The following is a 57671-nucleotide window of genomic DNA, read 5'->3' as shown; positions in this document are numbered from 1 at the left end:
TTGGAAGAAAACAAGGAATTTGTAAGAATCAACAACGTAGAAACCCTCGCCCAGGTTTTCACAGACATCCGTTATACGAAAAAAGATTGTGAGGCCATGAGCATTGGTTTTATGGATGCGCTCAAGCAGCAAGGTTTTGTAAAATAAAAGCCACACTCGGCTCATAATTCGCAAGATGTTGCCTGTCTTCATGAGAAAAAAGACAGACACCCACTTTCATTTTTGCGTAGGCAGGGAAAAATTCGTCCTTGCCCACGCAAAAAAAAAATGCCTGCCCAAGCGGAAGAAATATCCCCTTTAAGCAGAGCATGATTTTAACCCATAAACAGAAATCCCTGTTAAGGAAAAATCATTTCCTTAGCAGGGATTATTATTTTTACTTGATATCTTTCTCTAATTAGTCAACGACGATTGGCTTGTACTTTGGTACCAATGCCTTCATGATACACCAACCAACGAGATAAGCCACTGCACAGATGCAGAAGATAATCATATAACCAGCCGGCTTGCCATCAAAGCCCATGAAAGTAAAGGCAGCACCCTGACCTTCTGCATAGGTAAAGAGCATACCGGAACCCTTATTGATGAGGAAAGAACCTACACCACCTGCCATAGCACCAATACCAGTGATCGTTGCAACGGTAGATTTTGGGAACATATCACCAATGGTTGAATAAAGGTTGGCAGACCATGCCTGATGACCAGCACCTAAAAGACCGATAATGATAGCAGGCCACCATGCACTATACTCACCCATAGGCTGTGCTATCAGACCCAACAATGGGAAACATGCAAAGATCAACATCGCACGCATACGGCCGATATAAGGATTCATACCCTTCTTATCAACAAAGTAAGTTGGCAGATAACCACCACCGATACTCAAGATGGTAACAATCGCATAAAGGGTGAAAATCAAAGCAATACCCATGCTTGAGTCAGAAGAATAACCATACTGATCTGAGAAATAAGCTGGAGCCCAGAAAAGGAAGAACCACCATACACCATCAGTCAAGAACTTACCTGTGATAAAAGACCAAGTCTGACGGAAGGTAAAGCACTTCAAGAAACCGATAGTCTTCTCTTCTTCCTCATTATCTGCAGTCTTTTCAGCCTCAACCTGCTCAGCTTCCTCATCCTGATTGATATAAGTAAGCTCTGAGTGATTGACATACTTGCTCTTGGCAGGTTTGTCATAAAGCCATACCCAAAGACCCATCCAGACATAACCGAGCACACCGATAATGATGAAAGCCCACTCCCAACCCATGGCGCGAGCCAAGAGAGGAATAGTAGCTGGAGCTGCCAATGCACCTACAGAAGCACCACTATTGAAAATGGCTGTAGAGAAAGCACGGTCCTTCTTTGGAAAATACTCTGCTGTTACCTTGATAGCTGCAGGGAAGTTACCAGCCTCACCAACGGCAAGAATCAAACGGCAGGAAAGGAAAAGCCATACACTGATAGTGGCAATAGCAACTGCTGCATCACTACCAGCCTGAACCAGGCGCAAAGCTTCAATAGAATCATAGCCTTCTACCTGCATAGCTACCCAACCGCAACCTGCATGCATCACAGCACCTGCTGACCATACGAAGATGGCGATGAGGTAACCTTTCTTAGTACCCATCCAATCCACAAACTTACCTGCAAAAAGATTTGCAATGGCATAGAAAATGGAGAAGAGACCGGTAATCGTACCATAGTCATCATCAGTCCAGTGGAACTCTGGAGCGATAAAATCTTTCCATGTTAATGACAAGACCTGACGGTCCATGTAATTCACGGTAGTTGCCAAGAAAAGCAACGCACAGATGACCCAGCGGAAGTTGGACATCTTACTTGTTTTAATAGCGTTCATACTTATTATAGAGTCTGTTTAAAATTAGCATTTAAATGAGAACGAAAAATCTCTTGTGGACAAATGATGCCCACAAGAGGATTATTTTCATATTATTTCATCTCAGGAATTTTAACTACCTGCATATCATTATAGATCAGGTTCTCACCAGCCATACCCCAGATAAAGGTATAGTTGCTTGTACCAGCTGCGCAGTGAATAGACCACTCTGGCGCAATCACAGCCTGCTCGTTGTTCAACCAGATAGGACGAGTCTCCTGTGGTTCACCCATTACATGGAGAATCTTCTGACCCTCTGGCACATTGTAATAGAGATATGTCTCCATACGACGGAGGTGAGTATGAGCTGGCATGGTGTTCCATACAGAACCCTCTTTCAACTCAGTTACACCCATCTGCAACTGGCATGTACGTACACCAGCAACACCATCGATAATCAACTGATGGATAACGCGGTCATTACTTTCCTTCAAGCTACCTGCCTTGATGTTGTTAGCATCCTTCAATGTTACCTTCTTAGTAGGGAAGGTCTGATGTGCGCAAGCACTGTTCATATAGAACTTAGCTGGCTTATTGGCATCCTTGCTGGCTACTTCAATATTCTTGGCGCCACGACCTACATAGAGAGCCTCCTGGAAACCGAGCGTATATTTCTTGCCATCTACAGTAACAGTACCCTCACCACCGATATTGATGATACCCAACTCACGGTTATCGAGCAGGTTCTTCTGATCGTTTGGCTTGTCTGTATAAAGAGGAGCGATAGAAGTCAACTTCAAAGGAGCTGTTGTTGGCTGCGCACCACCAATCAGAAAACGGTCAAACATTGTGTAAGTCCAGTTTACCTCACCTGGAGCAAAAACCTTCTCAATGGCATATTCACCACGAAGACGGTCTGTTGTGTAATGCTTTGCATCCATTGGGTTGCTTGCATAACGAACATTGTAATTAGTGTAAGCATTTTCTGCCTTCACTTCATAAGCACTCTTGCAGCACTGTGCAAAACCAGCACCAGCAACGAGCAACATTGCAAATGATAATAATACCTTCTTCATTACTAAAATCTTTATATTATTTTTTATTTTTCAGAATTATTTCTATCTTTCTGTTTATTTCTGCAAATCCTCAGCAGCCTTCTTCTCTTCTTTCACGATGCGCTGACGGTTGATAATCATCAAAGCTACAGTGATGACTGTGAGTACACCCATACCGATGTATGAAAGTTTCACACCTCTATAGATAATCCATCCGAAGAGAGATGAGGCAAAGTCGAGAGCACCACCAGAGAAACCAGCAGGAATGTGAGCTGCATTATCACCTGTAGCTGCATATACCTGATTGGCAGCCAAAGTAAAGTCAGGAGCCATATCGGTTACAAAATAAAGACCGATTACCAGAGCAAAGAGACCGATAATAAGGGTCTTTACTACATTACCTTTGGTAAAAGGCAATATCATTGGGAAGAGGTAGAACATACCTGCCAAAGATGCCAATGGCAAGAACTGGTTGCCAGGCAAGAATACTGCGATAGCCAAGATAGCAGGAATCAAGATGACAGATACGACCAATGTTGTAGGATGACCGATAACAAGAGCAGGACTCATACCGATATGTACCTTCTTACCATTGAACTTAGACTTCACCAATTCCTGAGTCTTTTCTGAGATAGGCTTCAAACCTTCAATAAACAAAGAGGTGATACGCGGAATCAGTTCCATCACCGCTCCCATGGTAACACCTAAGAACAATATCTTCTTAATATCAAGCTGCGCAGCCCAACCGATCAGGGCACCAACGATGACACCGAGAACCAACGGTTCACCTAATACACCAAACTTCTTCTTCAAACCCTCTGCATCGATATCCAACTTAGAGAATCCTGGAATCATATCCAGAAGTTTATTGAAACCGATAGCCAAAGGCATAAAACTCTGGCAGAAAGGCTGAGGAATAGAGATACCATCCAAATCATAATATTTCTGGAATTTCTCTGCAGTCAAGTCTGCACAGATCAGAGTAATGATGTAGCAAACGATAGCTGCGAAATAACCCCACAACAAACTTTCACCCATCACGAAGTAAGCTACCGCACCGATGAAAGCAAAGTGCCAGTAGTTCCAAAGGTCAATATTGACCGTGCGGGTTGTCTTGGTGATCAACATCAGGAAATTGACACCCAGACAGATAGGGATAATCAAGGCACCTACCGCAGTATTATAGGCAACTGCTGCTGCAGCAGGCCAACCCATATCGAATACATTTAACTGCAGATGATAAAGGTCGGAAATTGCTTTCAATGGGTCATTGAAGTTAGTTGTCAACAAAGCAGTAACAACACCCAAGCCTACGAAACCCACGCCTACGAAGAGTCCCGACTTCAGTGCCTTACCGAATTTCATGCCAATACACAAGCCGATGACGGTAAAGATGATTGGCATCATCACACTCGCACCTAAGCTAATGATATAGCTAAATACCTTTTCCATTTTAATTTTTAATGAATGTTAGTTAATAATTTTGGGCACCCATATAAAGGTGCAACATTGATTTGTTTCAAGTTTTATGGGCACAAAGATACGCTTTTTTCTTTAAAATCAATACGTTTTCATTAAAAATATTACTTAAAAAAGAATCCCACCCGATATTTTCGGATGGGATTGATATGATTTTGTACATTTTCAACAGATTTTCGCCTCTGTTTAATCCTGATAATACACTCTCTTCACACGATTACTGATCGTAGTCAGCACCTCATAAGGTATCGTGTCGAGAATTTCACTGAGCGTTTGCACTGGCAATTGCTCTCCAAAGATTTCCACACTGTCACCTTCCTTGCAATCTATGCCTGTCACATCGATCATGGCTACATCCATACAGATGTTACCCACATACTCTGCTTTCTGACCATTGACCAGACAATAAGCGTGGCGGTTACCGAGATGACGGTTCAAACCATCAGCATAACCGATTGGAATGGCTGCTATCACACTGTCCTTATCCAGAATGGTCCTGCGACTGTAGCCGATACTCTCCCCTGCCTTGATGTGATGCATCTGCAGGATAGTCGTCTTCAGGGTACTTACACAGTTGATGGTCTTGTTGTTGCGGGAATTGATACCATAAAGTCCTAATCCCAAGCGACACATATCCAACTGTCTGTCAGGGAAATGCTCTATACCTGCAGAATTGCAGATATGGCGCAATATCTTATGATCGAAGGCAGCCTGCAACTGCTTGCTACCCTTATCAAACAATGCGAACTGCTGGGCAGAGAACGCATCGAAGGAATCATCATCACTACCTACAAAATGCGAGAACACACTTCGTGGTATGATGGCATTCTGATGTTTCAGTCGTGCTATCAATTCCTCCATATCATTTTCCGGATCAAAGCCCAGACGGTGCATACCTGTATCCAACTTGATATGTACAGGGAAACCAGTAACACCTTCTTTCTCTGCAGCCTTGATCAGCGCATCCAGAATACGGAAAGAATAAACCTCTGGTTCCAAATCATAGTCGAACATGGTCTTGAAGGCTGTCATCTCCGGATTCATAATCATGATATTGCTCGTAATACCATTCTTGCGAAGCGTAACACCTTCATCGGCTACTGCTACGGCAAGATAATCCACACGATGATCCTGCAATGTCTTGGCGATTTCTACCGCTCCGGCTCCATAACCATCCGCCTTGATCATGCATACCAACTTGGTCTCTGGTTTCATGAACGAACGGTAATAGTTCAGATTGGCCACTACTGCATTCAGATTTACCTCCAATGTGGTTTCATGCACCTTTTTCACGAGTAATTCAGTCAACTGGTCAAAGCCAAACTGACGGGCACCCTTCAGCAGGATGACCTCATCGCGCAAGGAAGCGAACACCTCACTCTTGATAAAGTCCTCAATATTACGGAAGAAGAATTTCTCTGAAATCTGAATCTCATCACTCTGTTCATACAACTGCGGACCGACACCGATGAATTTGACCACACCACGCTTACGGCATAAGTCAGAGACCTCTTTGTACAAGTCCTTAGGATTTTCACCGCTCTGGAAGATATCACTGAGTATCAACGTATGACGGCGACCCTTATGATCTGGACGGCGACTCATAAAGTCGAGAGCAATATCGAGTGAATTGATGTCTGAGTTATAACTGTCATTGATCAAAGTGCAACCATGCTGTCCTTCCTTGACTTCCAATCGCATAGCTACCGGTTCAAGAAGTGACATACGCTTATCCACTTCCTCTGCAGTCAACCCCAACTTACGGGAAACAACTGCCGCTATAATAGAATTGGTGACAGAAGCCTCATCAATAAAAGGTAGAGAATAGCTATCCTCTTCACCTTTATATATATAGGTAATAATAGACAGATTACCCTTCTTCTCTATATTTTTCACATAGAAAGGAGCAGCAGAATCCTTCAAGGACCAATACAGTTTTTCACCCTTGTAATCATGATATTCGCCTACCACCCTGGCAACAATTTCATCATCACCATTATAGACGATAGTTTCTGCATCATGGAAAAGAATGATCTTCTCACGACACTTAGCCTCCAAAGACTCGAAATTCTCCTGATGCGCAGAACCCAAATAAGTAAGCACGGCTATCGTTGGCTGAATAATGTCACGAAGAGCAAGCATCTCGCCTGGCTGACTGATACCAGCTTCAAAGACACCAACCTCAGTCTGCTCGTTCATCAACCATACAGACAAAGGCACACCTATCTGAGAATTGTAGCTGCGCGGACTGCGGGTGACAAACATATTTGGAGAAAGCAACTGATGAAGCCATTCCTTGACCATAGTCTTACCATTGGAACCAGTAATGCCCACGATAGGAATATTAAATTCATCACGATGGCGCTCTGCCAGACGCTGGAGAGCTTCCAGCGTATTAACCACCTTCAGGAAATTAGCTTCCGGATAGTCAGAAGCATATCCTTTAGGAACATTAGTAACTACGAAATTTCTAACACCACGACGATACAACTCAGGAATGTAGTTGTGACCATCATTACGCTCTGACTTCAAGGCGAAGAACAGAGTTTCCTCTGGGAAACAGAGTGAACGGCTATCGGTCAATATGAAACCGATATTCGTATCCTTGTCTCCATAGCGACGCGCACCTATCAGTGTGGTTACCTTTTCGATAGTATAAGTCATTATCTTACTTTTTAAAATATTCTATATGAGATAATCATGTCATTTCCCCAACTGGTACTTTTCCATGAATTTCCGTTCTTTTTCCTGTGCATTGGCAAGAAACTTCTTGTATTCCTCACTCTCTGGATTGAAAGGTCGGTGTCCAAGGGCTTCACGGATAGGTTTCCATTCCTCTAAAAAGTCCTCGGCAGTCTTGCCAAAGTAAGCCATTTGGAACTTCTGCCAGATATATTCCACGGCAAGTTCGCTCGGATGAAGCATATCTTCCTTGTAAAAGCGATAATCTCTCAGTTCGTCACAGAGAATTTCATAGGCAGGGAAATAGCGCACCACTTCTGGAAAGCGCTGGCAAAGTATATCTGCCGCTAAAAGAAGCGTGGCCTTGGAAAGTTGACTGCCATGGAATCCATATTTCTGGTAACGGATAGGACTCACCGTCACGATGATGTGCCTGACTTCTTGACCGAGCAATGCCAAAACCGCCTTGGAAAGTTCTACCACGCATTCACCCACACTCAATTCCTTTTCTTCAAACAGGCGTTGCGGACGCTTCTGGCAGTTATCCACCACTTCACCCGTTTCCTTCAGGATATATACATGATTGGTTCCGAGCGTAAAGACAGCCACATCCACTTTTCGGTCTTGGTTCTTATATTCAGTACCAGCTTTCAAACCTGCAGTACAAGGTTCCCCCTTGAGATACCGGTCCACAGAGTGATATACGCTCGTAGGATTGTACATGACTCCGTATGGATTGACCATGGCACGGAAGCGATTCTCGACAAAACGATTGCCGAGATGATCCGCAAAACAACTGCCCACGAAAAGCAGTCTGTCAGAAGGCTGTATCTCAAAGTCAGCCTTTTCTATGTTCACTTCCGTTCTAAAGTCCATATTGCTTATTTTTCTGTTACTTTATTTTTCTTCCATTCAAAGAATAAACCTGCGAGCAAGAGAATCAACAGTACACCGTAGCCGACATAAGCAATGGTCTCTGTTGTCTTCAGGGATGTAGGGTGGAAATCAAGTACCACCTTGTGAGTCCCCGGTTTTACATTCAGGGCACGCAAGATATAATTCACTCTGCCCAATTCTGCAGGCTGTCCGTCTATCGTAGCCGTCCAACCAGGATAATATATTTCAGAGAACACGATGACACCACCCTTGTTGGAAGTAACCTCATAAGTCAGATTATTTGGCTTATATTGAGTCAACTTAACAATAGAAGTATCATCCTGAGGCACACTTTCACCGAGCTGCTGCTTGAACTTCGCATCAGCTACAGCTTCATGTCGCAAATTGATCTTTCCTACCTTATCAATCTCCTCATTGGCATTTTCTGCATAGCTTACCTTATCAACAAACCAAGCATTGCCATAGGCATAAAGATTCTGCACAGGCACAGTCTGTCCACCCTGCAAAGGCATGATGAAGTACTTCGTGTTGAGCATATTGAGCACAGGGAATATGCTGTCGCCATTCACCTTCGTCATGTCACCACCAGCCTCAGCTACAGCCTTCATCGCCTTCTGCATCTCTGGAGAGATATAAGCTTCTATCATCTCCGCATAACGACGGAGTTTGGCTGGATGATAACCACCAACGCTCTTATGATAATATGAAGTTTCGTTCTCATTGAAGGTATTGGATGCCATATTGAGTACACGATAATCAAGCGACTTGTCTCTGCAGATCATCTTATCGGTCTCAGTCATTTGCTGTGGAGTATCACGCACGCTCTTCTCCACGAACATATCATCATAGAGATAACGCTTGTTGACCATCCACATATCTACCAGACAGAGTACTGCAATACCAGCAATCATAAACTCCTTGCCCAACTTCTTCATCTTATAAAGGAAGAGGAAGGCCGAGCCAATGACGATAACCCAGAAAGAACGCCAACAATCGGAAGTAAAGATACCCTTTCTGATTTCAGTCAGATTGCTGATGATAGGTCCCTGATATTCTGCAGGAAGCTGCTGCAAAGCCTGAAGTTCCTGTGCAGACACGAAATCTGAGAAGAACAGGCCTGGTGCCAAGGCAAAGAGGAGACAGAAACCTGCTGTCAGTCCGAAACTTGCATAAACGAGTTTGGCCTTGGTAGTCAATATTTCCGGTTCATCCACGATCTTCTTGAGTGCCATCATCGCCAACAGAGGAATGGTAAACTCAGCAATCACAAGGATGGAAGCCACCGTCCTGAATTTGGCATACATCGGAACGTAATCCAAGAAGAAATCCGTAAACGGCATGAAGTTTCTACCCCATGAGAGAAGTACACTGAGGATGGTCGCCGCCAACAAAGCCCACTTCATCGGTCCCTTCACAATGAATAAGCCCAAGATGAAGAGCATACAGACGAAAGCGCCTACATATACAGGACCGCTTGTTCCAGGCTGGTTGCCCCAATACTGTCCGAGTTGCTGATAAATCTGTACAAAGTTAGGATCCGCTTTTTCCATTGCCTTTGTGTTCTGTGCCAAAGGAACAGAAGCACCACCCTTTGCATCCGGAATCATGAGCGTCCAAGTCTCGTCAATACCATAACTCCACTGGGTAATATAGTCTCTATCCAAACCGCTATTGGTCTGGTTAGCAGCGTTTTTCTTCACCAGTTCACTCTTTCCACGCATAGACTCCTGACCGTACTGCCAAGTATGATACAGGTTGGAAAGATTGAGCGATATACCGATGGCGGCACCCACGATACAAGCCGCAGTAGCCTTACCGAAGCGAGCCATTTCCTTCTTCTTATAGGCATCCCACAAGAATGCGAGAAGCATAAAGAAGATGATAAAGAGGTAATAATAAGTCATCTGCACGTGGTTGGCATTGACTTCAAAGGCTGCAAAGATAGCAGTAACGAGCAATCCCCACAAATATTTACCACGATAAGCCAATACGACACCTGCAATCATAGGAGGCAAATAAGCCAAAGCCATCACTTTCCAGATGTGTCCGGCAGCAATGATGATGAAGAAATAGGACGAAAAAGCCCAGATGATAGATCCCAATGCTGCTAATGACTGTCGGAAGTTAAAGGCTCTCAACAGGATATAGAATCCTAAGAGGTATGCAAAAACATACCATACATAATCAGGCAACCAGAGATGATAGGCATTGACAGCCTGCTGCAAAACAGTACCACTCTCATAAGATGGTGACATCTGATAAGTTGGCATTCCGCCAAAAACAGAGTTTGTCCAACGGGTCACCTCGCCAGTCTGTTGCTGGAAAAGTTCCTTTTCATGTCCCAGTCCCTTGCCTGCTGCAGCATCATGACGGAACAGGATGCGCCCGTCCATGTCGGCTGGCATGAAATAAACAAAGGAGACAACTGCAAATACGATTACTACCAGAATATCCAGTAGATACTTCTTCAAAAATTTCATTATTTCTATAAACGTTTATATTTTGACTGCAAAGATAGTGCAAAATGAAGACAATACAAAATAAAAAAGGTAGTTTTTGCTATTTTTAGTGTTAAAGAAATAACTTAAGAAGCATTCAGACTTGCCTGAAATGGATCTGTAGAAGATGGTATTACCCATTATAATAGGGAATTTCCCTTTTCTTTTAGGGATTCTCTAATTGCAACATGAGAAAAGATACGTATTTTTGCAGCATCAGAAAAAGAGTTTCATATCATACAAAAAGCTCTTTATATATAATAAGGTATAACTAATAAATTGATGAAAAATATGAAAAAGATTACATTTCTCCTGATGGCTCTCTTGCTCATCGCAATGCCATCCTCAGCTCAACACTATACACAGAGCAGATATTACAACAAGCAAACAGGTCATCTCGACTACGGCCGTCACGACAATGATTTCCCTGACTCCTACTTTGGATTCAGGATTGGTCCTTCTTTCTCTTACGTCAATTCGGATGATAGCAGACTGGATGGTGGAAATTGGCAGACGGGTCTCAACGTGGGAGTTGTGGCAGGTGTCGCACTTTCAAATGCCCAGCCACTTTATCTGGAAGGAGGCTTATTCTATACAGAGAAAGGTGGTAAGAAAAATTTGGCTAATGGCAAGAAGATGACCTACGACCTCAACTACATTGAAATTCCACTTGTACTGAAATATAAGTACAATATCGATCCACACTTCTCTCTCCAACCATTTTTTGGAGGATATTTCGCTTCAGGAGTTGGTGGAAAGATCAAGAACTTCGAACAGAGAGAAGCTCAAAACTCATTTAATGACGAGAACTTCCGCCGGGTAGATGGAGGACTCCGTCTGGGTTGTGGCATACAATACGATATGTTCTATGCCGACCTTACCTACGATATCGGTCTGGCAAACATCTGTCATGATACCTTCGACACATCCCATAATGGAGGACTGCTACTCAACTTTGGTGTTAACTTCTAAGGTTTTATCAGATATTTTTCGTAACTTTGCAGCCGATTTTAATATCGGCAAATTCTCAATCGGAAAAGTTACAATAAATATATGAAAATAGGAATTATCGTTGCGATGGACAAGGAGTTCACGCAACTCAAGACATTATTGACAGAATCACAGACAGAGCGAAAGAACCACAAGGATTTCGTGATTGGAAAGATTGGCAACAATGAAGTAGTCATGCAACAGTGCGGCATCGGCAAGGTAAACAGTACCATCGGTGCCGTAGAAATGATAGACAATTACCATCCAGACCTGGTAATCTCATCCGGTGTTGCTGGTGGAGCTGATATCAACCTCAATGTCACCGAGGTCGTAGTGGCTACAGAGTGTGTATATCATGACGCTTATTGCGGCGATGAATGTGAATTTGGACAGATTTTGGGTATGCCAGCCACCTTTAAAACTCCCAAGGAATATGTAGAGAAGGCACTTGACATCAATCATCTTCCAGACAACATCCATCCTAAGATACATGCAGGACAGATTGTCAGTGGAGAGTGGTTTGTAGATAGCAAGGAGAAGATGCGCTCTATTCTGGAGCACTTTCCTCATGCAATGGCTGTCGATATGGAGAGCTGTTCTATTGCACAGACCTGCCATATATACAAGACTCCTTTCATCTCCTTCCGCATCATCAGTGATGTACCTCTCAAGGACACCAAGGCGCAGATGTATTTTGATTTCTGGGCTAAGATGGCAGAAGGTTCTTTCAATGTTACCAAAGCATTCTTGGAGAAATTATAAATTAGAAATGACAAATTAGAAATTATGAACAAGATACCAAGTTTTACTATCAATCATAACAAGTTGCTCCGCGGTATATACGTTAGCCGTAAGGACGAAATTGGAAACGAAGTTGTCACTACTTTCGATATCCGCATGAAGGTACCTAATCAGGAGCCTTGTCTCCACAACGGTGCCATCCATACGATCGAGCACCTCGCTGCCACCTATCTCCGCAATGACGAAGAGTGGAAAGACCGCATCGTATATTGGGGTCCGATGGGTTGTCTCACAGGTAATTACCTCCTCGTCAAAGGAGACTTGGAAAGCAAGGACATCGTTGAGTTGATGAAGCGCACCTTCAAGTTTATCGCAGACTTCGAAGGCGAGATTCCTGGACAGGCTGCCAAGGATTGCGGCAACTATCTGCTCCACGACCTGCCTATGGCAAAATACGAGTCCAAGAAATATCTCGAAGAGGTCTTGAACGTTATCAAGGAAGAAAACTTGATTTATCCTACACAGGATTAGAATCAGGAAAAGTCAAAGACTGAAATATAGAAAAAGCATCTTAAGATACATTCACGAGTATCTTAAGATGCTTTTTTACCACTTGAGTTTACCATACTTCTCCTTATACCACAACTGCCAACCATTCACTAAATTCTGCCAAACCACATAGGCACCTGGAGCTACGGCAGCCAACGGATTCAGGAAAGTAAGGGTGAGCCAGATACCCACTATCGTATTCTTCTGACCTAAAGCCTGTCCTGCACTAATGCTCGCATCAAAATGGCGTCCCACCGCCTTACCGATGGCAAACTGGATCAGACAGACGAAAAGCGGAACAATCAGAAGCAGAACAAGAATCCAACCGGATACCGTAGCATGAAGGATATTACGCACCGTCTCGCCCATCAGAATCGTCAGATTGAAGCACCACATATAAAATCCCAAATCTTTTACGCTCTTTACTTTATCCACAAACTTCGGCAAGAATCTGCGACTCAATAGGGCTAAAAGTAATGGCACCACCAAAACCGTAGTCACATTCCTAAACACCATCAAACTCATATAAAGAAAGGATACATCAGCACCTTTTTCTACCATCGGGAAAAGAGAAGGGATGATAACCATCGTGAAAATATTGGCTATCACCGTATAGGTAGTAAGCGAGCCGATAGATCCACCCAATTTTTCTGTTACCACAGCCACAGCAGCTGCAGTAGGACAAATAAAACAGATGAAAGCACCCTCTAATATCAGTTTCGTATTATAGTCGTTACCAAACTCAAAGATGAGTACTACCATCATCAAAGCCAAAGAAGTTCTAATCAGTTGCAATATAAAATGCCAGGCTTTAGGCTTCATTTCCTTTATTTCTATCTTACAAAACGTAACATAAAGCAAAGCAAACAATACAACCGGCATCAGACTGACCAAATGAGGTCCGACCGCATCACCCAATGGTTCCAAGAAAGGAACGTATGCAAAAATCAAATAACCCACTGCTCCTATGACCAGCGAACAGGGCAAGGAAAACTTCCTGAAAAAAATCCACAACTTCATAATTACGTGATTTTGATTCCTATTGAATAAACCATTTGACTGCAAGTCCAAACAGAGTAGAAATTCAAGTGCAAAAGTACAATAACTCAAATCCTCTCCATATCGGAAACATCCGATAGGAGAGGATTTCTCTTTTCATTTATATCCTTAAAGCTATACTTAATTAGTCTTTATTGCTACGCTTACGCTCCAAGTGATCAAGGATTACCTTGCGCATACGCATGCTCTTAGGAGTTACCTCTACATACTCGTCCTCACGGATATACTCCAAGCACTCCTCAAGACTCATTACGGTCTTTGGAATCACACGAGCCTTATCGTCTGAACCAGAAGCACGGACGTTGGTCAACTGTTTTGCCTTAGTCACATTGACGACAAGGTCGTTTTCGTGAACATGCTCACCAACTACCTCACCGGCATAAACCTCCTCACCTGGGTCGATGAAGAACTTACCACGATCCTGAAGCTTATCAATAGCATAAGCATAAGCAGTACCAGTTTCAAGTGCAATCATACTACCATTAGAACGGCGGTTGATTTCACCCTTGAATGGCTGATACTCCTTGAAACGGTGAGCCATGATGGCCTCACCCTGAGAAGCTGTCAGCACATTGGTACGAAGACCGATGATACCGCGAGAAGGAATATCAAACTCGATATCCACACGCTCACCCATGTTCAACATAGAAGTCATATCACCCTTACGACGGGTTACCATATCAATCATCTTAGAAGCGAACTCCTCTGGTACATTGATAGTCAACTCCTCTACAGGCTCGCACTTCACGCCGTCAATCTCCTTGTAGATAACCTGAGGCTGACCTACCTGAAGCTCATAACCCTCACGGCGCATGGTTTCCACGAGCACAGAGAGATGAAGCACACCACGACCGCTGACAATCCACTTATCAGTAGAATCCTCGAATGGCTGAACACGAAGAGCAAGGTTCTTCTCCAACTCCTTATTCAAACGCTCCTGGATATGGCGGGAAGTACAGTACTTACCCTCCTTACCGAAGAATGGAGAATCGTTGATGGTGAAGAGCATACTCATGGTTGGCTCATCAACAGCGATTGGAGGAAGTGGCTCTGGATTCTCATAATCACAGATGGTATCACCAATCTCAAACTTCTCCAAACCGATAACTGCACAGATATCACCAGAATCTACATGATCAGTCTTCTTGTGACCCATACCCTCGAATGTATGAAGTTCCTTGATCTTGGTTTTCTCCTGTGTACCATCACGATGGCAGATTGTCACATTCATGGCATCCTTCAGAGTACCACGATGAACACGACCTACAGCGATACGGCCTGTATAAGAACTGTAGTCGAGAGAAGTAATAAGGAGCTGAGGAGTACCCTCCAACTGCTTAGGAGCAGGGATAACCTCTACGATCTTATCGAGCAAATAGTCGATGTTGTCTGTAGGATTGTTGTAATCCTCTCCCATCCAACCATTCTTGGCAGAACCATATACTACAGGGAAATCAAGCTGATCCTCAGTAGCATCAAGGTCGCACATGAGATCGAATACCATCTCATAAACTTCCTCAGGACGGCAGTTAGGCTTATCCACCTTATTAACAACAACGATAGGCTTCAGACCGAGCTGCAAAGCTTTCTGCAACACGAAACGGGTCTGAGGCATAGGGCCCTCGAAAGCGTCAACAAGCAAGAGACAACCGTCTGCCATATTGAGTACGCGCTCCACCTCACCACCGAAGTCGGAGTGTCCAGGAGTATCGAGGATATTGATTTTAACACCTTTCCAATTGATAGATACATTCTTTGAAAGAATGGTTATACCACGCTCACGCTCCAAATCATTGGAATCGAGCACTTCGCCGCTATTATCCTGGCCGTCACGGAACAGCTTTCCGGCGAGCATCATCTTGTCCACCAAGGTAGTCTTACCATGGTCAACGTGTGCAATAACTGCAATGTTTCTAATGTCTTGCATTTCCTTTACCTTAAATACTTAATGAATTTGGGTGCAAAATTACAAAAAATATCGGAAAAATTTGCAAGTTTCACAGAAAAGTTGTAACTTTGCAGCGCATTTTTAGAGAAACCGCCGCGAGGAAGGGTCCTGAATGCATTAGAAACAATTAAAGTAACATTTATTATTAAGTAACACAGCTATGTATTTAGACAAAGCAAAAAAAGAAGAGATCTTTAGCAAGTACGGAAAGTCTAACTCTGATACTGGTTCAGCTGAGAGCCAGATAGCATTGTTCTCATACCGTATTGCTCATTTGACGGAACATGTAAAGAAGAACCGTAAAGATTATACTACAACACGTTCTCTGACACAGCTTGTAGGAAAGCGTCGCGCATTGCTCGATTACTTGTACGACCGCGATATCAATCGCTACCGTGCCATCATCAAGGCCCTCGGTCTTCGTAAGTAATCTGAAAGCAATTTGCTTTAAGACATTGAATCCCATCATTCTCATTGAGAGTGATGGGATTTTTTTATTTAGAAAAGTGCAAACTATGCAAACGGCTATATATAATAAGGAGGAAAAGACAACAACATGTTGCCCAAATTATAGCTATCCATTTGGGCACTCGTTGACCATCACGTGAGCAACGGTTGCCCGTCTCTTGTTCACCAGTTCCTCATCACGTGATCCCCGAGGGACCACGTGATGAGCATGGCTTGTATTGGAACCACAAAATTTTTCATGATATTTTTCTAAAAAACTTCATTATTCTTCTTATTATCAAGAAAAAGTGCTAACTTTGCAAACAGCTATATATAATAAGGAGAATCAGTATGATTGCACAAAGACTGCCAGAAGGAGTTACCTCTTTTAGAGAAATCAGAACAGGCAACTACAAATACGTTGACAAAACCGATCTCGTTTGGCAAATTGCCAATGGAAGGAAGTTCAATTATCTAAGCCGTCCTAGACGGTTTGGCAAGTCTATTCTTATCGATACATTGCAATGTTACTTTGAGGGAAACAAGGAACTTTTCGATGGTCTAAAGATTATGCAATGGGAAAAAGACTGGATAAAATATCCTGTCATTCGATTCGACATGAGCATTGCAGGTAACACTGCAGAAGAAATCAAGTCTTATTTTGACTATGCCTTCAGCAATTACGAAGAGCAATACCATATCACCTCTACGAAAAAATCTTCTCTATCAGTCAGATTTACCGAAATATTAAAAGTCGCACATCAGTCCACAGGACAACCTGCTGCTGTTTTGGTAGATGAATATGATGCTCCTCTCCAACACTCTTGGAAAACTCCTTATCATAAAGAATGCACAGAGGTTTATCGCCAAGTCTTTGCTGTACTAAAGTCGTCAAGTACTGACGAGAGATTCGTGTTTATTACAGGCATCACTAAATTCACGCAAATATCTTTGTTCTCAGTACTCAACAACTTGACAAACCTCAGTGTCTTACCAGAATATGTGGCAGTATGCGGCATCACCCAACAAGAAATTATCGAATACTTCCATGAAGAGTTGGTTGAATTGGGGGAAAAGAATAAATGGGATAAGGTTACAACATTACAGAAGCTTAAGGGTTATTACGATGGTTATCATTTCAGTGGTGAAAACATGACAGACATCTTTAACCCATATAGTCTAATATGTGCCTTAGCTCAAAAGAGAATCAAGAATTTCTGGGTAGCTTCTGGTGCAACCACCCTATTATCTAAGTTTGTTGACAATATCGAATTGCGAATCAAGAATTTCGAGAAATGCTACATTGACAGAGACATTTTAGAAACATCAGATGTTACAGGAGGTGGAGCAGAACTTTTCCTTTACCAATCTGGATATCTGACTATAAAAGCCGAAGATGAGTGGAGCTACACATTAGGATTTCCAAATTACGAAGTGAGAAAAGCCCTATATTCGATGGCACTTCCTGCTCTTACCGCTCGTTCACAGATGGACATTCAAACCATGCAAATCTCATTCTACAGAGACATGGAGGTTTAACTGCTGCCAAGCAACAAATCATCAACAATAATTATATTGCCCCATTCCAAGCAGAGAACAAAAAAGTTGTTGCTCTCGCTATAGAACTAGATGAAATGGGTAAAGGCTTGATTGATTGGAGCGAAGTGGAATAATAACGCAAAATTTCCCCTATAAAGGAAAGATTTCATAGAAAAGCTTCCTTTATAGAGGAAATTCTTATTAAAAATCATCATCGTCATCCATTCCGGATGCCAGATTCTTCATCAATGATTTCAGATACTTCACTCTGATACCATAATTGAAGCTTTGGGTTGTACTGACACCAGCATAATTGATAGCCACCAACTGACCCTTGTGGTTAACCACAGCAGAGCCACTACTACCCGGCAAAGCAGGAATGGAATACATAATCTGGTCGGAAGCACGCTGACTAACAGTGCCCATATTAAACTGAGCCTTAATACCATCTTTGGTTTGAGCCAGCGAAGGACCACGGTTGAAACCTGTCAGGAAAAGCTTATCATTCTTATCTGAGCCAAAGAACTTGGCAATACTCTCCGTAAACGAATAATCCTCCAAAGGATCATCATCCGGAACCTCGAAGATATACTTGCCTTCCGGTGTTTTCTTATCCTTCAATTGGATGACAGCCAAATCATGTTCGTGATCAACCTTCAGTACTACACAAGATGAGAAATCAGAATTGCTGGTAACAAAAGTATTGTTATAAGCAATACTTACACGGTTGTGATATCTCACTTCAGATTCACTTGGACGGATGTCACTCAGTCCATTGTAAGTATCAGCATACTCTTCTCTCTGACTTTGAATGGCATCACGGTATTCACGGATACGGTTGAAATCATCCATGGAATAAGCATCACTATAATTCGCTTCATTATAAAGCGCCTGAGCCTGTTCCAACTTTTCGCCTAAGGCATAATACTGTTCTGCAACCTGCTTCTTCACACTTTCGATGACAGCAGCAATCGACTTATTGATATCCTTCTCCGTACGGGTACTGGAAACAACATGCGCATTGGTCACGATTTCACCATTTTCAGATACAAAGAAACCCGTACCAAAACCATTAGACAAACTTACTGAGTCCTTATCTGCCGTCAAGCCTACGATGTCTCCATCCTCATCAAAACCAGCAAAATAAAGAGACTCACCATTGGAAAGTTCCACCTCATAATAGCTCTGGTTCTGAATAAGAACCACACCGGAGGCCATCTCCTTTTCAATGGAAGACTCTGATTTGTTGCCGCATGAGGTAATCAATGCGGCAACAAAAGTCAAATAAAATAATATCCTTTTCATGAGGACTATTTTTAAAGGATTAAGAACCCTAATCCAACTTAGAGAAATCTACGTCGTCAAGAGCAGCAACTGAATTCGTAGTATAATCAGAACCCTCCAGGTCTTTCAGCAAATCAGCTGTTGTCTGTGAGATGGTATTCGCATCTGTCAGACCCAAATCAGAAAGAGTTTTTGAATCAACTTTCGCTGCAACAGGCTTACCTTCATCATTGAATGCCTGAGAGTAAGCTTTCAACAGTTTTTTCTGCTTACCAAGAGACATCTTCAACTTATAGGCTGATACAATATCACCAATACTCAACAAACCACCGGTCAGCGAACCGATAATAGCAACATCCTTCTTACCCGTCAGAATACCGAGAAGCAAAGGAGCACCTACCTTGGCAGTAATACGGAGCACTGCATTGTTAACCTGCTTAATCTGCGCATCAACAGCCTCTTTGCTACGCTTGTTACCATTCTGATCAATCAGGAATACGCGATATGCTGGAGTACCATCCTCATTCAGAACTTCTTTACCATCTGCATCAGTCTCAACAACTTTCTGAGCAGAATAAACAGGAACATTACTCCATTGAACTGTAGTTTCTGTCACATTGAATTGCTCCAAGAGCGGTTTCAGCAAACCATCAATAATACCAGCAGAAGCATTTACACTAAACACCAAAGCAAAAGCTACGAGAGCTAATTTAAATACAATAGACTTTTTCATAAGTAATAATTATTATAAGTATTTTAATTGTCAAGATACATTTTCAGTCGGAACTGGCGCATGGTATAGTCACCTTGGGACTGAGCCATAACATTAGACATATCCAGGAATTTCACCTTCGCCTTTTTCTTGTAACCGACAGGACGGAAGAAGAAACCAGTTGGTAAATCAGAACGTTTCAGATGCAGATCGACAACACCATCAGCTCCTGAAGTTCCCACCTGACTGAAATCTTCAGACTTACGGATTTTATGAGCTAAATCTCCGTCTCTGGTGAGATTTCTCATCGCAAAGCCCTCATCACCATAATAAGCCCAAACCTCCACATTCTCCATCGGACCCGTTTCCTGGAAACCAGAATAATCGTTTTGCCATTTCACGACGGTAAAACGCAAATCAAGAGGTATCTTATCGATTTCCTGCTTGAGTTTCTCAATACCTTTAGAATAATAATCACAAGGATTACGATTGGAGAGATACTGGAACATCTCCAAGGCACCAGAGGCACAATCTACCAACTGCTTTTGAGAAATGGTTTCACCCTGTTTTTTCCAACCCAAATATTTATTGAATAATCCATTTGCATATCTGGTATAGAGGATACAAGAATCACATTCTGCAAGATTGGCATTGATGACAGGAGTCAAATCAACCTTAAAGTCCTTAGCACTTTTCACATTCATGAAAGTACGCTTGGCATCCTCATATCTGCGCATCTCAAAGAGGCGTGCAGCTTCAGCCATCAAAGAACCTGCCTCGGTTAGAACCTCCGGCTTGACAGAAAGAATACCATAAGTGGTCTTTTTGTCTGCAACTAAGTTTTCTACTGATACAGAAAGCCGGTTGGTGTTAGAACCATAGACGACAATGTTCTTCATCATCAGCCATTTATCATCCAACTCTTTGAGTTCATCAGCACATTTATCCCAGTCGTCCAAATCCTTCTCTTTATTTTTGCCGGAATAGTTTTCAAACATCTTCTCATAATTCCTACATCTTTCATTAAGCATTCTGAGTTGATCTTTCATAACACGAATACTGGACATAGGAATGGTCACGATGGTAACATATACCTTATCATCATTCTTCTTTTTTGTCTTGGCAATACGGGCATGTAAATCCGGACTAACCTTACATTGCAAATCGGGATAGGAAGAAACAAACTCTACTGCAGTACTGTCAATACTCAAAATCGGCTCATAAAAGTTCTGTTCATCCAAAGCGATAGGCTTCTCTACTTCTACAACAGAATAAGCCTGCAACAGACCCTTTTTCAGATTGACAGTAAAACGGGAACGATTGATATCGCCTCGTTTGCTGACCTCTACCTTAGGAAGTTTGCATTCATCAGGATTGACAATAATCTCATAAAGATAATTATTATTTCTATTACGCCCCCTCAATACAGATTTTGCATTAGGCGAGTTCAAGACTGTCACCACCAAGTCAGAACGCTTGGAGAGAACCAAGATACCACTACGCCCAGCGTCGTCAATAAGGTCTTGCTCAGCAGTTCGCTCGCAAGACACATATTGAGACTGCGCCCAAGTAGTCAATGTAAGAAGACATAAGCCTAAAAATACAAATAACTTTTTCATACGCAATAAAGTAAAATTCTACTCTCGAATGATTCCGGCTCCCAAACCGCTCAGAGACATGATGTCAAGATTAGGTTCCTGCTTTTCCTTACCAACATACATTGGCTGCCAAGCACGAACATGAACTACAGGCTCTCTTCCGTCATCAAAGAATTCCCACATCAGGAAGAGGTAACCCTCATCACTATAAGTGCTGGACTTCCATGACTGCTGAAGGCGTACGCCATAGAACTTACCGTCTTTTGACATCGAAATACCTTCTCTACAGCCTCCACTTGGGAAACCATCAGGACCAATCTGCTTAAACTGGACATCAATCCATTTGTTACGAGCAAAAGCACGTCTCAAGTTGGCCATATACTGAGTTTTTGTCTGCTCGGTATATTTTACCATAAACTGCGCCTTTTCATTTTCATCCATTCCATTCATCTTTTTCATGATGACATTACCTGTAATGATACGGGCGTCATCAGCAAAGAACTTTCCGATAGTACCCAAATCTTTCTGGTTGTATGCAGTACGGAATTGCTCCACATATCTCATCACAATCATCTCTCTTTCCTGACTGACAACAGACTTAGAGCCACAACGGTCCATACTCATACCGGTCTGAGAGTCCATCGCAAAGCGGAAATCAGTGATAACACCTCTGGAATTAAATTCCACCACAGCATCCTGATAAGTATTTGTACCGAAATCCTCACCTTCTGGTGTAATGATCAGAGGGATGTGATAGACGGTCATGGTACCATTTGCAAAAGGCCAGCAACGTTCTACTACATCCTCATCATCCACATAAAACGGAGTAACAGCCCAAAGACGAGCCAAAGATTTCTTGGCAAATTCAGTCATCTGAAGGTTCTTTACCGAAACGATATCATGCGAACTTTGGGCACGATTGATTTCAGTGAGAACCTTAGCTAAGTTTCTCTCAGCTGCATCCATTCCAGAAGGGCGAACAAAGCCCTCATCTACGGTAAGTGTAACATCAACTGCCATCGCCGCAGAGAAGCTGGAAATGCAGAAGATCAACGTCAATAAATATTTAATAGACTTTCTCATAATTAAAATCTTTTATTCTAATTTCTGGAGATTACTCATTTATGATAAAACCAATCGCACCACATCCCGGATAGTTATTGGTGGTATCCTCTTGTCCTGTCTTCACATTCTTACGAGGCTTACCTGGAGACAAAATGGCCTCTACTACCCCATCTTTATTATACATAGCTAAATAATACAATGCAGGATTATCCAACTTGGCGTAATAATCATAAGTCTTAATCTTGCCAGATTTCTTATAATCCATAATTTTAGCTGCCACATCTGTATATTGTGTCAAGGCTGCCAATTCTACTGCAACAGCAGGAAATGTTGTTTGAACGGTTGAAATCTCCTCCACCTGAGAAGTCGCTGCTACTGGAGTATTCACATCTGCTACAGGAGCATTTACTTCCTTGGAAATAATGGTTGCATTATCACCTTTCTGGATATCGCTTTTTTTGACGTACATAAAACTTCTGAACATGTTTCCACGAGGCAAAGACATGGTCGTATAAAGTTCCTGACGGTTGTTTAATACGAAGTTGGCAGTTCCCTTCAGTTTTTTCTGACTGGCAGCCCACTTGTTTATCTCATAATTCAGTATTTCTTCAGCCAAGTCTCTTGCATCCTGTTCTGTCTCAGCCGTAGCCTCGCCATAGATATAGAGATTGCTTTTCTTGACTGATGCAATCTGTTTTTTCTGCTCGTCAACTGTTTGAGCATGAAGTGTTCCACCAAAGAAGAATAACAATAGTAGAACTAAAAGGTTACTTGATTTCATACTTATACTCGTCTTTTATATTATCTGTAAAATACTTCTCTACAATGTTTTGCAAAGGTATGTAAGGATACAACTTTGCATCTACTACATCGTCCTTACCCTGCAAGAGGCATATCGGAAAACGGAAAGAAAGCACATGATTGTAAGCCAAAGGCTCATTCAAGATAAACAGTGTTCCCGACAATTCCTTTTGAGAAACGGTCTTGATACCCATATATATTTTCGCTCCCTCTGCCCGACAGAAAGAAACAAACTGCTGCAAGGTAACAAGGAGTGAATCTGTCTGATAACCATATTTGTCAACCGCCAGTCTCAGGGAGATTGCATTTCGGAAAATGCCCGTCAACATGATGTTGTTAATACTCTTGGCTACACTTCCTTTACTGCATACCAGTTCTTCCTTGCCATTGACAGTCCTAAAATAAAGTTTACTGCTGATCAGATTGCTCAGGTAGTTTCCATTATCTAAGATCCTTGCATCCTGAGAAGTGGAAACCTTGGCATTCTCCCACCCTTTAAGAATTGTCTGATTGTCTAAAGAATGATGTTTCGGCAAATCTCTTACCAATAGGGAGTCCATCTCTATCATATTGCAACCTTTGATCAACTGGCAATCTGCCTGAAAAGCAACAGTCACCGGTTTCCCTTTTACAGTCCAAGTAACCCGATAACCACGTCGCTTGATGTATTGTATGGAGAAAGGACAGTTTTCATTGACCATGCGCAACATATTGATGTTTCCTTTCGTGATAACCACATTATCAACATCCAAACGCTGTTGCAGCGTCTTTCCATCCAGCAACAGGTCAAGTTCAAGCAGGTAACGCTCCAGGAAATCAAAAGCCGGAGATTCGCCATAGGCAGCCATCAATTCATTGTGGAAAAGTTTATAACCAATATGGCAGACATCACCAAAGGCATTGGTTCTGATTCGCAAAGGTTTCCCCTTAAATGTATATAAGGTATCATTATTCGTATTCTTTCCTATAGTATCAGGCAGGTTCACTCCCACAGCATTCGCTATCTTGGAGAGACGAACATTGTAGTATGGTGTGGCGACACATATCTGTGCCACCATCACCAATAATACTATAGTCAGTTTACGTATCATGGCTTCACTGCTGTTATATCACCATCATGTTTCCAATAACCCATACCGCCAGAAGGAACTCCGTTACGGAACTCACCCTCATAAGTATCTCCTGGATTAGCCACATAATCTTTAGAACTGATGATGCGATGTGTTCTCTTGAAAACAATCTTACCATAGCCATGTGGCTTGCCATTCTTGCTTTCACCATAATAAACACCATAGCCCAAGTCGATACCACCAACATTGCTTGGAGCAGCCTTCTTTGGCTGAACTGGTTGCTGGATAATCTCAAGAGCTTTCTTGGTCCACTCCACGAACTCAAGGAACTCAGAAGAACCCTGATTGCCACCACACTCTGGCAGAACAACCTGTCCTAACAACTGCTGGATCTTAGGAACTAAGGTTTGCTTACGGGTATTGATATTCATCAGAGTTGTACCCGCAACATCCTCATACTTTTCCTTCAAACTCTCACCGAGACTCTCTGTAAATTCAGCATTATAACCTATCTCGATAAATTTAGAGCCTAATGGTTTCAAAGATTCCAAACCAAGCAATGGGTCCTTGGATACAATACCGAAGGCTGTACGACCTGTACCATCCATCAAATCACCATGCTTAATATAGTCGATAGAGTAAGCGATGATAGCGTATGGCATGTAAAGCGCACGGATTTCTGAGCCCTTCAACTCAGCCTGCAACTCCAACTTCGGATAATCCTCACCTGTGCCCTCAGAGTGAAGAACAACTCTCATCTGCTTGCCTTCTGTACCATTTACCAAGAGGTCGTAACGCTCCTTGTAGAATGGCAGATACTTCAGACAGCGGATTGGGAAGCAATAGGTAATAGCCTGGACGGTCATCTCGTTCTGACGGGAACCGTTCATATCAACATATACCTGAATTCCTGCTTCAACAGAACCCTTCAGCGCATCTCTCAACTTGTTGGCAAACTTGGTCACCTTATCATTCCCCTCAACCTTTGGCAGGTTGACAAGTACGATCTTACGGTTGATATTCAAGCCCTGCTGCGGAACAGGATTGTTCTCACCACCAACAGCACTCTGAAGTTCTGCAGGATTCAACTGCAAGAACACACCACTCTCGATGATCACCTTCTTGGCAAATTCCTTCAAAGAATCCTCATCGGTATAGCGCTCACTCAACTGCTCAAGAATGTTGCGGTTGATCAGTTTGGTATTTGCCTCAACCAAGATATCCTCATGGATAGCGATTGACTTCTGGCGAACTACAGTCTCCATAAGATCTGCCAAAGAATCCTTATCGATAGTGGCATTGGCACGACTGAATGTAGCATCAGCACCTATCTCCTCTACGATGCTGGCGCGAACGGCATCAGCCAATCCCTTCTGATGTTTCTTATCCTTGATCACCTGCTCTGTGAAGTTCTTCACACGCTGCTGGTCATAGAAGCGGATAACTACTTTCTGCAGGTTGCTCAAACCATTATTTTCATCATTGCAACGGGCAGCAATCATCGCCTCATTGTATTCAATAGCCTCATTCAATGTAGCTACAAAGATTTCAATATCGCTGCGCAAGCCAGAAATCAAGTTGCTTACCTTAGCTAACAACTGCTGTGCGAACTCAGCACCCAAGACCTCGCAACGCTTCACCATCAACTTCTGCAAGATGGTAGAATGCTTGGTCAGATACTTACCCTTCACCAATTTCTGGATCAGCACACCAGCAAAATCCTTCTTGTTCATCTCACGCATCTGAATGAGCTGGTCAGACTGCTGACGAGAATTCTGAGCAAGCGTCTCCATGTTCTTACGCTTCTTGGCAATCTCATCAGCGATGCAGTCAACCAACTGCAACATGTTATAGAGAGACAGATCGCCTACCTTCCACTGGTCGAAGATATACTGTTCGATACGACTGCGAATCTCACGAGCATGACTATCGCAGGCTGCCAATTTATTCTCGTAGAACTGTTTAGCACCGCAGTTGCGGAACAGTTCGTTATAACCCTTCTCGCAGAGTGCTTCCAACTTAGCCAAAGGCTGGTTTTCCTTCTCAGCAGCCATAGCCCATCTTGGAATGATACCAGCCCAATAAGGAGCAAAAGCACCAAACTTATTCTCTTCGTCCTTGAGAATAGGAATTTCAAGCATCAGGTGCTTATCTGTAATACGCCACTTCTCCTGCAAGTCAGCACTGGCAGCAGCAGAATTGAAGTCCTTGTTAGCAGGAGCATCACGGTAGCCTAAGTCATCACTCCAGTTGCCATAACGCATCTGCAACAATGCCTGACGACCGAATGAGTATGTGAAATATTCAATAATTTCCTCTTCAGGAATGATAATACGCTTGAAACCGAAAGAGCTGACAGCCTTTGTACGATAAGGAACAATCTGTCCTGGTTTAGCCTTTTCATAATATTCCATTGCCCAGTCAGCAATATTCTCAAAAGAATAACTACGCAAGAACTCCTGAGTATTGTCATTGACATCGAGGAAGATACGGCTATAAGTAAAGTCGGCAAGAATCTGTGGCAACTCATGATGAGACTCTACGAGATAACCATGTTCATTGGCATTGCTGTAGAGTATCAAACCATCAGCAACCTTTCTTACCCTGTCCAACTCCATTCTTTCGTGAAGTCCGGAAACATCGTATGGCTTGAAATTACCAGAAAGCAAGGCATTCAATTCCTGCAATGCAGCATATCCATTAGCATGATACTTGCCTGCATCACTCTTTCCTGGAGGTGTAATTTCAGGAACCATCGCATTGACAACGATAGAAGTACCCGTCTTTCCGTCCATAGACAACATATCCTGGAACTGTGGCATCATACGGGTTTGGGAAATCACATCAATAATAGAACCAGAACCTGTACCACCAGCCAAACCGGTAAATATATAAATATTGGTACGCTCAGCATGAGTAATCTTGTTTACCCTGTTGTAAGCACCCAACAAAGCATTCTTGTAATTCTCAACACTTGAACCGAAGAGGATACGACCAGCACGGCGCTTCTGAGCTGCAGCTGCTCCCACCTCACCGATTGTTTTAGCCATTACCTCACCATCACCGATCAAGCCTTTCAAGCCTGGATAGTTCTTTGGATTAGCCAAGATAGATTTGATGTCAACACCCTTAACGTTGACAAACTCATTAGCAGTGAACTGCGCATTCTTTCCCAAGACATACCAAGTCTTGTCGCCAGGCATCATCTCCTCTGTGCTTGAATCCACATAGAGGAAGGCGATAGGAAGTTTAGCACGCTCATCATCATTATACTCCTGATAGAGTCTTTTACGGAAGGCCTTCAGTACTTTTCCACCGGTACCGCCCAAGCCAATAAGAATGTGATTTTCCTTCATATTATTTATCCTTTTAGTTATTATCAGTTTATATTCATCAATGAGAGGTATCAATATATTCCCAAATCTTCAAACGACTCATCGAAATTGCAGGAAATCGGACGTTTTCTGGCAAAGATAGCGATGACAACAGCAACGACTATCACGAAAAATGCCCACCCTACTCGATGCCATATATAGGAATTCAAGTTGCTGCGGAAGGTTTCTGCCATAACTGCAGGCAACTGGGAAACATCATTTCCAGAGAAATTACAGGTTCCGAAGAATAGACCGAACAAATGATTCTGAGATGTAATTTCATCCAATATCTCCTGTGATTCCTGCGCCGTAACCAGTCCACTTGCTCCCTCTACCAACTGCTGGACATAGATTTCTATGCTATCAACATAGCTTTTCGCATCGATAGCTCCCATCATCAACGAGAACTGAATCGTGAGCAGCAGAAAGAGCACCGCACCTGTTATATAGAAAGGAACAGACTCCACAATGCCACGATTAAACTGTCGTAGCAGAAAGTACAATATAGCCATGACTGCTGTTGTAATGACCACGCCATAGAAAATGGACATAAATGCAGTCGTGAATAATTGGAAAAATATCATTTGCTATCGCTTTAAGTTATTAATTAAGTTATTTCAAGATACATAAAAAACATGCCTTTTGGTAGAAAAGACACTTTTTACGCTTGCAAATATATAATAAATATTTGGTAACACAAAATTTTTTCTAACTTTTTTTATTTTTAACTTTCATAAATATCGTGACGTGTACAGAATACACTTTTGTAATCGCCTTATATACAAATATAAATAAGGTTTAATATATAAGATTGTACTATCTCCCTTATTTTATCTGATAACAACATGTTTCGTTATCAAGAAGGCGATATACCTCTATTTCTCATCATGAAAAAGACATCATGAGAAAACAGTAATATATCGCCATAAGATATTTATTTGTAATATTGAATTCTACGAGTTTCCTTCCAACTTCTACCATCACTACTTTTTGCAGAACGCGCAGTCCAGTTGCCATGTTCATCAAAGCTCTCGTAGGTATAGGTGGTGGTATCTTTGAACTTTTCACCTTCTTCAGCTCCCATTTCCCAAGATTCACCTTCGCAAACTTTCTTGATAAGGTAACCTTTCTCATCGTAGGTGAAAGTCGTTATATCTTCACCTTCACCATTGTGCTTGATTTTAGATACCCATCCCGTCTTGCTATCATAGGTGATCTCTTCAGTATCAATACAGTCGTATTCACCTTCCGTATATTTTATGATTCGTTTTTGGGCATCACGCTCAACATCAGAGAGAGCATTTTGGATACTTCTACCATTATATGTATTCCACTTACCTTTTTCAGTAAAAGAATAAGAAATCGAATTATCATCATTTCTCTCTGTAAAAGACTTCACCTTTCCTCGCAACTCAAAGTAAGCAAGATCTACATCACCAGGCTTATTCATATCAGCCTGTTCTGCATCTTCCTTATTTTCCTCTTGTTTGATTCCAGTTAATTCCTCAACATTTTCAATAATACCATCCTCAAGCAATTCTTTAGCTATTTTTTCCAAGTTGCTTTTAGCTTTCTCTACATAAGATAGTAATTCCTCATCAGTAGGAACTACTATTTTACTGATTTTATCTAAAGCATACAGAGCGCATCTATATCCATCAAACATTTTAACACCATTCCGATCATCACCACAGATACTGTAAGCAATAGAAGCCCTGCCATTTTTAAAGAATACGCGAGCTGGAAAAATAACAGAATCATTTTTATCCAACATGAAGCAAAGTTCATTGTAGTAACTCGGATTTTCAGCTTTTGCTAAGACTTCTAAATTGACTTTATATTTTCCTACCATAGACGCTTCCATGTCAGTAATTCCTGCAAGACCTTTGGAGAAACTAACTCTTCTATGACTAATAATTGGCACAGAATCAGACACCGGTTTTTCCCTCAATTCTTGTACTTTTTGGGATGGAAGAATCTTATTCCATTCTTCTATATATTTAGTGATGATCTCATCACGTTTATCCTTATTGTCCTCAAATTCCAACTCTTCAACGCATTTCTGCTTCAAGTCCAAATACTGTAACAGATAGCCAGGCATTTCGCCAAAGATACCCTCATTGGTCAACTTACTGCTTGATCCGCCACTACAAGAGGCGAACACAAAAGCCAGTACCATAACACCCAAATTCAATAAAAATAAGGAATACTTTTTCATACTTTGATCTTTTTAAATTTCTAACTCTGTTCGATTACCCATGCACTACTTTTGCAAAGACATAGAAGAACTCTTAGCCGGAATAACAGAAGATACAATAGGATCATAGCCGAAACTTTGGCATTTACCTTCTGTATCCATGAAATAAACTTCATCGGTAGGGATTTTATTCTCAGGGAATAAGAACTTGACCAATTTACCAAACACCTGATCAGAAGCCGCAAGAATATAGTTGACTGCAGCTTTTGACTTTTGAGCTTCAGTATTCGTAGTCAAACGGAGAAAAGTATCCACATCTCCCATTTCGTTTTCTTCTTCCACTTCATGCAGAACAACTGCACTTTTCTGTTCTGAATCATACTGCACATCTATGGAAGTACGGGCAATGAAAACAAAATGAGAAGACAGAATAGGGGCTGTCACAAGTATCGAATTTCCATCAGGACTTGCAGTTACAAAGAATGTCAGATTGGTATAGAGTCCACTTTTGCGTCTGAGCCCCTCCCTTATTGTAACCAACGGACCTTTAACTTCTTCTTCACGTTCCTCATCATAACTGAAATTACGAGGAAAAGCAATTTGAGAGGGTTTCGCATTCATATCGACATCTACGACCTTGCAGAAATCTCCTTTAATCCAAGCCAATTTAGCATTAGCATGCCCAGGGTTTCCTCCATAAGAATTGGCAATTACTCCTACCTGATACCATCCGTTCTGAGACTCTATGCTGTTTGGATTCACTGGCAAAAAGTCACCATTCATAGGATGGAAAGTTTCTACAAAAGCCCCTGTCATGGAATTTGGTCGATAAAGTTTCGACTCAGTATCAGCAAAAAATATTTTGCAATATGTATCGTAAGAACCGCCATCAGAATTCCAACACATCAGTTTACCGCCATTTACACTTGGCGTACGACGCAGATTTACATTGTCCTGAGTAACAATAACAAAACGCTTAAAATCTGGTACTTTCACTGTGAGTTTGTTTATCTGTGCAACTGCTTTCTGAAACAGAAACAGCAACAAAACCAAACCAATTACTAAACAATAATTGTGTTTTCCATACCGACTTTTTTCAATCATATTAAGAAAAAGTTTATCGTTAATAACTAAGTCATGTTGTTCATGGCTTCTTCAAAAAAATTACTTATAGTAGGTAATGACACGTGATATACACTCACGAACAGGATTTCCATCTACTTCAAACTCACAGATACGTGACGTCCAATTGCCATGAGAGTCAAACTCATAGTCGCTATACTTATAGACAGTAACATTCTCTTCAGACATATCTGTTGCTGTAAAGACTTCCTTTATCAAACGTCCTTTGCTATCATAAGAATAAACGGTTTCATCTGTTTCTTCGTCAAAAACAGAAGTTATCTTTGTTACACGTCCTGCAGAATCATACGAAATAGCTTTCGGCACGGTATAGTCATCATCCTTCTCACGATAGAAAGTTATACGGCCCTTTGCATCACGTTTGAGTCCCGATATATTGTTCCAAATATTTAAACCGCCATCATCACGATAACCTATCCACTTGCCATTTCTGTCAAAGATTCGTTTATGTCTTGGACCACCAGCATTCGACCACTCGATACAAGTGTGAACCTTGCCTTTTAAATCAAAGCAAGTTAAGTCAAGCACTGGCTTAGTTTGAGCCACTACCGTTCTCTTCACAGTCGTTGTTTTCTTTTTTACTTGCGCTGTCATACTCACACTAGTAAGTAACAGCAAGGAGAATAGTACTCCTAAGGTTTTAAAAAACTTACTCATATAAATATAATATTAAAGTCCACTTGAATTAGTGGGCACTATTTAAATTAAACAAATGTCTTAGTCGGGCTCTATTCCGACCTTAACGATAACTAACACGGACTATCAGTCTGCCACAAAGTTTATCCAAGCGCATATAGCAATTGCTTGCAAACTGTGCTTAATATTAGTATTTATGCTAAATCATAGCCTTAATAACCAAGTTTCATATTTTTGATTAGCTGACTTGAAGACACATCGCCAGGGGCAACAGGAAGAGTATCCTCAAAAGAATTTTGAATACCCTCCATCTCTTGTTGCTTAGCAGGAGTCAAGGTTACATCAGTAGTTTCTACACATATAGTGGTTCCAAAGTGAATGACAGGCTTTTGTTCCTCACCCGTCCAGGAAGCAAAACAATCATCCTTAAATTCCTTTACAGCATCAGCAACCTTCATGCCGATTTTCATTGTTTTACCATTCTCACACTTGACCGTAATCTTATCGGAGAAAATACAAATAGTAATTATTTGATCACTATCAGCATAGCCTTCTACAGCTGCTACCAATTCTTCACCATTGTACAAAGAATAGGTTTTCAACTGGGTATCTGGGTTTGTAGAGACAACGAAATTGGTATAAAGGTTCTCATATGCTTTTGGAAGTTTGGATAACTTACCATTCAATTGAACCACTCCATAACCCGTTTCTGTAAAGACACACTCCGGCATATCTTTAGCTGCTTCGGATGCCTCTTTAATCGTATCAGAAGTTTCCACTCCATCCACTTCCTTTGGGGTAGTCTTCTTTGGATTACCACACGAAGCCAACACGATTGACAAAACCATTGTTGGCAATAATAGATATTGTTTAACCATAATATAATAATAAATTAGATTCCTCTACGAGTTTCTGACAAACATGAGACATATAATCTTGAGCTTTTTCAGTAAAAGCGTCAAGAGAATCCGAATGAACAATTTCCGCTCTCACCACTTTATCGTAAGCTAACCAAAACGCTTTCATGCCTAAAAGAACATTTTCTTGGTCAACTTGCGGATAACCATAAAAAAGACTTGATACATTTGCTTCCTCTCCCACATCATCAGAAATAGAAGGCAAATCCAATGCCACAACCTTATCATCAGCATCATAGAGGCAACTTGGCAAATCACAGAATATAACTTCATTGGTAAACTCTGTTTCTTTTCCTGCATTAGTTGAGCAAGATACCAATATCATTACTCCCGACACTAACAATAATAGAGATTTTTTACCCATATATGATAAGTTAAACTGTTCAACATATCAAGAAACGGAGGGGCAAATTCTCATCGATCTTACACCTCCATTCCTTTTATCGTATTACAGGAATATAAAAAGAGAGCCTTTAAATATCAACTCAAACAAACCTGTCTTCCTGTTCTTTCGTATTATTGCACTTGAATGTTGTTGAAAACAAGATAATCACAAGTTAACGGATAAGAAGCAGCATTAATAAAAATAGAACCTGAAATAGACCTTGCCTGTGCTTGGAATTTTTTAAATTTTACAGTTATCTTCTTTGGCGTATTTGCTATTAAATCTGTACTCGCACGATCCTGAGCAATATCATCTAAAAATTTTCCATCATCAAAAGAAACATCAAAGCTTTTACATTTTTCACCTGTATTATCCGCTATATCACTACTACTCCACTTAAAATGAAAATCACTTATTGAAACTTTAGAGATAACATAAAAAGTCCAATAACATGATCCATCGCGATAAGTACAAGATGAATTTGAATAACTCAAAATTTTATCATTCGTCTGAATACCTGCCATTGGGCGTTTATCAGTCCAACCAAAGAAACGAGTCTCACCAGACAAATAACCTTTTTCAGATTCTCCAATATAAACATCAAGACACAACTTTGCATTCTTTGCATTGTTTGATGGATCAAATTGGGCTATAACAATTGTAGCAGACTTTTCTTCACCTTTCTTCAAACTGATGTTATCAAGTCCATACAATGGCTTCTTAAACAATCCTCCTTCAATAGACATTTTATTACCATAATAATTATAAGCATTAGACGTATTATCAACTGCTTTAATGTTCTGAATCGAAATATCATTCAGATTTTTACCACTAACATTTTTAAGTTTGAAGTCAACACGCAAGCAATTACCTATTCGTTCACACTGTACATTACTAATACTCAAATACTCCCACATGCCTCCTTCACCTTGAATTTCATTATCATCTTCAGACTCACATGCCGAGAATGACAATAATGCCATCAGCATCAACAATAAATACTTAAACTGTTTCATAAAAATAAAATTTAATCATTATCTTTACCAGGCTCTATAGTAAAGGAATCAATACGTGTATGTTAACCAAGTGTCAAGAGAGCCACTGAGGGATATCCACAGACTTTCCACTTTTATAATATACTGAACAATAATGATTTATAATCTATATTTTTTCCAACATTCCTTTTGGGATATAAGCTGTGAAGATAGTCCCCACACCTTCTATGGATACACCCACACGTGACTGTCCTTTGATTCTAAATACTTGTCCCTCGAAACCTTGAAATTGTCCACCTAGGATTCTGACTTTCTCTTTATTGCAAAAAGTGATTTTGTCGTCAGCTATAAAGAGTTTGTTGAGGTCATCGACCGAGTTCCATTTGATAAACTTCTCCATCTGACAATTAGGAATTATCAAAGGCTTTTTGCCCGACCTACCAAATTTACCCCCCCCGATTTCCTTTTTGGGTACATAATAATGATGGAAGAATTCCAAGGGTTCCTTGCCGATGTACTTCTTCATCTCCTCCTCAGTACTCTTCACAAATAAGAAGTTGGGGATGAGGGATTGCATCTTGCGTATTCGCTTGCCATTGCATACATAATGCTTCTCCTGCATCGGCAAGAAGACCTCGATGCCCTTTGCCATCAAATAGTCCTTCGCCTTCTGCTCGCGACCATAAGAGACACGCATCAAAAACCAAACCGCCCCTTCTGCATCGACAGCAGAAGAGGCGGTTTGTATCGTATTTGTAGATAAATCTGTAGCTTGATAAGAACCTACGCTTAAAGCATAGTTGGGGGTCACCCCGGATTGTATATCTTGGGGAGACGTAGTGAGTTTCAAGTCACGACTGGTAGGAGAAACGTCTCCTGTGGCTTGCCCTTTAATCAAAGCGGCAATGTTACTTTTACTATGCACTAAAGCTTACGTTTATAGCGGCTATCAATGGTTAACACTCAATAGATATTCCGCAATTCGTATATAATATGTCTGCAAATGTATAAAAAATAATCGAAACGACCAAACTTTTCCTCAAAAAGTTTGGTCGTTTACGGATTTTTTTTACTACAAAGTCTCTCATACCTTACTTTACATTATATTTATACATGCAAAGTTAGACATCAACATAGAGTTTCTTCTGTCAATCCTTCCCTCACGAAAGGATTTCCTTCAGTGGAACCATCACAAACTCTCGCTCCTCCATCAAGGGATGAGGGATGACGAGGTCTGGTTCATTTACCTTGATGTCATCATAGAGCAGGATGTCGATGTCGATGATGCGGTCATGGTACTCGCCATTCACCGACTTCCCTATCCTACCCATCTCCTGTTCTATCCGCTGGGTAGTCTCCAGGAGCTGGCGAGGAGCTAGTACCGTATCCACCAACACACAGGCATTGATGAAATCATTTGGCGACGAGAAGCCCCAAGGCTTGGTTTCGTAAAGAGCTGACTGGCGCTCTACCACGCCAATCAGCTCCTCTATCTTTTCTATCGCTTCGCGAACATTGCGCTTCCTGTTGCCCAAGTTTGTGCCGAGGCTCAAATAAACTTTATGCATATATACCTTATTATATATATTGACGCAAACATCCAACAACACTTGCGCCTACATCAGACTTTTAATCGTTCAAAATCAACAGGGAGTCGCCGAAGCAGCCGAACATATATCCGTTCTTTACTGCCTTCTTGTAGCAACTATAGACAAGGTCATAACCACCAAAAGCAGCAGTGCTCATCATGAGCGGTGACTCTGGATGATAGAAATTGGCAACCATACAGTCTGCGAGACCGAAATCGTAAGGAGGGAAGATGAACTTATTGGTCCAGCCATCGAACTCCTTCAACATACCGTCAGTACCGACAGCAGACTCAGTAGCCTTGACCACACTGGTACCGATAGCACATACATGGTGACCAGCCAACTTGGTCTGATTGACAAGATCACAGCACTCCTTGCCGATAATCATCTGCTCAGAATCCATCTTGTGCTTGGTGAGGTCCTCCACCTCAATCTCATGGAAGTTACCCAAACCACAATGCAAGGTAATGAAAGCTGGCTGAATGCCACAAATCTCCAGTTTCTTCATCAACTCACGTGAGAAGTGAAGACCAGTAGCAGGTGCAGTAACAGCACCTTCCTTCTCGGCAAATACACACTGGAAGTCATCCATATCTTCCTCGGTAGCATGGTGGTTCTCGCGTTTGTCAATAATATAGCGTGGCAATGGAGCCTCACCCAGAGCAAACAAAGAACGCTTGAAGACATCGTGCTGACCATCCTCATCATAAAGGAAACGAAGGGTACGGCCACGGCTGGTAGTATTGTCGATTACCTCGGCTACCATCTCGTTCACATCGTCAAAGAACAACTTATTGCCGATACGAATTTTGCGGGCTGGTTCTACCAATACATCCCAGAGACGCATTTCCTGGTTCAACTCGCGGAGCAGGAACACCTCTATCTTGGCATCAGTCTTCTCCTTGGTACCATAGAGACGAGCAGGGAAGACTTTCGTATCATTGAAGATAAAGGTATCACCCTCATCGAAATAGTTGACGATGTCCTTAAACTGCAAGAATACAGGATTGCCCTCAGCATCGACCATGTCATTGCCTTCGGCATCCTTCTTGTACATTTCGATCTTCTCAGACTTCTTGTGAAGAACCATCAAACGAGATTCATCACGACGAGTCACTTCGAAAGTACGCTCACCGTTAGCTGTTTTTACGACACGCTTTGCCTTATGTGGATAGAGAGCAACCTGTGCCTCTGGCAATTTAAAATTGAATTGTGATAGTTTCATGTTATATATTTTTCTCCTTTCTGATTATTACTTATGATTCTTTTTATGAGAAGCCGGTTGATTGTTGTCAAGGATACTATCCTCCAACTCCTGTGCATCAAGCCATTCCTGGAAACGGTCGAAGTCGATACAGTTCTCTACCGAGAAACTTCCTGCCTTGGTACGACGGAGAGCTGTCAGGAAAGCACCGCTATCGAGGGCTCTACCGATATCACGGGCCAGCGAACGGATATAAGTACCCTTGCCGCAGACAACACGGATGCTTGCAGTTTTCTGCTCATCATCATAGTCAGTCAACTCTATCTCATCCACCCTAACAGTCTTTGGTTTCAGCTGAACCTCCTCACCTGCACGTCGCAAGGCATAAGAGCGGTCGCCATTCACCTTTACCGCACTATAGGTAGGTGGAACCTGCTGTATTTCACCGACAAACTGCTTCAAAACTTCCTCTACCCGTTCTCGTGTGATATGCTTAGTAGGATAAGTATGATTTACAGAATGCTCCATGTCATAACTTGCCGTAGTGGCACCAAGTTGGAGCGTAGCCGTATATTCCTTGGTATGAGTCTGCAACTGCTCTATCTGCTTGGTACATTTACCTGTACAAAGCACCAGGACACCAGTAGCAAGGGGGTCAAGCGTACCAGCATGTCCTATCTTTACCTTGAAGCCAAGTTTCTTGCTGAGCAGATAGCGTACATGCGCCAAAGCTCCGAAGCTCGACATCCGATAAGGCTTGTCGATAGCTATAATTTCTCCTTTTCTGAAATCCATATATTACATTAATGAACAGATAATGGTAACTGCACCGGCGATAGCACAATAGATACCGAAATACACCAGTTTACCCTTTTTTACGATGTTGATCATCCACTTACAAGCCAGACAACCAGATACAAATGCTGCTATAAAACCTACAAGCATAGGGAAGGCATCAATACCGCCCAATGCCTCTTCGCCCTTCAGCCCCTTCAACAGGTCGAGCAATGCCTCACCCAAGATAGGAGGAATCACCATCAAGAATGAAAACTGTGCCATCTTCTCCTTCTTATCACCGAGCAAAAGACCCGTAGCAATGGTAGTACCAGAGCGTGACAGACCAGGCAAAACAGCAAGTGCCTGTCCAAGACCAATGATGAAAGCATGCAGAGGGCTGATATTTTCCTTCTGACGTGGTTTTGCAAAGTAAGAGAACGTAAGGAGGATAGCTGTCACGATGAGCATGCAGCCAACGATGAGCAGACCTGAGCCAAAGACTTCTTCTACCTGATCCTTGAAAAATACACCTACGATACCAACAGGAATCATAGAGATAACGATATTAAGGGCATACTTTGTCTCCTCATTCATCTGAAACTTGAAGAGTCCTTTCAATATCCAGTCGATTTCTTTCCATAGAATGACCAATGTACTCAACACAGTAGCCACATGCACCATAATTGTAAAAGTCAGGTTATCCTCTCCATTGATGCCGAAGAGATGTGCACCGATAGCCAGATGACCACTACTGCTCACTGGCAGATATTCGGTAAGACCTTGGATAAGACCCAAGACCAAAGCTTCAATCCAATTCATTTGTTATTTATCTTTTGGTTTACGAATTACTGCATAAATGATAGACAGAAAACCTATCAGTGTAACTGTAGGAGCTACCACTATACGACGAGTACTAAAAATGTCCATATCGAAAGTATTCTCATTAGAGCCAGCACCGCTCATCAGGAGAAAACCTAAGATGACAATAGCCATACCGATGGCCAACAAGATAAAGTTGACCTTATCAAATGCCAAATTTCTTCTATCCATGAATATATAATAGTTTAATGTTGAATTTAAATCTTATAAAGATCGCCAGCCTTCATCTTCAGGAACTTGTTGACAGAGATGCTTGCACACAATGAAGTGATAATAATTCCGAAGAGGAATACCGCTCCACCTGTGATGGCAAGTTCTTCCCAACCGAGAACGGTCAGCAATTCTGGTTCGTTCAGATACCAAGCATAGATACATCCTCCTAAGAATGCATCAGCTAAGAATGCAGATAACAGACCTATCAATATTGCTCTGCGAATAAAAGGAGCACGAATAAAATTCCATGAAGCACCTACTAACTTCATCGTATGTATCGAGAAGCGACGGGCATAGATACCTAATCTTACCGTATTGTTAATCAACGAGAAAGAGATGAATGTCAACAACACAGCAACAATCAGCAAACCCAAACTTATCTTTGCCAGAGATTCATTTACTTTTTCTATCAAATCATGCTGATAAGAAACCTCGGTAACTCTCGGATACGCCTTCAATTCCTTGGAAATCCATTTCAGGGAATCATTATTTGCATAATCGGCCTTGGTTGTGATTTCTATAGAAGGCTGAAATGGGTTTACACCTGCAAACTCGCTTGGATTTGCACCCAAATCGCGGGTAGCCTCCTTCAGAGCGCGTTCCTTGGAGATATAATTCAAGTTGTTCACAAAAGGACGAGCCTTTAAGGTTTTGCACATCTGAACAGCTTCAGAATTGGTCATATCCTGTTCGAACATCACTGTTACTACAAGGTTCTGCTTAACATACGACGACAAGTTTCGACCCATGAGGACCGAAAAGATGACAAAACCCAACAAAACGAGTACCATAGAGGTACTTATACATAAAGTGACCATCTGCAATCCACGATGATTGCTTGGCTTATATTGTTTCTTTCTCATTTCACAAAAGGGTATAATACACCAAATTTTTTGCAAAGATACTTTATTTCCAAGAGATAACAAAATAAAATTGCATTTATTAGCATTTTTCGGGCTATCTTTCCCAAAAGTCCGCATTAAGATATGCAGAATATACTAGCAATAAGAATGAAAAACGGCGCAACGACAATTAATAAACTTATGCATTTTGTCTTTGCATCTATTTTTTTTGACTTAAACTTTTTCATATAAAATAAATATTTATTATCTTTCCATAAGAAGATATAATTAATTAAGAAAGAAATGCAAATAAACACAAGTATCAAAGATACAAATAAATGCTCATTAGGCATAATTCCCTCATTAAAAAGAAATATACAAAAGATCATGCTTCCCCATAAAAGTATCAAAGGCAATGATAACATAAAGAAGTTAGCATATCTAATGTTCATACCAAAGTTTGGGTTGTTCATAAAGTTAACTGAGGCCTTATTTATAGACTCTATGTCAATTCTATTTTTTCCAATCTTTCGTTCATGAAAGAGGATTGTGAGCAACAATGAGAAAGGAGAATACTTGTCAAGAATTAAACTTGCCTTACAAAGCATATTATAAATAAATATAAGCGTTATGTTCCAATATAATTCCATACTTTTATTTTTTAATTTCATCAAACATTTTCAAACCGATATTTACACCCAATTCATTGCCCAATATAGAACCTCCAACTCCACCAACAGCAGCTCCTATAGCTGTACCTACACCAGGACAAATAGCAGTTCCAACAAAAGCTCCATTTTTTGCCCCGACAGCAGAACATCCCCAACTCACAATACATCCTGAGACAACTGTGACAGATGCTTTTTGAGTATTATAGCCAATAGAAAACACGCCATTATTATTTTTGGAGTCCTTCATTATACCGTCTGAAATCAACATACTTCCAGAAACAAAAGTAGCTGCTCATCCTGCATTTTTATAATAATTAGAAATTTTAATTGCCCCAACTCTGCTACCAGTAATTCCATTTGGATGGTGGCTATAATATTTTCCATTGATTCCTAGAAAATAATTTTTATGTCCAGGTATTACCATTTTTTCCAAAAAGCCATATGCATTACTGCCAATATCTGTTGCGCCACTACTTTTTTCCAAAAAAGTTTGTCCAAAATCACGAACTAAGGTTTCCCCTGTAGAATAGGCTTTCTCTCCACTTTCATCCATTGCAACATACCATTGCTTAGACTTTTTATCTTGATAATAATTTGCCCCATATTGTTTTGCTACTTTTTGAGCAGCAGCTTCCGTCTCATATAATCCCATATAATCTATGAACCTAATTGGATTATCCAAACAATAATTGTATGGAGAAACCTGCATTTTTTCTCTAATAACGGATCCACCCCCATACCAAATGCTAGCCACAGGATTCATATACCTTGCACCATAGTAATAAAGTCCCGTCTCGTCATCAAGTTGCTTGCCATTAAACTTGTACGGCATTGACTCTGAAGACGAGTGCTCATCGACCAACAACTCACCATAAGGAAGATAGGCTTCATACTGCGTGATGTTACCATCCTCATCGGTAACATAGCTTGTTGAGCCAAGGTGGTCACTATAATAATAAAAGGTCTCCTCCAATTCTGTGGTATCACCTGCGACATAGCCATAACCAGGTTGGGCATTCTCTGGATTGCTCGGGGCTTCCCAAGCAACAGGACCCCCAGGAGTAGCATTTGCGCCACTCCCTGTAGAGTTGCACTTTCCATCGTTCTTTGGCAATTGTATCCAATTCTCAGGAACATCGTGCTTGCCCAATTCCGTCAGGATGGAATTATATCCGACACCTGTGTTCTCAGGATCTCCATAACTGCCCTTCATTGTTGGAACACCAGGGGCTATGCCAAGGCTCTTGTAATACTCCTCCTTCTGCGCCTCTATCTGGCTCATCCTCGCCACATAATCCTTCAGGCCGGCAGTGACACGACTTCCATTGATGCCATAGACGTTATTGAATCTGCCCACTCCTATCCTGGAGGCGATGCGCTGACTGCCTATGAAGTAATGCTTGGTGAAGCGATTCCGGCTCACGGTTAGGATGTTCGCCGGATATAGCGTGAAGTCATCCGTCTCATGGAAGGCGATACGCTGAGGCGCACCATTTACATATACTCCCTCCATATTGCCATGGCTCTTGACAATACGCTCGCCCGATGCATTGTAGGTATAGCGGCTTGTCTTTCCATTGTCCGACAAGACCATCACAAAACATTTTTTAAATATTCATCCACGTTTTTTGCTATTTTCTTTACTGATAAAGGATCATGCTTTAAAAAGAAAACTCCACCATTTTTATCTATAGCCACGTAGTCTCCATCGCCTATAGATTTTATCGTATAATATATTTGCTCATTCACTTCTACGGAAAAGACATCTCCTAAATCCAACTTATTTCTATCTTTTGAGTTCAAATCACCAAGATTTTTATCTACAACAACTCGGCTTTCATCTATATTCTTACCATAATCATTTTCTAAGAATTGGCTTAAATCGACCTTTGCCCAGTCTAAATTCTCATACTTTGATTTAACATAAAAGCCTATAAGAGAACCAAAAGATATATCAAGTTGCACCTCTGAATAATCTTGCTTCTTTTTGTCCCATACCAATATGCCTGACAACGTAATAAGTTCTGGTAGGTTATAATTGGAAGTATCATTACTTGCCCTATCCAATATCAATGTAAAATATCCATTTTCCATATGTTGGCTTCTACTTTTACCAACTATACAATTGGTATTAATCTGCCTATGCAAATATTTCCACTTTGCAGGCAATATTCTCACTACATTTCTCAAGAAAGAAAAATCAGCAGTACTTATTCTGTTTGACTTAAATAACATACTATTTAATCATTTAGGTTCACATTTGAGTTACGCAAATTCAGCTAATAGATGCAAAATTACGAAGAACATCCCAAACCACCAACTTTTTGAGAGAGTTTTTGCCTAATACGACCGCAAATGGATATTCATAAAGTTTATATGCAAAAAAATAATGGAGAAAAGACTAAAAGAACAAAACATCTTCTCTGAGTATCCTATGCTTTTCCAAATAGAAAATAAGAGGGTGTGTCATAAGTCTGTGACGCACCCTTTTTTATAAAGCATTTCCTCAAAAAAAAACGCATTTATAAGCTCTAACGAAGCGCTTTGTTAAGGTCTAAGTTTATTGAGATCTAGCAAAGCGCTTTATTAAGGTCTAATGAAGCGCATCGTTAGGTGTTAATGAAGCGCTTCGTTAAGTGCTAATAAAGCGCTTCTTCATCCGTCTATAATTTTCAAGGATTCAGGTTTCATAATTTCCGCCCCTGTACCCACTTTTATTTTTCCCTGCCCACGGAAAAATTCTTGCGTGGGCAGGGAGAAAAAAATACCCAGGCAGAGAAGGGAAATTATAAGAGTATTTGTAGAAAATGGGAGTGTCATCGAGAAGGGCATGTCTTAACATTTATTGTAGGAAAATACAGATAGAAAAAGGGTGTATCATGGCTTATGACACACCCTCTTATTTGGAACCATACAAGAAAGATCTATATTTGGGCAAAGGTCTCTTCAAATACGCATTTTTGAATGATTCTTTATAATTGTATAAATCCATTTCATTCATACTTCTCTTCTGATAATTAAAGCTATCTTTTATTATGCGATAAGACCATTCGTCATTATAAGCCATCAAAGCTTGATATAAATAATCGAGAGTTGGCGAAAAATCATCTGCTTTGTATAAATATAGTTTACTTATATCTTCTAATGTTTTTCGAAAAGATTCATCTGGCCAATAAGACACAGCTAATAAAGACATTGGAAACAAATCCTCGTCAGGAAGTACTGGTTTATATGACACATCTGCTATATTTCGACAAGCTTCTTCTATCTTTTCGAATGTTTTAAGGGCTTCATTAACCAAAACTCTATCAGATGGCTTATGGTATTTTGCAAGCAAAACCAAGGCATAAGGATTTTTATCTACAACATAATGCCTCTTTACGAGATAATAATACCTTTCACTTGGTGGAATTCTCAAAAATAGCTGTTTATAATAGTCAATGTTCTTTAAACCCAAGCTACGCAGCAATACTCTATCTAGCTTGTTTGTACTAATTCTATGTTTCTTGCAGTACTTTGCCAACAAGTTAATCCTCAAATTTGAAATATTGTCCTCCCCAATTCTTTCATAAAAGGAAACATAGCTAATAGGAACGCTAATGGTATCAGTCAACTCACGAAATGCAATAGATTCAGCTTTCTGATAATTGCGATTTAGCAATACTTGGAAAGCATATAGTCTGATAATCGGAGATTTATCGTCTTTAGACAAACGCACCAATTCTGCATCATTGGCAAACGTATCTAATTGTCTAAGGCAGATTTTCACCTTCAAATACTCAGCCGTTTTAATCGGATTGCAGTAGAATATACCTAAAGTCTTCAATTGTATCAGAGAAGAATCTATTTTATCCTCCCTCGCATTTCTTTTTGCGCAATTATCAAATGAAATCAATATAATAAATGCAATTATTATATTAACAAGCAAATCGATTATATTATTTTTTCCCATTTTTTCCCTTAGTATTAAAAAAATTGAATCCAATAGATCCTGGTTTAGAACTATCTTTATAGTTTGCTACGACACGCCCATTCCTATAAGCTTTCCAAACACCATGTGCTTTTTTATTAGTAGCTCCAATAATTCTATATGAATATTCTGCTTTTGATTTTATAAGTTTATCATTCACTTTTGGCGTTTTTTCAGAAACCGCCAAATCTCCACTTGGAGCTATAATTAAAGCATCTTTAAATTTTGGATCACGAGAAATCTTTTCAGCAAATTTTGCTGTGGAACACATATGAAGAACGATTATTTTACTTTTTGAATAACTTTCTTTCAAACCTCTATCTTTTTGTATCATATCATAAAAGAATTTTACGGATTTTTCACCAGTAGAACCAGATGTATTCCCTTTATATGAAAAGCCATTAAAACTTCCATGTGCAAACAGATTTAATACTGTTGGATTATCTTTAAAATGAAGATAATTTCTATATAAAATCGGCGATTTTAACCTTTCTTCTTGACCAAAATATGATCTTTTTATCATACCATTTGGATCAATGTACTTTATAGGATTGCTTTCACAATAAACCATTCCTCCCATACTTTGATATTTTTCAGCCAAAGGATCCACCCCATACCAAATGCTAGCCACAGGATTCATATACCTAGCTCCATAGTAATAGAGTCCCGTCTCGTCATCAAGTTGCTTGCCATTAAACTTGTACGGCATTGACTCTGAAGACGAGTGCTCATCGACCAACAACTCACCATAAGGAAGATAGGCTTCATACTGCGTGATGTTACCATCCTCATCGGTAACATAGCTTGTTGAGCCAAGGTGGTCACTATGATAATAAAAGGTCTCCTCCAATTCCGTGGTATCACCAGCTACATAGCCATAACCAGGTTGGGCATTCTCGGGATTGCTCGGATCCTCCCAAGCAATAGGAGTCCCAGGAGTGGCACTTGCGCCACTCCCTGCTGAGTTGCCCTTTCCATCTTTCTTTGGCAATTGTATCCAGTTCTCAGGAACATCGTGCTTGCCCAATTCCGTCAGGATGGAATTATATCCTACACCTGTGTTCTCAGGATCTCCATAGCTACCCTTCATCGTTGGAACACCAGGGGCAATACCGAGACTCTTGTAATACTCCTCCTTCTGCGCCTCTATCTCTCCCATCCTCGCCGCATAATCCTTCTGTCCGGCAGTGACACGGCTTCCATTGATGCCATAGACGTTATTGAATCTGCCCACGCCAATCCTGGAGGCGATGCGTTGACTGCCTATGAAGTAATGCTTGGTGAAACGATTCCGACTCACGCTCAAAATACTCGCCGGATATAGCGTGAAATCATCCGTCTCATGGAAGGCGATGCGCTGAGGCGCACCATTTACATATACTCCCTCCATATTGCCATGGCTCTTGACAATACGCTCGCCCGATGCATTGTAGGTATAGCGGCTTGTCTTTCCATTGTCCGACAAGACCATCAGACGGTTATCCTCGTCCCAGAACATCTGACGAGTCGTACCGAGGCTGTCATCCTCCACCAACGTTGGGTTGCCGTTGGCATCATACGTATAATGCTCATGGCCGATTTGCGTCGGAGCAGTCGGATGGGATGTGTCCTCATAAAGATAGTCATTGCGGTAGCTATGGGCCGTCAATGAGGAATCCACCTCCTGATACTTGTGCTGGGGCATGCTCATCACATTGTAAGCCATGTCCATAACATAGCGAGCATTCTTAGCCTTACCAGACGCATTCACCAAACGGTCGAGTTTGTCATAACGATAGGAATGGGAGAATGTACCACCCAACTTGGATGGATTCATACCCTTGTTGGACTGAGGACTGATAGAGTTCTCCATTCCAAGGATATTGTCAACGGCATCATAACTATACGCATTCAACATCACCTTGCCGCCCTTGCCCTGCAATTCCATCCGCTCCAAGCGGTCACGCACCTTGTCGTAGCTGTAGGTGGTCTCCATGCCGTTGCCGAGTTTCGAATATACGGTATGTCCCTCCTTGTCATAGCCTACCTTCTCAACGATTGTCGATTTCCTGCCAAGCTTCGTGCTGGTCAAACTCTCCACCTGTCCTGCGGCATCATAGTGATAGGTCACCACCTCGCCATCAGGGTAGGTCATCGTACGAACACGATTCCAACTGTCGTAGGTCGCACCATATATATAGGTACGCACGTCGGCGAGACTCGCCATCACAGTGCGCACGGTCTTCGTCACCTCTCCCATCCTGCCATAGCTGTAAGCCTCGCCACCGGAGGCATCCTCCACAAGGGCTATCCTGCCGGCACGGTTGAATGGGTCACCAGCCTTTCCATAAGTGTAGGTCACCCTATTGAAAAGGTTCTCGGGGTAGAGAACCTCGCTCAATCTCTCGAAGTCGTAGGTGTAGGTGATGGGAGCCTTTGAGGAAATCGTCCTCTCCAACTCGGCGGTCAGCTTGGTCAGCATATTGCCTGCGGCATCATAGGTGTATTCCACCTTGCCCGCATCTGGATGAACGACGGACAGTTTCCGTCCCAGTTCATCATAGGCATAAGTGGTGTGTGCCCCATTAGGATGGGTCACGTCCAGAAGCTGCCCCAGAGCGTCATACGCCTTTTTCACCGTTACATCCACACCATCGGCATGACGGACGGTCTCACGCTCCCTGCCCAATGCGTCAGAGTATTTCTCAGAGGTTCTGCCAAGAGCGTCCGTGTAGGTTGCCGTAAGCATAGGCTCACTGCCATGGTTGCCGATGGCATACGCAGTTTGGGTCCTTGCGCCATCAGCCAGAGTGACAAGCACCTCACGGTCTCGCTCATCGTACTCAGTGGTCATCTCCAGGTCGCCCACAGAGTGGCTGTATCTGCCCATATCTCCGACTGGCTCCGTTGTCGGGTAATATGTCGCCACCTTCCTGCCGAAGGCATCCTCCACCTCACGACCAGACACAATGGACACCTTCTCACCAGTGGTTCCGTTCCAGACCACACCAGTATGCTTGGTTTGCACCACGTCCATCAGTGAGTCGGCGAATGTATAGGTGTCGATGTAGCCTTTCCCCATGTCGTGGATGGTATGCGCCATCCTGCCACGAGGACTGTACTCGAACTTGATGGTGAACGGTTTGCCAGACTCAATCTCATAAGGCGCACGGACGGTGGACTGCCTGCCCACAACGTCATACGTGTATTCCATGCGCTGTCCATTGATATCAGTGGTGGAGGTTGGCAAGTTCCACAACGGATCATAAGATGTTGAAGAGCTATAGCCATAGGCATCGCTCACTCCTGTCACAAGGGAGTGATGCCTCTCATCGTAGGCATAGGCATGGAACATGCGTTGTCCCCGATGGTTGGCAGGCTTGGTTAACCTGGTGATGTTGCCGTAGGTATCATACTCCATGTCATAGACTGAAGCACCATCACCATTGCGTAGCGTCAGCCTCGTCATGTCACCATAGGAGTTGACCTCGCTGGTTCGCTCACGCAACACCTTTCCACCGCTTGACACTGCCACGTGACTTGGCTCGCCGACGATGTATCTGTCGGTAAGCTCATGATAATCCACGCTTGCCTCCAACTCATGTCCAATGGCGGTTTGCCTGTAGAAGGTGAGATTGCCATAGCCATCGTAGTCATTCTCCACGTTCGTGCCCATGCTCACACCAGTCCCGGGGTCATACTCCATGTCCTCAACCTTGACCAATGCTGGGAACTTCGACTCACTGGACTGCTGGTCGCGCAAGTCATAGGAATACGATGTGCCATGCAACTTGTTGGCGTCCGCGTCATACAAGGTCTCCGAAGTGAGGAGCGAGTGGGTATGATAGTCCCTCACCCCATCGTACATACGCACAGTCCTGCGGTATAGCCTATCACCATCAAGCGTGTTGACCTCAGTTGTCACCACCTCTTGGAAGCCAAGGAACTCACGCTCCTTGCGATCCTGGTAACCACCATGGTAGTCAAATTCCGTCCTTGTCCTGGTGGCTCCGCACTCCGCATATCCACCAACGGTCTCCACCGCTGACATCACCCATCTTCTGCCAGGCAAGTCATGGCTCGGCTCCGTCTGGGCGTACTCGACGAGATGCCTTCCCCCGAACGGGAGGGTCACAGACTTGAGCAAGTTGGTTCTGCCAGTGAGATTGCGGTAAACAAGCAGGCGATTCTCGCCACTGGCACACACGAGGTCCGGAAGGCCATCGCCGTCCATGTCGATGAGAGATGCCGTCGTGCGGCTGACGCTCTCGCTGTGCGAGGCCTGGACACTTGGGGTAATGTTGATGCGGAACCCAAACGGAAGTGGAATGCGGATGGTGTAAGCCACGCTGCCATAAAAGGCGAGGGAGGAACCAACGCTGGCGGACATGGCAGTGCGACCGCCCATATCCCATTTTTCCATGAAGCCATCACCACGATTGAGGGTGACCGAGAGACTTCCATCGGCCTCCTGGCTCACGTAGTCGGGAAGGCCATCGCCATTGACGTCGGCGAGCATGCCCCTTCCCATGGTGAGGCTCTGCGTGTCGTTCATGCCACTCGAGATGCTGAACATGCCCAACACCGGAATGCATACGCCGTTGCCACCACCCAGGTTGCTGCTCACGCTGCGGTCTGTGCCTGGAAGTTCCGACGCCATAGCATCAGTGTACGAGTAGCCGAGTCCATAGCGCACCATGCCGTCCGAGGACACCATGTCGGGAAGACCGTCACCATTGAGGTCGCTCCAATCCCTCGCCGTCACGGTCTCGCCGCTGGAGAAGTTGCCACTGGCACTGCACGAGCCGTTCTCTGAGACCTTGCCGGCATTGCCTGCCGACTCGGCATCGGACGGATAAGCGGTGGACTGGGAGGACGACTCGGCCTCCTTCGATGTCTTGGGAAACTGGAAGTACTGTCCGATGGAGTATGCCTTGGCATCGAAGCTGGCTCCGATGTCAAGTCCCGTGTTGCTAGACTTTCCCCTGGAGAGCGCACCCTCCACGGCATAGTCCATGGCATCACCCAACCTGCCGGTCTGGCAGGTCAGCTGCGCCCGTATCTTTCCATCATGGTCGTTCACCCAATCAGGGTAGCCGTCACCATTGATATCCTGTAACGACACCTTGGTATAGGAATCCTGGGTGGACTCGCTCCTGTTCACGCCGATGCTGACACCTGCAGATGCTCCCAGACTGTATGACTTGCTCCTTCCCTTGGTCAACGTGCGCTGCACGGGGGCCGCCAACCCCTCACCGCCAGTGGCATAGTCCACGGAGTCGATGACGATGTCATCCTCACCAAGGCGGGATGGGCGCATCACCGCACCAGTTACATACACGCTGTCTGTCGCACTCACATAGCGTTGGGAGGATGACTGGTACGCCATGGTGAAGAAACGCTGCTCCGTGATGTCGATGGCGTTCGCCTCCACGGCATCCTCATCCAACTTTCCATCATGGAGGTAGGCGTTGGTGTCCGCCGTCCTCATGTCGGCGACACGGATGGAAGCGCCGTCATTTCCGTTCCAGGCGAACTGCCCCCAGCCATGGTAAAGAGTTCCATAGTCGAAACGGTTGTATGAGGAGAACACACAAGCCGGCAAGCTAGACACGGTGACGACCTTGCTGCCCATGGCGTGACCAATGCCCAACGAGTCTGCTACATAAATGGTGGAGTCCATGCACAGCTCGACTCCAGCCTCCGATGCAGAGGCCAGTTCATTGGCGATGGAGAACGTAACCTGTACCTCCTTTCCTGACAACTTTCCACGCATGGAGGACACGTCAAGCACGATACTATCACCATGGAGGGCGTTGTCACTTCCGATGGCGAGTGTCCGAGCATAGAGGAACGTGCCGTCAGCGGTCTTCAGAGAGAGGTGTACGTCCGCCGAATCCCTGTCCTCCCCGGACTCACGGCTCACCGACAGGTGGGGAACGAGGATGAGGCGACTGCCCCATGCCGTGTCCGCCGGTAGGCTCACCAGTGTGGAAGCCGCCATACGGATGGGCTTGGAGTAGATTATTCGCTGTGGGGCTATTTCGAAGCGCATCGTGTCCATCCTGAGGACAGGATTCCAGCTGACAGCGTGCCAGTCAACCGGACTGTTTGCCCTGACGATGAAATCAAGGGTGGCACTGTCGGAAGCTACGGACTGGCACTCGCCACGGAAGACACCGGACACGATTGAGTCGGCTGGCAGCAGGAGGCTGTCAACCAAGATCTGCACTCCGGCCTTGTCCGTACGCACGATCGAGAGCGTGATGTCATCGCTAGTTCTTCCCTTGGCGTACGCTCCCTCAAATGCCACCTTGCCGTCAATCGAAAGGGGTGCCGTAGAGGCCTCGCCCATCAGTGCGTCAGCCTCACTGTCATAGTCGGTCAACGCCTCGCCTGCATAGGTCGGGACGGGCAGGGACACATAGCGAACGTGCGGATGCCAGTCGATTGCATCGCCTGCTCCTGAGTATATCGCCCCACACCTGAACAACAAAAAGTCCCCAGGCTTAACTTCCAAGTCCATAGCAGGTATTCGGAGAGTACCGCCCATAAACCTGTCGTTTTTCCATATCACCCTGTCGCCATGCTGCACGGAAAGAGACACACCATCCCCCTCGGAAGATGGCTTGAGTACATCGCCTGTGACGGTTACCGTTCCTTCGAACGGCGCACGCCAGAGACGGACGGCGTCATGGAGTGGATATTGCCGCTCCAGGCTGTCACGAAGAACCTTGTAGTCAACCAGGAAGGTGGAGTCCATGGCACAGTCACCACCCACGATGGGGTTGTCCGTTCCCGAGCTGGATGGACTGAAGAATACGGACTTACCGTCACTGTGATTGAAATAGACGGTTCCGTTCACCGCCACGTCCACGAGTCCGTCCGAGTTGAAGTCATGCAAATAGACCTGGGTCTTACTCTCCTCGGTGGTCTTCCCGACAGCGTAGCCGGAGCTTGCGATGCCAAAACCGACGGCGACATTGGCATCAAGGGTGTTGCTCGACGTGCTTCCCTTGGAGAATGAGTTCACTCCCTCCACCAGATGAGCCTCACCAAAGGTTGGATGCTTGCCGTCGGCATTGAGGTTCAGGCGGTAGTGAAGCTTACCATCGGAACCTTTCCACAGCTTGTCGGGGAGTCCGTCTCCATTGAGGTCAACCAAGGCCGCCTTGCCCTCGTTGGCACCCTTGCTGTGGGAGTAGGACGCACCAGCGTTGACGGATGCAGGACCCCAGCCAGCTCCCACCATGACACCGCCACCCACGGTGGTGCCCTTGGCCGTGCCTGCGCCCAGGAGTGAAATGGTTCCGTCAAGAAGCCCCACGTTTTGGGAGAACACCCTTCCATAGTTGTCACTCTCAGAAGTATATGTCACTGGCTCTGTGGTGAATAAACCGCCCACCACGTCATCGTAGTAGTCCATGGAATGGGTTGCGACCACATCGCCATGGCTGTCAAGCTGGTCAATGGACGCTAGGAGCGTCTTGCCGAACGCCCCCTCCTTGTAATGTAGCTCATAAGCTCGCAGGAGGTTGCCATCGTTTCTCACGCTCACTCTGTGCAATAGCGCCGCGTCCTCTTGCATCACGCCGAGGCGACCGCTGCTTACGGCATCATGTCTTGCATCCTGCTCCATGGCGAACTCCACGCTGTAAAGTCCCTCCTCATCACCGAAGCCTGTATAGGTGTATCGGTCGGGATAGAGGTTGCCGCCGTGCTTCGTGTAACGCAGCGAGGCAAAGTTGCCGTGGACGTCGGTAATCCTCGTCAGCACCCACTTGATTCTGTTGCCGTGGGTGTCGGTGAGCGTACTGGCGTCGTCCACCTTTCCGTCCTTTCCTCCATAGGCATAGGTCGTACCGTCCTTGTCGGTCACCTCCCACCAATAGTCGGCAGGTGTCGAACCATGGCGAATTATCCTGTTGAAGTTTCCCTCAACCATAGGTTGGAAATGTCTTTCAGCCATACGGGGGCGCATAGTCGCCGAGCGATATGCCCGATCGCCAAGCCGCTCGCCCATGAGCAGGTAAGACTCGCTCTCCACGTCTGAATCGAAGCGAGGGACACCCCATCGTGTCTCCACGTCCACGCTCTTGACGGGAAGGCTCCAGCCATAGCCCACCATGCCACTGCCTCCCTGGTTGGAATAAGACAAGCCTACGTTGACGGATATTCCACCTCTTCCACTGGGAAGCTCGAAGGGGTATTCCATGGAAGCCGTGCCCTGCTGGTTGGCGATGGGTGCCTCCATTTGCTGAATGCCGGCTCCTGGGTCGGCAGCCTTGAGGTCGCTGATGCCGGTCGGCACATAGCTTGAGGTCTCTGGACTCTCGGGGACCTTGAGGATGCCGTTGACTACGTCCGTGAAGTGGGTGGTCTCTGCCATGGCGACAGCCCTCTTCCTGTCCGTTCCCCTGCCTCGGAGCAACGTCCAGCGGCGGCTCATGCCATCATAATAATAGGTGTGTATGTCTGCGGCGGTATAGCCGCTCGGTATCAATGTGCTGTCATAGGGAACGGTGAGAGTCGCTGGGCAATGGACGAAATGGTTGCCATGGGGCAAAAAACGGTAGCCGACCACCGTGTCCGCATCCTCACCGCCGGTAACGTTGACCAGCCCGGTCGGCAGGGGAGGAATCTCACCCCTGCACAAGGGCGTTATGCTGAGCGTCCTGCCATGTGTCATCGCCCCACGTGGGACGGCAAGCTGCGCCCTGCCAACTCTCAGCGTGTCGCTGTCCGAGCAGGAGAAGAACTTGGACACCATGCGCCTTGCCATGTCTGCATGCGCAACGCTGGGAGGAGTGTTTCTGCCTTTCGTGTCTTGTCGTAAAGCTTTCCTGACCGTCACATGTGCGGTATCCAACTTATGTTCAGTCTTATGTAACCTCATTGTGGATAAGGAATCCTTGCCGAGGCACATGGACCGTACCACGCTTCGGCTCTTTCTGCCACCACATGAGCTGATTATGGCGGCGACCAGTACAATAGTCACCAGACCATAGACATTATTTTTCATTTTCCTAGTCTTTTCTTTCATCTGAGCTTATCTACGTATGAGTTTTATTGTTTTCGAATGGTTGCCCGCCACCATCCGGAGCAGATACGTGCCTGGGGATGGGAGGTAGGCGGTGGTGTGAAAATACGTACCTGCGCCAAACTCCGACTTGTCAACTTCCTCTCCGGCTGCGGTGTAGAGGATGGTTGTGAGCGGAAATTCAGCGGCTGTCTCCAGCCTGATGCGCACGTATCCGTCCGCCGTTGGGTTGGGTGTCACCTCCGTGGCAAGGAAAAAAACATCGTGGAGGGATCGGGCGTTGCGAAGGTCGTCGGGCAATTCCATATTGCCCGACGCACTCACCTGGAACTCATGCCCGTACTCGTTTCCGAGCTTGTCCGTGGTGAGGAGGCTATATCGTCCCTCGACCAGTCCACCGATGCTGCGCAAGGTGTCGGAGGACGACTGGTCGTACATTGCCTGTCCCTCACGCTCAAGGCACATTCTGTATGGAGGTACACCACCCGAAACGAGAATGGTGGCTGTGCCCATGCTCTCACTATCACGAGAAGGTTGGTCCACGCTGAGCGTGGTGAACATGTCCCCAGCCACACGGAACGTGAAACAGTGAAGGCTCCCTGCGTCAATGCCATGGAAGACAACGCTGTCTTCTTCATTCATCTCGCCCCTCACATACCTGACCGCATCTGCCCGAAAATTGCCAGTCTCCGATGGGTCGATGGCGAGGTAGATGTCCTCGCCTTGCTCCATTCCAGTCTGCCGGAGTCGGTCTATACCAAGGGACATCCGTATGGGCGTGCCAGCCATGGAACTGGACTCGGACACCCACTTCCGCAAGACCCACTTTCCATGTGCCTTGCTGTCGGCGAGCTCGGCAGGTGCTCCGTCATCGCCCCAGAGGAGGCTCTGACCGTCCGCAAGCGTCTGAGTGGTCACTTGAAGGGGATGCATCTCCTCCGAGCTTGCGCCATGGAGCAATTTCAGCCCCGAGGCTGCGTCATGGGCGATACCTGCCACATGATGGCGGAACGCCTTGTTGCGATTCCCATCCCAGATGATTTTCCCATGGCTATCAAGGTAATTGCCGCCGAGGGTGATCCCGTAACGCAGGGCAAGGTGGCTCTCCACCCTCTGCCTCTCCTGCATGGAGAGGGCGCGGGCATATGCCAGGTGCTCCTGTGGATGCCCTGTCGATGACATTGGCTTGCCGCCCATGCGAAGGGTTCCTCCCATGGCGGAAGAGGTGGTGTAGGCGCAGACCTTGCCGTCGATGACGCTCACGACGCTGAGCGGCTTATTGGATTGCGTACGCAGGAGGCATGGTCCATGCTGCCAGACGGCAGGCATTCCCACGCCACCCGGTGTCTGTGCGTGCAGGCTTGGCGAAAAGGCCATGCTCAATGCACAGAAAACAATGTTTTGTATTTGTCTCATCTTGTTGTTTCCTCCGATTTCTTTCTTTTTCCGATTGTCAACTCGTAACCTATGGTCAGGGTTACATACTGAGCGGTATTGGCAGGGTTGTGATACCCATAGTCGTTGTCCCTGGTTTTCAAGAGGTCTCCAATCCCGAAGCCATACTCCAAGGCAACCCCAAGACCCATGCCGGGGCTATGATAACCAAGCCTTGCAAAAGGAAGCGCAAGAACCTTGCCCCTCAGGCTGCCACGCAAGTGGTCCTGGGTCAGCTGCGCCTGTTGACGATGGACCTCGCCTTGGCGGTCATCACCAAAGTCAACGCCATTGCCGCCGAGCGAGATGCCAAGCCCCACACCTGCGCCCATGTATAGCCCAGGGAGGACGTACATGCGTAGCCCAATGCGTGGAATGAGATAGCCGTAGTGAAAATCAGTCGTCTCATGGATGCCATCGTCCCACTTGTACTCCGACAGTCTGCCACCAAGGCGCACGTAGGAGACACCCAGTTCAGCTCCAAGCCTCCGATGCTGCCAGATGCCTTGAAGTCCTATGGTCGGTGTCACCATGCCTCGCTCATCCATGGAGAATCGGGGACGAATGTCGAAACCCTCCACGATGCCACCAAGGTGTGACACGGAGGCATAGCCCACGCCTGCGTATAACCCAATGCGGAAAACATGACCACGGGGGAAATGTGAGTGATGAATTGCTGCAACGCTTGCTTGTCCATCCTGCACTGTTGTGACATTATGTATTGTCTTCTGCGAGTCCTCGCTGGGCTGCGTCTCTTTCATATGGGTGGATGGAATGGGGGTTGTGAGCTGGGCACTGTCACTCGGTTCCAATCGGGGAGCCATTTGTCTTTTGTCTGTATGTGATTTTCCGCAATGCCTGAGATAATTTGGAGACGGCTGCTTTCCAACAATGTGGGAAAGCGTATCTTCGTCGGATTGGGCAAAGACATTTTGTTGCTTTTTGGTGTGATTTGGCATAATTGCCTTTTCCATAGTGGTCACGTCATTTGGAGGTAAGTCGCTGTCATCCGAGCATTTAAAAAGTCCGATGATAGCCACCAACACTGCCAGCAACGCTGCGACAGATATGCTTATGCGTTCCTTTTCTTTGTCATTCATGTTCTGGAGTTTTTAGAGGTTAAAAAGGTATGATGCTGTTAACTCCAAGTTGTGGCTATGGACGTTCTTCTCCGCCCAGCCGAAGTCATTGGTCTCGGTTTTGACCATAGTTGGAAATCCATAAAAGTATCGAAAGTCCACGGACCAATGGCTGCCAATCTCATAGCCGACACCACCCCCAACGGAGAAGTCCATCCTGCCGCTCAGTTTCTCCCTCATCAATCTCTCGGTCTCACCAACCGATGGATATCCATATTGCGAGAAACGCTCTTCCTCCTGGTTGCTGGCGTAGGAGACTCCCCTCTCATTCAATACAGCTCCTATCCTTCCACCTACGGAAAAGTTGAGCCCTTTCTTCCAAGGGTAAGCCTTCAGCATGGCGAAGAGTCCAAGGTGGCTGTAGCGTGGGGTTACTGTATAATGGAGACTTTGGTTGTCATCGTACGTAAGCTTGCCGGATCTCTGCCAGAAAGCAAGGCCACCCTCCACACCAATGGCATCGCCAGGACGGTGGTACTGCATGAGGATTGCAAGGCTTGGAATGACTTGCCAGTTGTCCTTGAATGAGTAATTGGAATAATAGTCCTCAGGGACAAGAATGTCACCCATCTTGGGAGACATTGATATGCCAACACCGAGACGGACGCCAAGTTTTATAGCTGATTCCTGGGCTTGGGCTGTTGTAATTTGCAGCAACAGCATTGTAACTAGTAATGGTAAACTAAACTTCATAATATTTCATATTACTTGTTGATAGTGTTGCAAAATTACGAAGAACATCCCAAACCACCAACTTTTTGAGAGAGTTTTTGCCTAATACGCTCGAAAATGGATATTCATAATGTTTATATGCAAGAAAAACAATGAACAATAAATAAACAGCTCCTAAAAGCACTAGTCTCATATTTTTCGCTTTTGCTATTTATCATGCCACATATATAAAGTGGATGCACTCATAAGTTCATTCACTCATAGGCAAAAACTTCTCCTCGCCATGCTGTCCTAAAGTCACAAAACCTTGACAAACATCATGTCACATAGGCAAGAACTTCCTACCGCATAGGGAGCCAATTGTTGACGAGTCTAGGGGAAGTTTATATCACAAAGTTTTGTATCTACATCCAAAGGCTTGTGATGCACATCCAAAGGCTTTGAACGGAGAATATCTCCCTATCTGCAAACTTCTTTCTCCATGAGAATAGACTTTTTCTCTCGGTGTCATCCGATTCTTCTCCTAGCTCCGCTCAATACTCCTCCTAGCAGCGGCTCCTTCTCTTCCCCTACTTTCGCATTTACCGACCTCCCACACCACCGTACGTGCGGTTCCGCATACGGCGGTTCCTACTTTGGGTGCCATTCGAGATATGAAGCCATCAGCGTGGCATATCCAGCCTTGCGAAGACAATTATTGTTGATAGCCATAGCCAAAATCGGACTGTTAGCAATACGCCAATACCCAAGACGGCTGTTGCCCACATATAGGCTTAGTACTTATCTATACCACACCTTACGAGATTGGCAATCCTCGTCTTGACTTTCTTCCAAGACTTCCATATACACATACGTATTCGTCTGCGCAGCCATTCGTCCGTTTTCAGAAGCAGTTGCTTCATATTGGCAAGATGATAGTAACCCACCCATCCTCGTATGTATTCCTTTAGATTCTGCTTCCGCCTGGCATATCCCCATCCATTGCTTCGACTCGTAAGTTCCTTTAGCTTGGCTTTCATCTTTGTCTTGGATTTGGGAGGCACCGTCAGTTGGCATCTGCCTTTGGACACATAAAAGGATTAGACAGTGCTCATGCCGAGCATACTCACAAAAAAGGACCGACCTCACGGCCAGTCCTTTCTACATACGGAGTAAAATTCAAATAGGTATGACTTTAAATTTTACCGATTTTAAGTAGAGCTTCGTCATGAAAACAAAGCTCATCTATTACATTTAAGAGAGCCTTAATTCCGCAACACTATAGTTTAACATTATTTATAAGTGCCTGAGCAACAAAAAGTTGCCCAGGATTTTGCCATGTCAGAATTTTCACTTACCTTAGTGTTGCGAAAAGAAGACAA

The 57671-nt window shown here is 43.9% G+C and carries 43 protein-coding genes and 1 pseudogene (1 of these 44 running past the window's edge); 6 read left to right on the top strand and 38 right to left on the bottom strand.

Translation table 11 applies throughout. The features are described 5' to 3' along the window. Positions 1 to 147: the 3' portion of a nitroreductase family protein gene (locus EXN75_RS05945; protein WP_118117083.1), read on the top strand. It extends 594 nt beyond the left edge of the window; the window shows 147 of its 741 coding nt (coding positions 595-741); its start codon lies beyond the left edge, outside the window; it ends in the stop codon at positions 145 to 147. A gap of 250 nt (positions 148 to 397) precedes the next feature. Here the strand turns inward: EXN75_RS05945 and EXN75_RS05940 are convergent, their stop codons facing one another. From EXN75_RS05940 to EXN75_RS05915, 6 genes are all read right to left on the bottom strand, one after another. Next, positions 398 to 1861, bottom strand: a complete 1464-nt coding sequence (locus tag EXN75_RS05940) for an MFS transporter (protein WP_134843140.1) — start codon at positions 1859 to 1861, stop codon at positions 398 to 400. Positions 1862 to 1953: 92 nt separating this feature from the next. Next, complete coding sequence (gene kduI / locus EXN75_RS05935; RefSeq protein ID WP_022111640.1) at positions 1954 to 2916, bottom strand: 5-dehydro-4-deoxy-D-glucuronate isomerase; 963 nt, start codon at positions 2914 to 2916, stop codon at positions 1954 to 1956. Positions 2917 to 2970: 54 nt separating this feature from the next. Beyond that, complete coding sequence (locus EXN75_RS05930) at positions 2971 to 4347, bottom strand: PTS galactitol transporter subunit IIC (protein ID WP_134843139.1); 1377 nt, start codon at positions 4345 to 4347, stop codon at positions 2971 to 2973. Between the two features lie 213 nt (positions 4348 to 4560). After that, positions 4561 to 7038 (bottom strand): bifunctional UDP-N-acetylmuramoyl-tripeptide:D-alanyl-D-alanine ligase/alanine racemase, encoded by a 2478-nt coding sequence (locus EXN75_RS05925; protein WP_134843138.1) that lies wholly within the window; start codon positions 7036 to 7038, stop codon positions 4561 to 4563. 39 nt (positions 7039 to 7077) lie between these two features. Continuing rightward, positions 7078 to 7932 carry a GSCFA domain-containing protein gene (locus tag EXN75_RS05920; RefSeq protein WP_134843137.1) on the bottom strand — a complete coding sequence of 285 codons (855 nt, stop codon included), beginning with the start codon at positions 7930 to 7932 and terminating at the stop codon, positions 7078 to 7080. A gap of 5 nt (positions 7933 to 7937) precedes the next feature. Then, the gene (locus EXN75_RS05915) at positions 7938 to 10433 is read right to left on the bottom strand and encodes a YfhO family protein (RefSeq protein WP_134843136.1); all 2496 of its coding nucleotides are present in this window, start codon (positions 10431 to 10433) and stop codon (positions 7938 to 7940) included. A gap of 309 nt (positions 10434 to 10742) precedes the next feature. On the opposite strand from EXN75_RS05915, the gene EXN75_RS05910 reads away from it, so the two are divergent. From EXN75_RS05910 to EXN75_RS05900, 3 genes are all read left to right on the top strand, one after another. Continuing rightward, positions 10743 to 11423, top strand: coding sequence for a porin family protein (locus EXN75_RS05910; protein WP_134843135.1), 681 nt, complete (start codon positions 10743 to 10745; stop codon positions 11421 to 11423). An 81-nt stretch (positions 11424 to 11504) separates the two neighbouring features. Beyond that, the gene (locus EXN75_RS05905; protein WP_134843134.1) at positions 11505 to 12203 is read left to right on the top strand and encodes a 5'-methylthioadenosine/adenosylhomocysteine nucleosidase; all 699 of its coding nucleotides are present in this window, start codon (positions 11505 to 11507) and stop codon (positions 12201 to 12203) included. A gap of 24 nt (positions 12204 to 12227) precedes the next feature. Beyond that, entirely contained in the window at positions 12228 to 12713 is a 486-nt protein-coding gene (locus tag EXN75_RS05900; RefSeq protein ID WP_118117096.1) for an S-ribosylhomocysteine lyase, read from the top strand. 75 nt (positions 12714 to 12788) lie between these two features. On the opposite strand, the gene EXN75_RS05895 is transcribed toward EXN75_RS05900, so the two are convergent. Beyond that, positions 12789 to 13751, bottom strand: coding sequence for a transporter (locus EXN75_RS05895; protein WP_134843133.1), 963 nt, complete (start codon positions 13749 to 13751; stop codon positions 12789 to 12791). 163 nt (positions 13752 to 13914) lie between these two features. After that, on the bottom strand, positions 13915 to 15717 hold the full coding sequence (gene typA, locus EXN75_RS05890; protein ID WP_118117075.1) for a translational GTPase TypA: 1803 nt from the start codon (positions 15715 to 15717) through the stop codon (positions 13915 to 13917). A gap of 181 nt (positions 15718 to 15898) precedes the next feature. Between typA and rpsO the strand changes: the two genes are divergently transcribed. After that, positions 15899 to 16168 carry a 30S ribosomal protein S15 gene (gene rpsO / locus EXN75_RS05885; protein WP_118117074.1) on the top strand — a complete coding sequence of 90 codons (270 nt, stop codon included), beginning with the start codon at positions 15899 to 15901 and terminating at the stop codon, positions 16166 to 16168. A gap of 368 nt (positions 16169 to 16536) precedes the next feature. Next, positions 16537 to 17724, top strand: a complete 1188-nt coding sequence (locus EXN75_RS05880) for an ATP-binding protein (RefSeq protein ID WP_246031308.1) — start codon at positions 16537 to 16539, stop codon at positions 17722 to 17724. Positions 17725 to 17925: 201 nt separating this feature from the next. Here EXN75_RS05880 and EXN75_RS05875 read toward each other — a convergent pair whose 3' ends face one another. The 30 genes and pseudogenes from EXN75_RS05875 to EXN75_RS05730 all read right to left on the bottom strand — a co-directional run. Beyond that, positions 17926 to 19029, bottom strand: coding sequence for a S1 family peptidase (locus tag EXN75_RS05875; protein ID WP_134843132.1), 1104 nt, complete (start codon positions 19027 to 19029; stop codon positions 17926 to 17928). 28 nt (positions 19030 to 19057) lie between these two features. Beyond that, entirely contained in the window at positions 19058 to 19741 is a 684-nt protein-coding gene (locus tag EXN75_RS05870; protein ID WP_134843131.1) for a hypothetical protein, read from the bottom strand. A gap of 23 nt (positions 19742 to 19764) precedes the next feature. Beyond that, positions 19765 to 21339, bottom strand: coding sequence for a hypothetical protein (locus tag EXN75_RS05865; RefSeq protein WP_134843130.1), 1575 nt, complete (start codon positions 21337 to 21339; stop codon positions 19765 to 19767). An 18-nt stretch (positions 21340 to 21357) separates the two neighbouring features. Then, on the bottom strand, positions 21358 to 22401 hold the full coding sequence (locus tag EXN75_RS05860; protein WP_134843129.1) for a hypothetical protein: 1044 nt from the start codon (positions 22399 to 22401) through the stop codon (positions 21358 to 21360). A 31-nt stretch (positions 22402 to 22432) separates the two neighbouring features. Beyond that, the gene (locus EXN75_RS05855) at positions 22433 to 23164 is read right to left on the bottom strand and encodes a hypothetical protein (protein WP_134843128.1); all 732 of its coding nucleotides are present in this window, start codon (positions 23162 to 23164) and stop codon (positions 22433 to 22435) included. Next, a complete protein-coding gene (locus tag EXN75_RS05850; protein ID WP_134843127.1) occupies positions 23151 to 24275 on the bottom strand; it encodes a hypothetical protein in 1125 nt (374 codons plus the stop codon). The genes EXN75_RS05855 and EXN75_RS05850 overlap by 14 nt, the downstream gene beginning before the upstream one ends. Continuing rightward, complete coding sequence (locus tag EXN75_RS05845; RefSeq protein WP_134843126.1) at positions 24272 to 27610, bottom strand: tubulin-like doman-containing protein; 3339 nt, start codon at positions 27608 to 27610, stop codon at positions 24272 to 24274. Before EXN75_RS05845 ends, EXN75_RS05850 begins: the two co-directional genes overlap by 4 nt. A 50-nt stretch (positions 27611 to 27660) precedes the next feature. Continuing rightward, entirely contained in the window at positions 27661 to 28140 is a 480-nt protein-coding gene (locus EXN75_RS05840) for a hypothetical protein (RefSeq protein ID WP_134843125.1), read from the bottom strand. 422 nt (positions 28141 to 28562) lie between these two features. Continuing rightward, the gene (locus EXN75_RS05835; RefSeq protein WP_134843124.1) at positions 28563 to 29846 is read right to left on the bottom strand and encodes a hypothetical protein; all 1284 of its coding nucleotides are present in this window, start codon (positions 29844 to 29846) and stop codon (positions 28563 to 28565) included. Between the two features lie 45 nt (positions 29847 to 29891). Continuing rightward, positions 29892 to 30929: a hypothetical protein gene (locus tag EXN75_RS05830; protein WP_134843123.1), complete on the bottom strand. Its 1038-nt coding sequence runs from the start codon at positions 30927 to 30929 to the stop codon at positions 29892 to 29894. A gap of 60 nt (positions 30930 to 30989) precedes the next feature. After that, on the bottom strand, positions 30990 to 31529 hold the full coding sequence (locus tag EXN75_RS05825) for an RHS repeat domain-containing protein (RefSeq protein ID WP_167639461.1): 540 nt from the start codon (positions 31527 to 31529) through the stop codon (positions 30990 to 30992). A 287-nt stretch (positions 31530 to 31816) separates the two neighbouring features. Then, positions 31817 to 32482, bottom strand: coding sequence for a hypothetical protein (locus tag EXN75_RS05820; protein ID WP_134843121.1), 666 nt, complete (start codon positions 32480 to 32482; stop codon positions 31817 to 31819). Continuing rightward, complete coding sequence (locus EXN75_RS05815) at positions 32475 to 32885, bottom strand: hypothetical protein (RefSeq protein ID WP_134843120.1); 411 nt, start codon at positions 32883 to 32885, stop codon at positions 32475 to 32477. The genes EXN75_RS05820 and EXN75_RS05815 overlap by 8 nt, the downstream gene beginning before the upstream one ends. A gap of 152 nt (positions 32886 to 33037) precedes the next feature. Continuing rightward, a complete protein-coding gene (locus EXN75_RS05810) occupies positions 33038 to 33922 on the bottom strand; it encodes a hypothetical protein (RefSeq protein ID WP_134843119.1) in 885 nt (294 codons plus the stop codon). 145 nt (positions 33923 to 34067) lie between these two features. Continuing rightward, positions 34068 to 34826, bottom strand: coding sequence for a UpxY family transcription antiterminator (locus tag EXN75_RS05805; RefSeq protein WP_134843118.1), 759 nt, complete (start codon positions 34824 to 34826; stop codon positions 34068 to 34070). Between the two features lie 235 nt (positions 34827 to 35061). Further along, positions 35062 to 35469 carry a 2-amino-4-hydroxy-6-hydroxymethyldihydropteridine diphosphokinase gene (gene folK, locus EXN75_RS05800; protein WP_134843117.1) on the bottom strand — a complete coding sequence of 136 codons (408 nt, stop codon included), beginning with the start codon at positions 35467 to 35469 and terminating at the stop codon, positions 35062 to 35064. A gap of 61 nt (positions 35470 to 35530) precedes the next feature. Then, positions 35531 to 36715, bottom strand: a complete 1185-nt coding sequence (queA, locus tag EXN75_RS05795; protein WP_022111658.1) for a tRNA preQ1(34) S-adenosylmethionine ribosyltransferase-isomerase QueA — start codon at positions 36713 to 36715, stop codon at positions 35531 to 35533. A gap of 27 nt (positions 36716 to 36742) precedes the next feature. Next, complete coding sequence (truB, locus tag EXN75_RS05790) at positions 36743 to 37489, bottom strand: tRNA pseudouridine(55) synthase TruB (protein WP_134843116.1); 747 nt, start codon at positions 37487 to 37489, stop codon at positions 36743 to 36745. A 3-nt stretch (positions 37490 to 37492) separates the two neighbouring features. After that, complete coding sequence (locus EXN75_RS05785; protein WP_118117066.1) at positions 37493 to 38290, bottom strand: undecaprenyl-diphosphate phosphatase; 798 nt, start codon at positions 38288 to 38290, stop codon at positions 37493 to 37495. A gap of 3 nt (positions 38291 to 38293) precedes the next feature. Beyond that, a complete protein-coding gene (locus EXN75_RS05780; protein ID WP_022111661.1) occupies positions 38294 to 38521 on the bottom strand; it encodes a DUF3098 domain-containing protein in 228 nt (75 codons plus the stop codon). Positions 38522 to 38547: 26 nt separating this feature from the next. Next, a complete protein-coding gene (locus tag EXN75_RS05775) occupies positions 38548 to 39426 on the bottom strand; it encodes a cell division protein FtsX (RefSeq protein WP_022111662.1) in 879 nt (292 codons plus the stop codon). Between the two features lie 633 nt (positions 39427 to 40059). Continuing rightward, a complete protein-coding gene (locus tag EXN75_RS05770) occupies positions 40060 to 40344 on the bottom strand; it encodes a glycine zipper domain-containing protein (protein ID WP_134843115.1) in 285 nt (94 codons plus the stop codon). Between the two features lie 24 nt (positions 40345 to 40368). Further along, complete coding sequence (locus EXN75_RS05765; RefSeq protein WP_246031307.1) at positions 40369 to 41673, bottom strand: RHS repeat domain-containing protein; 1305 nt, start codon at positions 41671 to 41673, stop codon at positions 40369 to 40371. Beyond that, positions 41670 to 42311, bottom strand: a complete 642-nt coding sequence (locus EXN75_RS05760) for an SMI1/KNR4 family protein (RefSeq protein ID WP_134843114.1) — start codon at positions 42309 to 42311, stop codon at positions 41670 to 41672. Before EXN75_RS05760 ends, EXN75_RS05765 begins: the two co-directional genes overlap by 4 nt. Before the next feature lie 664 nt (positions 42312 to 42975). Next, complete coding sequence (locus EXN75_RS05755) at positions 42976 to 44028, bottom strand: hypothetical protein (RefSeq protein ID WP_134843113.1); 1053 nt, start codon at positions 44026 to 44028, stop codon at positions 42976 to 42978. Beyond that, on the bottom strand, positions 44015 to 53047 hold the full coding sequence (locus EXN75_RS05750; protein WP_246031306.1) for a toxin TcdB middle/N-terminal domain-containing protein: 9033 nt from the start codon (positions 53045 to 53047) through the stop codon (positions 44015 to 44017). Before EXN75_RS05750 ends, EXN75_RS05755 begins: the two co-directional genes overlap by 14 nt. Positions 53048 to 53074: 27 nt before the next feature. After that, the gene (locus EXN75_RS05745; protein WP_134843112.1) at positions 53075 to 54481 is read right to left on the bottom strand and encodes a T9SS type A sorting domain-containing protein; all 1407 of its coding nucleotides are present in this window, start codon (positions 54479 to 54481) and stop codon (positions 53075 to 53077) included. Beyond that, positions 54478 to 55599, bottom strand: coding sequence for a hypothetical protein (locus EXN75_RS05740; RefSeq protein WP_134843111.1), 1122 nt, complete (start codon positions 55597 to 55599; stop codon positions 54478 to 54480). Before EXN75_RS05740 ends, EXN75_RS05745 begins: the two co-directional genes overlap by 4 nt. Positions 55600 to 55611: 12 nt before the next feature. Continuing rightward, the gene (locus EXN75_RS05735; RefSeq protein WP_246031311.1) at positions 55612 to 56301 is read right to left on the bottom strand and encodes an outer membrane beta-barrel protein; all 690 of its coding nucleotides are present in this window, start codon (positions 56299 to 56301) and stop codon (positions 55612 to 55614) included. A 639-nt stretch (positions 56302 to 56940) separates the two neighbouring features. Beyond that, positions 56941 to 57389: pseudogene (locus EXN75_RS05730) on the bottom strand (group II intron maturase-specific domain-containing protein); the annotation flags it as partial. Positions 57390 to 57671 lie beyond the last annotated feature (282 nt).

This window comes from Segatella hominis (assembly GCF_004535825.1).
Lineage (GTDB): Bacteria > Bacteroidota > Bacteroidia > Bacteroidales > Bacteroidaceae > Prevotella > Prevotella hominis.
The sequence above is the reverse complement of the archived record's forward strand: the minus strand, read 5'-3'. Positions and strand labels throughout refer to the sequence as shown.

What these genes read in the sequence shown, in the direction of transcription:
- EXN75_RS05940 (WP_134843140.1), bottom strand. Translation starts at nt 1,861, where the DNA reads ATGAACGCTATTAAAACAAGTAAGATGTCCAACTTCCGCTGGGTCATC.
- kduI (WP_022111640.1), bottom strand. Translation starts at nt 2,916, where the DNA reads ATGAAGAAGGTATTATTATCATTTGCAATGTTGCTCGTTGCTGGTGCT.
- EXN75_RS05930 (WP_134843139.1), bottom strand. Translation starts at nt 4,347, where the DNA reads ATGGAAAAGGTATTTAGCTATATCATTAGCTTAGGTGCGAGTGTGATG.
- EXN75_RS05925 (WP_134843138.1), bottom strand. Translation starts at nt 7,038, where the DNA reads ATGACTTATACTATCGAAAAGGTAACCACACTGATAGGTGCGCGTCGC.
- EXN75_RS05920 (WP_134843137.1), bottom strand. Translation starts at nt 7,932, where the DNA reads ATGGACTTTAGAACGGAAGTGAACATAGAAAAGGCTGACTTTGAGATA.
- EXN75_RS05915 (WP_134843136.1), bottom strand. Translation starts at nt 10,433, where the DNA reads ATGAAATTTTTGAAGAAGTATCTACTGGATATTCTGGTAGTAATCGTA.
- EXN75_RS05910 (WP_134843135.1), top strand. Translation starts at nt 10,743, where the DNA reads ATGAAAAAGATTACATTTCTCCTGATGGCTCTCTTGCTCATCGCAATG.
- EXN75_RS05905 (WP_134843134.1), top strand. Translation starts at nt 11,505, where the DNA reads ATGAAAATAGGAATTATCGTTGCGATGGACAAGGAGTTCACGCAACTC.
- EXN75_RS05900 (WP_118117096.1), top strand. Translation starts at nt 12,228, where the DNA reads ATGAACAAGATACCAAGTTTTACTATCAATCATAACAAGTTGCTCCGC.
- EXN75_RS05895 (WP_134843133.1), bottom strand. Translation starts at nt 13,751, where the DNA reads ATGAAGTTGTGGATTTTTTTCAGGAAGTTTTCCTTGCCCTGTTCGCTG.
- typA (WP_118117075.1), bottom strand. Translation starts at nt 15,717, where the DNA reads ATGCAAGACATTAGAAACATTGCAGTTATTGCACACGTTGACCATGGT.
- rpsO (WP_118117074.1), top strand. Translation starts at nt 15,899, where the DNA reads ATGTATTTAGACAAAGCAAAAAAAGAAGAGATCTTTAGCAAGTACGGA.
- EXN75_RS05880 (WP_246031308.1), top strand. Translation starts at nt 16,537, where the DNA reads ATGATTGCACAAAGACTGCCAGAAGGAGTTACCTCTTTTAGAGAAATC.
- EXN75_RS05875 (WP_134843132.1), bottom strand. Translation starts at nt 19,029, where the DNA reads ATGAAAAGGATATTATTTTATTTGACTTTTGTTGCCGCATTGATTACC.
- EXN75_RS05870 (WP_134843131.1), bottom strand. Translation starts at nt 19,741, where the DNA reads ATGAAAAAGTCTATTGTATTTAAATTAGCTCTCGTAGCTTTTGCTTTG.
- EXN75_RS05865 (WP_134843130.1), bottom strand. Translation starts at nt 21,339, where the DNA reads ATGAAAAAGTTATTTGTATTTTTAGGCTTATGTCTTCTTACATTGACT.
- EXN75_RS05860 (WP_134843129.1), bottom strand. Translation starts at nt 22,401, where the DNA reads ATGAGAAAGTCTATTAAATATTTATTGACGTTGATCTTCTGCATTTCC.
- EXN75_RS05855 (WP_134843128.1), bottom strand. Translation starts at nt 23,164, where the DNA reads ATGAAATCAAGTAACCTTTTAGTTCTACTATTGTTATTCTTCTTTGGT.
- EXN75_RS05850 (WP_134843127.1), bottom strand. Translation starts at nt 24,275, where the DNA reads ATGATACGTAAACTGACTATAGTATTATTGGTGATGGTGGCACAGATA.
- EXN75_RS05845 (WP_134843126.1), bottom strand. Translation starts at nt 27,610, where the DNA reads ATGAAGGAAAATCACATTCTTATTGGCTTGGGCGGTACCGGTGGAAAA.
- EXN75_RS05840 (WP_134843125.1), bottom strand. Translation starts at nt 28,140, where the DNA reads ATGGCTATATTGTACTTTCTGCTACGACAGTTTAATCGTGGCATTGTG.
- EXN75_RS05835 (WP_134843124.1), bottom strand. Translation starts at nt 29,846, where the DNA reads ATGAAAAAGTATTCCTTATTTTTATTGAATTTGGGTGTTATGGTACTG.
- EXN75_RS05830 (WP_134843123.1), bottom strand. Translation starts at nt 30,929, where the DNA reads ATGATTGAAAAAAGTCGGTATGGAAAACACAATTATTGTTTAGTAATT.
- EXN75_RS05820 (WP_134843121.1), bottom strand. Translation starts at nt 32,482, where the DNA reads ATGGTTAAACAATATCTATTATTGCCAACAATGGTTTTGTCAATCGTG.
- EXN75_RS05815 (WP_134843120.1), bottom strand. Translation starts at nt 32,885, where the DNA reads ATGGGTAAAAAATCTCTATTATTGTTAGTGTCGGGAGTAATGATATTG.
- EXN75_RS05810 (WP_134843119.1), bottom strand. Translation starts at nt 33,922, where the DNA reads ATGAAACAGTTTAAGTATTTATTGTTGATGCTGATGGCATTATTGTCA.
- folK (WP_134843117.1), bottom strand. Translation starts at nt 35,469, where the DNA reads ATGCATAAAGTTTATTTGAGCCTCGGCACAAACTTGGGCAACAGGAAG.
- queA (WP_022111658.1), bottom strand. Translation starts at nt 36,715, where the DNA reads ATGAAACTATCACAATTCAATTTTAAATTGCCAGAGGCACAGGTTGCT.
- truB (WP_134843116.1), bottom strand. Translation starts at nt 37,489, where the DNA reads ATGGATTTCAGAAAAGGAGAAATTATAGCTATCGACAAGCCTTATCGG.
- EXN75_RS05785 (WP_118117066.1), bottom strand. Translation starts at nt 38,290, where the DNA reads ATGAATTGGATTGAAGCTTTGGTCTTGGGTCTTATCCAAGGTCTTACC.
- EXN75_RS05780 (WP_022111661.1), bottom strand. Translation starts at nt 38,521, where the DNA reads ATGGATAGAAGAAATTTGGCATTTGATAAGGTCAACTTTATCTTGTTG.
- EXN75_RS05775 (WP_022111662.1), bottom strand. Translation starts at nt 39,426, where the DNA reads ATGAGAAAGAAACAATATAAGCCAAGCAATCATCGTGGATTGCAGATG.
- EXN75_RS05770 (WP_134843115.1), bottom strand. Translation starts at nt 40,344, where the DNA reads ATGTTGATTTCAGACGGTATAATGAAGGACTCCAAAAATAATAATGGC.
- EXN75_RS05760 (WP_134843114.1), bottom strand. Translation starts at nt 42,311, where the DNA reads ATGTTATTTAAGTCAAACAGAATAAGTACTGCTGATTTTTCTTTCTTG.
- EXN75_RS05755 (WP_134843113.1), bottom strand. Translation starts at nt 44,028, where the DNA reads ATGGGAAAAAATAATATAATCGATTTGCTTGTTAATATAATAATTGCA.
- EXN75_RS05750 (WP_246031306.1), bottom strand. Translation starts at nt 53,047, where the DNA reads ATGAAAAATAATGTCTATGGTCTGGTGACTATTGTACTGGTCGCCGCC.
- EXN75_RS05745 (WP_134843112.1), bottom strand. Translation starts at nt 54,481, where the DNA reads ATGAGACAAATACAAAACATTGTTTTCTGTGCATTGAGCATGGCCTTT.
- EXN75_RS05740 (WP_134843111.1), bottom strand. Translation starts at nt 55,599, where the DNA reads ATGAATGACAAAGAAAAGGAACGCATAAGCATATCTGTCGCAGCGTTG.
- EXN75_RS05735 (WP_246031311.1), bottom strand. Translation starts at nt 56,301, where the DNA reads ATGCTGTTGCTGCAAATTACAACAGCCCAAGCCCAGGAATCAGCTATA.